54 protein-coding genes (2 of these 54 cut by a window edge) are annotated in these 55,791 nt (G+C 65.4%); 39 read left to right on the top strand and 15 right to left on the bottom strand.

The features are described 5' to 3' along the window. The 6 genes in view from BRADO_RS20375 to BRADO_RS20350 are tightly spaced (at most 21 nt apart) and all read left to right on the top strand, a layout consistent with a single transcriptional unit that may run on beyond the window. Positions 1 to 186, top strand: the end of a protein-coding gene (locus BRADO_RS20375; RefSeq protein WP_011927238.1) for a putative baseplate assembly protein. Its footprint begins 2,298 nt before the window's first position; only the last 186 of its 2,484 coding nucleotides appear in the window; its start codon lies off the left edge, out of view; it ends in the stop codon at positions 184 to 186. Then, the gene (locus BRADO_RS20370) at positions 183 to 2,840 is read left to right on the top strand and encodes a putative baseplate assembly protein (RefSeq protein WP_041756762.1); all 2,658 of its coding nucleotides are present in this window, start codon (positions 183 to 185) and stop codon (positions 2,838 to 2,840) included. The genes BRADO_RS20375 and BRADO_RS20370 overlap by 4 nt, the downstream gene beginning before the upstream one ends. After that, on the top strand, positions 2,837 to 4,864 hold the full coding sequence (locus tag BRADO_RS20365; protein ID WP_011927236.1) for a hypothetical protein: 2,028 nt from the start codon (positions 2,837 to 2,839) through the stop codon (positions 4,862 to 4,864). Before BRADO_RS20370 ends, BRADO_RS20365 begins: the two co-directional genes overlap by 4 nt. A gap of 21 nt (positions 4,865 to 4,885) precedes the next feature. Then, positions 4,886 to 7,465, top strand: coding sequence for a DUF6519 domain-containing protein (locus BRADO_RS33340; RefSeq protein WP_011927235.1), 2,580 nt, complete (start codon positions 4,886 to 4,888; stop codon positions 7,463 to 7,465). Further along, complete coding sequence (locus tag BRADO_RS20355) at positions 7,462 to 8,214, top strand: hypothetical protein (protein WP_011927234.1); 753 nt, start codon at positions 7,462 to 7,464, stop codon at positions 8,212 to 8,214. Before BRADO_RS33340 ends, BRADO_RS20355 begins: the two co-directional genes overlap by 4 nt. Further along, positions 8,211 to 9,134 (top strand): RimK family alpha-L-glutamate ligase, encoded by a 924-nt coding sequence (locus BRADO_RS20350; protein ID WP_011927233.1) that lies wholly within the window; start codon positions 8,211 to 8,213, stop codon positions 9,132 to 9,134. The genes BRADO_RS20355 and BRADO_RS20350 overlap by 4 nt, the downstream gene beginning before the upstream one ends. Positions 9,135 to 9,146: 12 nt before the next feature. Here the strand turns inward: BRADO_RS20350 and BRADO_RS20345 are convergent, their stop codons facing one another. Continuing rightward, complete coding sequence (locus BRADO_RS20345) at positions 9,147 to 10,763, bottom strand: hypothetical protein (RefSeq protein ID WP_041756761.1); 1,617 nt, start codon at positions 10,761 to 10,763, stop codon at positions 9,147 to 9,149. Between the two features lie 454 nt (positions 10,764 to 11,217). Next, positions 11,218 to 12,144 carry a hypothetical protein gene (locus BRADO_RS20340; RefSeq protein WP_011927231.1) on the bottom strand — a complete coding sequence of 309 codons (927 nt, stop codon included), beginning with the start codon at positions 12,142 to 12,144 and terminating at the stop codon, positions 11,218 to 11,220. Between the two features lie 1,250 nt (positions 12,145 to 13,394). Here BRADO_RS20340 and BRADO_RS20335 point away from each other — a divergent pair. The 9 genes from BRADO_RS20335 (at position 13,395) to BRADO_RS20295 (ending at position 21,253) form a co-directional block, all read left to right on the top strand. Then, positions 13,395 to 13,628: a hypothetical protein gene (locus BRADO_RS20335; protein WP_011927229.1), complete on the top strand. Its 234-nt coding sequence runs from the start codon at positions 13,395 to 13,397 to the stop codon at positions 13,626 to 13,628. Positions 13,629 to 13,900: 272 nt separating this feature from the next. Next, positions 13,901 to 14,992, top strand: a complete 1,092-nt coding sequence (locus BRADO_RS20330; protein WP_011927228.1) for an ABC transporter substrate-binding protein — start codon at positions 13,901 to 13,903, stop codon at positions 14,990 to 14,992. Further along, complete coding sequence (locus BRADO_RS20325) at positions 14,970 to 15,983, top strand: ABC transporter permease (protein ID WP_011927227.1); 1,014 nt, start codon at positions 14,970 to 14,972, stop codon at positions 15,981 to 15,983. The genes BRADO_RS20330 and BRADO_RS20325 overlap by 23 nt, the downstream gene beginning before the upstream one ends. Continuing rightward, entirely contained in the window at positions 15,977 to 16,768 is a 792-nt protein-coding gene (locus tag BRADO_RS20320) for an ABC transporter ATP-binding protein (protein ID WP_011927226.1), read from the top strand. The genes BRADO_RS20325 and BRADO_RS20320 overlap by 7 nt, the downstream gene beginning before the upstream one ends. After that, entirely contained in the window at positions 16,762 to 17,946 is a 1,185-nt protein-coding gene (locus tag BRADO_RS20315) for an acyl-CoA dehydrogenase family protein (RefSeq protein WP_011927225.1), read from the top strand. Before BRADO_RS20320 ends, BRADO_RS20315 begins: the two co-directional genes overlap by 7 nt. Before the next feature lie 21 nt (positions 17,947 to 17,967). Continuing rightward, positions 17,968 to 19,071 carry an LLM class flavin-dependent oxidoreductase gene (locus tag BRADO_RS20310; RefSeq protein ID WP_011927224.1) on the top strand — a complete coding sequence of 368 codons (1,104 nt, stop codon included), beginning with the start codon at positions 17,968 to 17,970 and terminating at the stop codon, positions 19,069 to 19,071. Beyond that, entirely contained in the window at positions 19,068 to 20,009 is a 942-nt protein-coding gene (locus BRADO_RS20305; protein WP_011927223.1) for an ABC transporter substrate-binding protein, read from the top strand. The genes BRADO_RS20310 and BRADO_RS20305 overlap by 4 nt, the downstream gene beginning before the upstream one ends. 200 nt (positions 20,010 to 20,209) lie before the next feature. Beyond that, positions 20,210 to 20,590 (top strand): DUF1989 domain-containing protein, encoded by a 381-nt coding sequence (locus tag BRADO_RS20300; RefSeq protein ID WP_244422854.1) that lies wholly within the window; start codon positions 20,210 to 20,212, stop codon positions 20,588 to 20,590. A gap of 9 nt (positions 20,591 to 20,599) precedes the next feature. Then, complete coding sequence (locus tag BRADO_RS20295; RefSeq protein ID WP_011927221.1) at positions 20,600 to 21,253, top strand: urea amidolyase associated protein UAAP2; 654 nt, start codon at positions 20,600 to 20,602, stop codon at positions 21,251 to 21,253. A gap of 57 nt (positions 21,254 to 21,310) precedes the next feature. On the opposite strand, the gene BRADO_RS20290 is transcribed toward BRADO_RS20295, so the two are convergent. Then, the gene (locus BRADO_RS20290; protein ID WP_011927220.1) at positions 21,311 to 21,751 is read right to left on the bottom strand and encodes an SseB family protein; all 441 of its coding nucleotides are present in this window, start codon (positions 21,749 to 21,751) and stop codon (positions 21,311 to 21,313) included. Positions 21,752 to 21,793: 42 nt separating this feature from the next. Then, the gene (locus BRADO_RS20285; RefSeq protein ID WP_041756760.1) at positions 21,794 to 23,689 is read right to left on the bottom strand and encodes a sigma-54-dependent Fis family transcriptional regulator; all 1,896 of its coding nucleotides are present in this window, start codon (positions 23,687 to 23,689) and stop codon (positions 21,794 to 21,796) included. Between the two features lie 329 nt (positions 23,690 to 24,018). On the opposite strand from BRADO_RS20285, the gene BRADO_RS20280 reads away from it, so the two are divergent. From BRADO_RS20280 to BRADO_RS20235, 10 genes are all read left to right on the top strand, one after another. Then, positions 24,019 to 25,062 carry an NAD(P)-dependent alcohol dehydrogenase gene (locus BRADO_RS20280; RefSeq protein WP_011927218.1) on the top strand — a complete coding sequence of 348 codons (1,044 nt, stop codon included), beginning with the start codon at positions 24,019 to 24,021 and terminating at the stop codon, positions 25,060 to 25,062. 51 nt (positions 25,063 to 25,113) lie between these two features. Next, positions 25,114 to 25,491 carry a hypothetical protein gene (locus BRADO_RS20275; protein WP_011927217.1) on the top strand — a complete coding sequence of 126 codons (378 nt, stop codon included), beginning with the start codon at positions 25,114 to 25,116 and terminating at the stop codon, positions 25,489 to 25,491. Then, positions 25,491 to 25,787: a hypothetical protein gene (locus BRADO_RS20270; RefSeq protein WP_244422853.1), complete on the top strand. Its 297-nt coding sequence runs from the start codon at positions 25,491 to 25,493 to the stop codon at positions 25,785 to 25,787. Before BRADO_RS20275 ends, BRADO_RS20270 begins: the two co-directional genes overlap by 1 nt. Positions 25,788 to 25,956: 169 nt before the next feature. Next, the gene (locus BRADO_RS20265; RefSeq protein WP_011927215.1) at positions 25,957 to 27,627 is read left to right on the top strand and encodes an aromatic/alkene/methane monooxygenase hydroxylase/oxygenase subunit alpha; all 1,671 of its coding nucleotides are present in this window, start codon (positions 25,957 to 25,959) and stop codon (positions 27,625 to 27,627) included. Positions 27,628 to 27,693: 66 nt separating this feature from the next. Further along, the gene (locus BRADO_RS20260; RefSeq protein ID WP_011927214.1) at positions 27,694 to 28,764 is read left to right on the top strand and encodes an NADH:ubiquinone reductase (Na(+)-transporting) subunit F; all 1,071 of its coding nucleotides are present in this window, start codon (positions 27,694 to 27,696) and stop codon (positions 28,762 to 28,764) included. A gap of 48 nt (positions 28,765 to 28,812) precedes the next feature. Beyond that, a complete protein-coding gene (locus BRADO_RS20255; protein WP_011927213.1) occupies positions 28,813 to 29,904 on the top strand; it encodes an aromatic/alkene monooxygenase hydroxylase subunit beta in 1,092 nt (363 codons plus the stop codon). A gap of 42 nt (positions 29,905 to 29,946) precedes the next feature. After that, positions 29,947 to 30,303, top strand: a complete 357-nt coding sequence (locus BRADO_RS20250) for an MmoB/DmpM family protein (protein ID WP_011927212.1) — start codon at positions 29,947 to 29,949, stop codon at positions 30,301 to 30,303. 105 nt (positions 30,304 to 30,408) lie between these two features. After that, complete coding sequence (locus tag BRADO_RS20245; RefSeq protein WP_011927211.1) at positions 30,409 to 31,446, top strand: amidohydrolase family protein; 1,038 nt, start codon at positions 30,409 to 30,411, stop codon at positions 31,444 to 31,446. Positions 31,447 to 31,451: 5 nt separating this feature from the next. Then, complete coding sequence (locus tag BRADO_RS20240; RefSeq protein WP_011927210.1) at positions 31,452 to 32,240, top strand: metal-sulfur cluster assembly factor; 789 nt, start codon at positions 31,452 to 31,454, stop codon at positions 32,238 to 32,240. A gap of 70 nt (positions 32,241 to 32,310) precedes the next feature. Then, the gene (locus tag BRADO_RS20235) at positions 32,311 to 33,939 is read left to right on the top strand and encodes a molecular chaperone GroEL (protein WP_011927209.1); all 1,629 of its coding nucleotides are present in this window, start codon (positions 32,311 to 32,313) and stop codon (positions 33,937 to 33,939) included. Positions 33,940 to 34,059: 120 nt separating this feature from the next. Here the strand turns inward: BRADO_RS20235 and BRADO_RS20230 are convergent, their stop codons facing one another. The 4 genes from BRADO_RS20230 to BRADO_RS20215 form a co-directional block, all read right to left on the bottom strand. Next, the gene (locus tag BRADO_RS20230; RefSeq protein WP_011927208.1) at positions 34,060 to 35,988 is read right to left on the bottom strand and encodes a sigma-54-dependent Fis family transcriptional regulator; all 1,929 of its coding nucleotides are present in this window, start codon (positions 35,986 to 35,988) and stop codon (positions 34,060 to 34,062) included. A 710-nt stretch (positions 35,989 to 36,698) separates the two neighbouring features. Further along, a complete protein-coding gene (locus BRADO_RS20225) occupies positions 36,699 to 37,106 on the bottom strand; it encodes a DUF4174 domain-containing protein (RefSeq protein ID WP_011927207.1) in 408 nt (135 codons plus the stop codon). A 95-nt stretch (positions 37,107 to 37,201) separates the two neighbouring features. Further along, complete coding sequence (locus BRADO_RS20220; protein WP_011927206.1) at positions 37,202 to 37,699, bottom strand: nucleoside deaminase; 498 nt, start codon at positions 37,697 to 37,699, stop codon at positions 37,202 to 37,204. Positions 37,700 to 37,709: 10 nt separating this feature from the next. After that, positions 37,710 to 38,132: a PA2169 family four-helix-bundle protein gene (locus BRADO_RS20215; RefSeq protein ID WP_011927205.1), complete on the bottom strand. Its 423-nt coding sequence runs from the start codon at positions 38,130 to 38,132 to the stop codon at positions 37,710 to 37,712. A gap of 244 nt (positions 38,133 to 38,376) precedes the next feature. On the opposite strand from BRADO_RS20215, the gene BRADO_RS20210 reads away from it, so the two are divergent. Together BRADO_RS20210 and BRADO_RS20205 are read left to right on the top strand one after the other, a co-directional pair. Further along, positions 38,377 to 38,724 (top strand): hypothetical protein, encoded by a 348-nt coding sequence (locus tag BRADO_RS20210; RefSeq protein WP_011927204.1) that lies wholly within the window; start codon positions 38,377 to 38,379, stop codon positions 38,722 to 38,724. Positions 38,725 to 38,739: 15 nt separating this feature from the next. Next, a complete protein-coding gene (locus tag BRADO_RS20205) occupies positions 38,740 to 39,195 on the top strand; it encodes an RbsD/FucU family protein (protein ID WP_011927203.1) in 456 nt (151 codons plus the stop codon). A gap of 284 nt (positions 39,196 to 39,479) precedes the next feature. Here BRADO_RS20205 and BRADO_RS20200 read toward each other — a convergent pair whose 3' ends face one another. Beyond that, entirely contained in the window at positions 39,480 to 40,685 is a 1,206-nt protein-coding gene (locus BRADO_RS20200) for a M20/M25/M40 family metallo-hydrolase (RefSeq protein WP_011927202.1), read from the bottom strand. A gap of 141 nt (positions 40,686 to 40,826) precedes the next feature. On the opposite strand from BRADO_RS20200, the gene BRADO_RS20195 reads away from it, so the two are divergent. Then, positions 40,827 to 41,585: an SDR family oxidoreductase gene (locus BRADO_RS20195; protein ID WP_011927201.1), complete on the top strand. Its 759-nt coding sequence runs from the start codon at positions 40,827 to 40,829 to the stop codon at positions 41,583 to 41,585. Further along, a complete protein-coding gene (locus BRADO_RS20190) occupies positions 41,582 to 42,502 on the top strand; it encodes a sigma-70 family RNA polymerase sigma factor (RefSeq protein ID WP_011927200.1) in 921 nt (306 codons plus the stop codon). Before BRADO_RS20195 ends, BRADO_RS20190 begins: the two co-directional genes overlap by 4 nt. A 240-nt stretch (positions 42,503 to 42,742) precedes the next feature. Here BRADO_RS20190 and BRADO_RS20185 read toward each other — a convergent pair whose 3' ends face one another. Then, positions 42,743 to 43,045 carry a hypothetical protein gene (locus BRADO_RS20185; RefSeq protein WP_011927199.1) on the bottom strand — a complete coding sequence of 101 codons (303 nt, stop codon included), beginning with the start codon at positions 43,043 to 43,045 and terminating at the stop codon, positions 42,743 to 42,745. A gap of 449 nt (positions 43,046 to 43,494) precedes the next feature. After that, entirely contained in the window at positions 43,495 to 44,178 is a 684-nt protein-coding gene (locus tag BRADO_RS20180) for a hypothetical protein (protein ID WP_011927198.1), read from the bottom strand. 225 nt (positions 44,179 to 44,403) lie between these two features. Here BRADO_RS20180 and BRADO_RS20175 point away from each other — a divergent pair, with 225 nt between their 5' ends. From BRADO_RS20175 to BRADO_RS34210, 6 genes are all read left to right on the top strand, one after another. Beyond that, the gene (locus tag BRADO_RS20175) at positions 44,404 to 45,936 is read left to right on the top strand and encodes an acyl-CoA carboxylase subunit beta (RefSeq protein ID WP_009027335.1); all 1,533 of its coding nucleotides are present in this window, start codon (positions 44,404 to 44,406) and stop codon (positions 45,934 to 45,936) included. A gap of 382 nt (positions 45,937 to 46,318) precedes the next feature. Continuing rightward, complete coding sequence (locus tag BRADO_RS20170; protein WP_041756758.1) at positions 46,319 to 46,774, top strand: hypothetical protein; 456 nt, start codon at positions 46,319 to 46,321, stop codon at positions 46,772 to 46,774. Positions 46,775 to 46,946: 172 nt separating this feature from the next. Further along, complete coding sequence (locus BRADO_RS20165; RefSeq protein ID WP_011927196.1) at positions 46,947 to 47,660, top strand: alpha/beta hydrolase; 714 nt, start codon at positions 46,947 to 46,949, stop codon at positions 47,658 to 47,660. Positions 47,661 to 47,695: 35 nt separating this feature from the next. Then, positions 47,696 to 48,010 carry a hypothetical protein gene (locus BRADO_RS20160; RefSeq protein ID WP_011927195.1) on the top strand — a complete coding sequence of 105 codons (315 nt, stop codon included), beginning with the start codon at positions 47,696 to 47,698 and terminating at the stop codon, positions 48,008 to 48,010. 127 nt (positions 48,011 to 48,137) lie between these two features. Further along, the gene (locus tag BRADO_RS34215; protein ID WP_011927194.1) at positions 48,138 to 48,479 is read left to right on the top strand and encodes a twin-arginine translocation signal domain-containing protein; all 342 of its coding nucleotides are present in this window, start codon (positions 48,138 to 48,140) and stop codon (positions 48,477 to 48,479) included. 76 nt (positions 48,480 to 48,555) lie between these two features. Beyond that, complete coding sequence (locus BRADO_RS34210) at positions 48,556 to 48,801, top strand: GCG_CRPN prefix-to-repeats domain-containing protein (RefSeq protein WP_011927193.1); 246 nt, start codon at positions 48,556 to 48,558, stop codon at positions 48,799 to 48,801. A 59-nt stretch (positions 48,802 to 48,860) separates the two neighbouring features. Here BRADO_RS34210 and BRADO_RS20150 read toward each other — a convergent pair whose 3' ends face one another. Together BRADO_RS20150 and BRADO_RS20145 are read right to left on the bottom strand one after the other, a co-directional pair. After that, positions 48,861 to 49,865, bottom strand: a complete 1,005-nt coding sequence (locus BRADO_RS20150; RefSeq protein WP_011927192.1) for an alpha/beta fold hydrolase — start codon at positions 49,863 to 49,865, stop codon at positions 48,861 to 48,863. Positions 49,866 to 49,975: 110 nt separating this feature from the next. Further along, on the bottom strand, positions 49,976 to 50,677 hold the full coding sequence (locus BRADO_RS20145; protein WP_011927191.1) for a helix-turn-helix transcriptional regulator: 702 nt from the start codon (positions 50,675 to 50,677) through the stop codon (positions 49,976 to 49,978). A gap of 75 nt (positions 50,678 to 50,752) precedes the next feature. On the opposite strand from BRADO_RS20145, the gene BRADO_RS20140 reads away from it, so the two are divergent. Together BRADO_RS20140 and BRADO_RS20135 are read left to right on the top strand one after the other, a co-directional pair. Next, entirely contained in the window at positions 50,753 to 51,067 is a 315-nt protein-coding gene (locus BRADO_RS20140; RefSeq protein ID WP_011927190.1) for an NIPSNAP family protein, read from the top strand. Between the two features lie 45 nt (positions 51,068 to 51,112). Continuing rightward, the gene (locus BRADO_RS20135; protein WP_011927189.1) at positions 51,113 to 51,928 is read left to right on the top strand and encodes an oxaloacetate decarboxylase; all 816 of its coding nucleotides are present in this window, start codon (positions 51,113 to 51,115) and stop codon (positions 51,926 to 51,928) included. A gap of 70 nt (positions 51,929 to 51,998) precedes the next feature. On the opposite strand, the gene BRADO_RS20130 is transcribed toward BRADO_RS20135, so the two are convergent. Then, the gene (locus BRADO_RS20130; protein ID WP_011927188.1) at positions 51,999 to 52,310 is read right to left on the bottom strand and encodes a hypothetical protein; all 312 of its coding nucleotides are present in this window, start codon (positions 52,308 to 52,310) and stop codon (positions 51,999 to 52,001) included. A 258-nt stretch (positions 52,311 to 52,568) separates the two neighbouring features. Next, positions 52,569 to 53,012, bottom strand: a complete 444-nt coding sequence (locus tag BRADO_RS20125; RefSeq protein WP_011927187.1) for a hypothetical protein — start codon at positions 53,010 to 53,012, stop codon at positions 52,569 to 52,571. 136 nt (positions 53,013 to 53,148) lie between these two features. Here BRADO_RS20125 and BRADO_RS20120 point away from each other — a divergent pair, with 136 nt between their 5' ends. Next, positions 53,149 to 53,793, top strand: coding sequence for a trimeric intracellular cation channel family protein (locus BRADO_RS20120; RefSeq protein WP_011927186.1), 645 nt, complete (start codon positions 53,149 to 53,151; stop codon positions 53,791 to 53,793). A 306-nt stretch (positions 53,794 to 54,099) separates the two neighbouring features. Beyond that, positions 54,100 to 55,791: the beginning of an indolepyruvate ferredoxin oxidoreductase family protein gene (locus tag BRADO_RS20115; RefSeq protein ID WP_011927184.1), read on the top strand. The gene runs 1,800 nt beyond the window's last position; the window shows 1,692 of its 3,492 coding nt (coding positions 1-1,692); its start codon is at positions 54,100 to 54,102; its stop codon lies beyond the right edge, outside the window.

Here is a 55,791-nt window from a genome sequence, read left to right as displayed (position 1 = left end):
GCGCTCGGGGTCGACGGCGTCGCCGCGATCCAGATCACGACCTTTCAACGTCAAGGCCAGCCGAGCAGCGCGGCGCTGATGCGAGGACGGCTCGATCTCGGACGCTTCGAGATCGCGCGGCTGGACAACAATCCCGACTATCCCGAGCGCGGCGTGTTTCGTCTGACGATGGAGGGCGGCAAATGAGCAGCACATCGCGAGACGCTCACCCTCCGGAGTGTCCCTGCTGCGGCGAAAGCGCTGCAGCCCGAACGCCGGTCGAGATCTTCAATCGGCCCGGCTTGAAGGCGCTGAGCTACCGCGCCGGAACCTACCGGCAGTTCAAGGACACGATGCTGGGGCGCCTCGGCAGCAGCGCGGCAGGCCTGCGCAGCCGGCAGGATACCGACTTCTCCATTGCGCTGCTCGATGCCTTTGCCTGCACGGCGGACACGCTGACCTTCTATCAGGAGCGCATCGCCAATGAGTGCTATCTCTCGACGGCCACCGAGCGGCGCTCGTTGGTCGAGCTTGGGCGGTTGATCGATTACGAGCCGCGTCCCGGCGTGGCGGCAAATGCCCATCTCGCTTTCACGGTGGAAGACGCTCCCGGCGCGCCCGAGCATGCCGCATCGCCGGTTGCGATCGCGGCCGGCGTGAAGGTGCAGAGCATCCCGGGTCCTGGCGAACTGCCGAAGACGTTCGAGACCGTGGAGCCGATCGTCGCGCATCCCGAATGGAACGCGATGCGGCCGCAGCTCACCGAGCCGCAGCTCATCTCCACGGACATGCGCGCGGTGCTGCTGAAGGGGACCAGCAGCAGCCTCAAGCCGGGGGACCGCATTCTGATCGTCGAGAGCGAAGATCCGTCGCAGCGCATCGCACTCGAGGTCGTCACCGTGAAGGCGCAACCCGAGAGCGGCACGACCTCGGTGACCCTGGCTTACAACCCGCCGGAGCCCCGACGCTGGCGCTGGCCGCGACGGCCGATCCACGTCTTCGGGCCGGAGCTGATCAGCCTCACAACCCTGCAAGTCAACACCAACGTCATGAGCTATCGGTGGCGTCAGGCGGATCTCGACGCGTTCGCACGCGTGCAGGGTTGGTCCCACCGCGCCCTGATGCGGAACATCAGATGGCAGGTCGCGCATCGGATATTCCAGCCGGAGGCAGGTGTGTTCTCGTTTCGCGAGCGGGCCGGCATCTATGGTCATAATGCGCCGAAGCCCGGCGCCAACAATACGCCGGGACTGCCGGACGGCAAGACGCTGGCTGACGAGGCCGGTGCGAACATGGAGCGCGCGATCGATCTCGACCGCACCTACCCCGAGATCATCCCGGGAAGCTGGCTGCTGCTGAAGAGCCCGACCAGTGAGCACATCATTGAGCAGGTCGAGGACAGCCTCGAATTGTCACGCGCCGATTATGGCTTGAGCGGAAAAGTCACGCGCCTGCTGCTGAACTCGGATGACAGCTTTAGCGGGCTTGCGGTCCGCGAGACGACGGTGTTCGCCGGCAGCCAGCGACTCGATCTCGCGGAACTGCCGGTCGTCGACGACGTCGAGGGCAACCGCGTCACGCTCGAGACCGTCTATCTTGGACTTCAGGTCGGGCAGAATGTCGTCGTCACGGGTGAGCGCTCCGATCTGGCGGGGGTCGTCGACCACGAGGTGATGACCCTGGCCGAGGTCGAGTTCAGCGACGGACGCACCACCCTGGTGTTCTCGCAGGATCTGTCCGGAAGCTATCTGCGCGACACCGTGACCATCAATGCCAACGTCGCACGCGCCACGCATGGCGAGACGGTGCAGGAGACGCTGGGCGGCGGCAATGCTTCGCTCGCCAACCAGGCTTTCATGCTGCGGCAGCCGCCGGTCACCCATGTCAGCAGCAATTCGCCGACCGGGAGCAGTTCGACCCTGCAGGTCCGGGTCAATGACCTCGCCTGGCAGGAGGTGCCGAACCTGTTCAACCGTGCGCCCGAGGACCGCGTCTATGTCACGCAGATCGGCGACGACGGCTCGACGACGGTGCAGTTCGGGGACGGCATCAACGGCGCCCGTCCGCCCACCGGCCTCGACAATGTTCGCGCCACCTACCGCAAAGGCATCGGCAAGGGCGGCAACCTCGACGCCGGCAAGCTGAGCCTGTTGCTCACGCGGCCGGCCGGCGTGCGGAACGTGGTCAATCCGCTGCCCGCGAGCGGCGGCGCCGATCCCGAGACCGCCGACAGCATCCGGCGCAACGCGCCGCTGACGATCATGACGATGGACCGCATCGTCTCGCTGCAGGACTACGAGGATTTCGCACGCGCTTTCGCCGGCATCGAGAAGGCGATGGCGGTGCCTTGGGCCTCGACCGGGCAGGCGCCTGGCGTCTTCATCACGGTCGCAGGGCCGGACGGCGCCAGCGTCGATCCCGGCAGCCCGATCATGGTCAATCTGTTGGCCGCAATCCGGTCTGGCTCGGCGCCGCATGTGCCGCTCGAGGTGAGGTCCTATCGCAGGGCTTACTTCGAGGTCACCGCGACGATCATGGTCCAGGCCGACCATGAGACCGATCCGGTCGTCGCCGCCGTCGAGGCCGCGTTGCGCGTCAGCTTCTCCTTCGATGCGCGCGCGTTCGGCCAGCCGGTGATGTTGAGCGAAGTGATGGCGGTGATGCAGGCCGTGCCGGGCGTCATCGCGGTCGATGTCGATCAGCTCAGCCGCATCGACGATCATCATCGCCGCAGGGAGCTGCTGCCGCCGGCCGCGATTGCCGCCGCCACGGCGGAGATCCGGCGGGACGGCAGCCTGCTGGCGGCCGAGCTGCTGACGCTCGATCCGCGTCCGGTGCATCTCAGGGGAGAGCGGCGATGAGCTTCGACGCGCAGACGATCTATGACCTGCTCCCTGCGATCTATCGCACGCGTGATGCGGAGCAGGGTGGCGCGCTCCGACAGCTGATCGGTGTGATTGCCGAGCAGGTGGCGGTGCTCGAGGAGGACATCGAGCAGCTCTATGACAACCAGTTCATCGAGACCTGCGCCGACTGGGTCGTGCCCTATATCGGCGAGCTGATCGGCTATCGGCAGCTCTACGGCAGCACGCCGACAGTCCGGAGTCCGCGTGCGGAGGTTGCCGACACGATCCGGTTGCGGCGCAGCAAGGGCACCGCCGCCATGCTGGCGCAGCTGGCGCGCGATGTCACCGGCTGGGACGCCTGCACGGTCGAAATGTTCACCCGGCTGGCGACCACGCAGTTCCTCAACCATCCGCGCCTGGACAATATCGCGACGACGAGCGTCCGTGGTCCGCTGCAGCTGGAGCGTATCGACGGGCCGTTCGATGCCACGCCGCGTACGGTCGATGTGCGGCGGATCGCGTCCGATCGCGGACGCGTCAACATCGGAAATGTGGGAATTTTTCTGTGGCGGCTGCGCAGCTATCCGCTGACCGACACGCCTGCGTTCAAGCTCGATGACCGTCGCTATTTGTTCAATCCGCTTGGCGCGCCGGTCCGGCTGTTCCAGGCGCCGATGACCGACGATTTCGCCCAGGCCACGCCCTCGGCCGTCAATGCGCAGATGCCGCTCACCCGTCTTCAGGTCGACGCCGATCGGCTCGCCCGCAATGCCCGTCCGCCGTTCGCGCAGTTCTACGGCAACAATGCGAGCTTCGTCATCTCCGGCGTTGCGGCCGACGCGATCTCGATCTGCAACCTGTCGGACAAGTCCGACGGCAGCTGGGCGCACATGCCGGCGGCCGGCAAGGTCTCGATCGATCCGGTGCTCGGGCGGATCGCTTTCGGCACTGCTCCGGCGGCACCGCCCAACGTTTCGTTCCACTACGGATTCTCCGACGATCTCGGCGGCGGCGAATATGATCGGAGCGCGACCATCGATCCGGCCCTGCGGCCGCTCGTTGCAGCGCCCGCACAGGCCGCGGGGCTGCAGAGCGCGCTGGATGGCGTCAGCAATGGCGGCGCGGTCGAGATCGGCGGTAGCGGCCGCTATGCGGCGACGCCGCGCATCACGGTCACGGCTGCAAACAAGCGGGTCGAACTGCGCGCGGCCAACAAGGCACGGCCGTTGCTGGCGTTGGGCGGCGAGATGGTCATCACCGGCCAGGACGGATCGGAGGTGACGTTGAACGGCCTGGTGATCAGCGGCGCGGCGCTGCGGGTCAAGGCGACCAATGACGGCAGGAAGCTGAAGCTGCTGCGGCTGCGGCACTGCACGCTGGTGCCGGGCAATGATGTGCTGCCGAGCGGCGCGCCCCGGCTGCCGGACGGCGTCAGCCTCGTCGTCGAGACTGCGGACACCCGGATCGAGATCGAGCGCTGCATCGTCGGCGGGCTGCGGGTCGCAGCCGGTGCGCAGCTCGTCATCACCCACAGCATCGTCGATGCGACGCGTGACAGCGGGGTCGCAATCGCGGCCCCTGACAACGTATCCGGCGGCGCGGCGCTGCAGATCTCGAGCAGCACCGTGATCGGCAAGGTGCACACGGCGGAGTTGACGCTGGCGTCGAACACGATCTTCCAGGCTTCTCTTGCGCAGGGCGACGTCTGGCGCGCTCCGATCTGGGCTGACAGGCGACAGCAGGGCTGCGTGCGCTTCTGCTGGCTGCCCCTGGCCGCACGGGTGCCGCGCCGCCATCGCTGCCTGCCGACGGCAGATGCCGACCCGAGGCCGGCGTTCACGTCGTCCCGCTACGGCGACCCCGGTTACTGCCAACTCAGCCGGCGCACGCCGAGCGGCATTCGGCAGGGCGCGGACGACGGTTCGGAGATGGGCGTCTTCCATGACCTTTTCCAGTCGCAGCGCGAGACAAATCTGCGGCTCCGCCTCAGCGAATACGCGCGTTTTGATCAAGAAGTCGGATTCATATTCGTCACCTGAGTTGACGGGGGAGTGCCAGCGATGAAGGGCGATTTCAGCCGCGATACGTTTGATTCGACGAAGCATTACTCCAGCGTCCTGATGCAGCAGGGACGCGTGCAGCTCGATGCGGATTGGAACGAACAGCAGAGCATTCACCATCACCGCATCGCCACGGAGGCGCGCGACGTCATCGGCTTCTCCGGCGCTCCGTTGCACGCCGCCGGATTCAAGATCACGGTTGCGGCCGACAACCGCTCGCTGGTCATCGGTCAAGGCCGCTATTATGTCGACGGCCGGCTTTGCGAGAACGAAAGCGATGTCGGCTATGCGGCCCAGCCAGACCTGATCAATCCGCCGGACATCGTCGCTGCGATGACCGCAGCTCAGGCGACGGCTGCGATCATCTATCTCGACGTCTGGTCGCGCAGCATCACTGCTCTCGACGATCCCATGATCCGCGAGACCGCGCTGGGCGGCCCTGATACCGCGGCCCGGATCAAGACGGTGTGGCAGGTCAAGGCGCTGGTGGCGAAGCCGGACGGCGGCGGCGGCTTTTCCTGCGGCGACCCGCTCAAGGCCTGGGATGATCTGACGACGCCAAGCAGCGGCGCGCTGAGCGCGCGCGCGCAGCCCGCCGCGTCGACCGACGGCCCGTGCCTTCTGCCGCCCGGCGCCGGCTTCCGGCGGCTCGAGAACCAGCTCTATCGAGTTGAGATTCATTCCGGCGGCGCGCTCGGGGCCTCGACCTTCAAATGGTCGCGCGACAACGGCGCCATCGTCACCGCGATCGACAGGATCAACGGCCAGGAGATCACGGTGCGTGATCTCGGCCGCGACGACGTGCTCGGCTTCGCGAGCGGCCAATGGGTCGAGGTCTCCGATGAGTCTCGGGAGCTGTCCGGCGCGGCCGGGCAATTGGCGCAGATCGACACGATCGACGTCGCCAACCGCATTGTGACGCTCAAGCAGGCGGTCGCAGGCATCGATGCGACGCGCAAGCCGAGATTGCGCCGCTGGGACGGCGGCAGCACGACCGGGCTGCAGGTCGTGGTGCCCGCGACCAATGACGGTTGGATTCCGCTCGAGGACGGTGTCGAGGTGAAGTTCGCCGCCGGCAATTACGCGAGCGGCGACTATTGGCTGATCCCGGCCCGAACCCTGACTGGGGATGTGGAGTGGCCGTTCACAACACCACGTCTGCCCAGGGGTAAGCACAGTTATGCACGGCTTGCGGTGGTCACTCTGGTCAACAGCGCATTGACGGTCCAGGACTGTCGCAACATCTTCACGCCCCTGGCAGAGCAGCCGCCCGCCATTCATGTCAGGGGCGTCAATTGGCTCAACGACGACATTGTCGCGCCGGAGACCATCTTCAACGGGCTCAATGTCATGTTCGATACGGCCGTCACGCCGCTATCGACCGACAGCTCCCTTGCGGTCGCGTCCCTGACCATGGACATGCCCATGGTGTTCGGCACCAATCCGCTGGGCGCGATGAATGTGGGACCCGGCGATGCGCCGGCCACCGCCGGCCTGGTCACCTTGTGCCTGAACGGCGAGTTGTCGCTGGCCGCGCGCGACATGCTGCAATGGAAACCTGCGAAGAACGGCGCCGAGCTCAGGGCGCTGATCGCCACCCTGGTGCAGCAGCGGATTTCGCGGGTGGGGCTGCGCTTCCGGCTCCGCGGCGGCGCGATCTGGCAGGAGGGCGGAACGGAACTCCGCTATCTCGACGGTCAGGCGTTCGGCCAGAAGGGTACGCGGTCGGATTCCACGCCGCGCATCGACCTGCGCTTCCCGTCCGGCAGCGGGCGCCGGGTGAGCGATTTCGAGAGCTGGTTCTTTCTGCAACTCTCCTTGCCGCCATCGACACTGGTGAACTTCACGCTCGACGCGCAGACGGTGATTGCCGGCGGCACCGTCACGGGCACCGTCACCCTCGACTTCTTGCCGACGGGACCGGGCGCCAACATCGCATTGTCGTCCTCGGCGCCCAACGTGGTGACGTTCGTGAACCTGCCCAACAACAGCGTGAACGTGCCGCCGGGACGGCTCCAATCCAGCTTCCAGATCAAGACCAATGTCGTCACGGCGACCACCGAGGTGCTGATCAGCGCAACCCTGGGAGCGGCGACACGACAGGTCAGGCTCTCCGTGCAGGTCGTCGGCGTGGTGATCTCGCCGCCGTCGCTGTCGACCTTCACGGGACGCTCGCAGCAGTTCTCCGCGACCGTGACTGGCGGCGTCAGCGATGCCTCGGTCAGCTGGAGCATCACGGAGCCGAATGGCGGCAGCATCAACTCGACCGGCCTCTATGTCGCGCCGGCGGCCGCGGGCACCTACCACGTGGTTGCGACCAGCGCCGCGGATCGCAGCAAGAGCGCGGCCGCCACGGTGCAGGTCACGATCAAGCCGAAGGAAAAGGAAAAGGACAAGGATAAGGACAAGGAAAAGGAGGGCAAGGAGAAGGAACGATTCGAGGATACCCCCAAGATCCGCCGCGAAGTCCTGCTCGAGCAGCCGCGCCCGCTCGTCGTCGATCCCGTGCGCGACCAGCTGATCGATGCCGAGGGACGATCGTTCATCCTCGTCAATCAGCGACCGGTCATCAAGCCGTGACGTCCGCGACCGACCCCGTCATCGTGCTCATCGCGAGCCGCGGCGATCCGGCTGCGGCCAGCTTCGCGGAGCGCGCCGGCGGCATCGTGCGTGTGATGACCCCCGCCGACCTGTCGCAACCGGGGTGGACGTTCGACGCCTCGGGCGCAGGTCCTTCCATGGCGGTCATTGCCGGAAAGACGGTGCCTTCGACCGCCATCATCGGCGTCGTGACGCGGCTGGCCGTGGTAACCGAACAGGATCTGCCGCATATCATTGTGGACGATCGCAGCTACGTTGCCGCAGAAATGACGGCATTCCTGCTGGCCTGGCTCACGTCGCTGCCATGCCCGGTCGTCAACCGCCCATCCCCGCAATGCCTTTCGGGGCCGCATTGGCGTTTGGCGCAATGGCGCTTGGCTGCGAACCGCCTCGGTATTCCGACCGTGCCGACGATGCTTCGTGCGAGCCGCACGACACCGCAATCGGAGAATGACGCGCAGGAGCGCGACGGCACCACGAGCATCGTCGTGGTCGGGCGGCACCATGTCGGAACGGTCGACCCGGTGCTGGTGGCGTATGCGCACGCGCTTGCCCATGCCGCCGGCGTCGAACTGCTGTCGGCGTGGTTCGACGGCGACGGTCCATCGGCGCGGTTCGTGGGCGCCAGCCTGTGGCCGGATCTCGGCGACGCCAGAGTCTCGGACGCCGTGCTGCGGTTGATGTGCACCCGTGCTGCCGAGGCCGGTAATTTGAGGGAGGCCGTATGATCCTGTTGTGGGGCCACGCGCAAGACGGGCCATTGGCGCTGGTCAGAGACGCCTTGGAGGAGCGGGGCGCGCCCGTATTCTTCCTCGATCAGCAGCGCGCGGGAGAGACCGAGTTCGCGATCGAGGTCGACGCGACGGTCAACGGCAACATCCGCATCGCCGGCGAGGTCTGCGCGCTGCATGATGTGGCCGCGGTCTATGTCCGTTGCGAGTCCGGGGGCAGGCCTGCGGCTGACCAGGACGACGAGCTGTGGCGTCACGCCGTGACCGTCGACGAGCTCATGATGACCTGGCTCGCCATCACCGATGCGCGGGTGATCAACCCGTTCGCGGCGACGGCGTCGAACGGCTCGAAACCCTATCAGTCGATGCTGATCGCCGGGTCCGGCTTCGCCGTCCCCGAAACGCTGGTCACGACCGACGTCGCTGCGGTGCGCGCGTTCTGGGACAAGCATGGCGAGATCATCTACAAGTCGACCAGCGCCGTTCGCAGCATCGTGTCGCGTCTGACGAAAGATCACGCGGAGCGGCTTGAGGACATCCGGTGGTGCCCGACCCAGTTCCAGCAATATGTTCCCGGACGCGACGTTCGCGTCCATGTCGTCGGTGACGAGATCTTCGCCACCGAGATCCACTCAGAGGCCGATGACTATCGTTATGGCGAGCGGCAGGGAATAGCGACCGAGCTGCGCGCATTTGCTCTTCCAAATGATTGCGCCGAGCGATGTCACAAGCTGGCGCACGCCCTGCAACTGCCTGTCGCCGGCATCGATCTGCGCCGTACCCCGCGGGGTGAGTGGTATTGCTTCGAAGTCAACCCGTCGCCCGCCTTCTCATATTACGAAGCGGCGACGCACCAGCCGATCGCAGAGGCGATCGCCGGATTGTTGATGGCGAGCGAACGGTCGCGGCCGGGTTGAACCCGACCGGCCTTATTTCGGCGTCTGGCTGGCGCTCGCGGCATCGTTGCTCTGGCGCGCCTTGAACACCAGATAGCCGCCATGGCTGAGCAGCAGCAGTCCGAGGAAGGTCTCGCCGACGTAAGGAAGATCGGTGAACGGCATCTTGTTGCTGACGAAGGCGGTGGCGATCATCTCGGCGCTGACCGAGCGCAACAGCTTGCCGAGCTGGAGCAGATAGACCGCGATCAGCAGGCCCGAGATGATCAGGTGCTGCAGCCGGCTGATATCGACGTCCTTTTCGGTTCCCTCGGTTTCGCCGGTGACGAGATCGAGCCAGCTCGCCTGCTTCGGCGACTCGTTGCTGTTCAGCGTGGCCGGCGTCACCAGGCTTTTGACGAGCGAGGGGTCCGCGGCCTTCTGCCCGACACGGGGCGGGTCCTTGGCATCGCGGATGAGTGCGCTGAGATAGGGACTTGCGACCAGATTGATTCCGAGCGCGGCCCACAACGCACCGGCCATAGCGGGGATGAACTCGAGCGATGCATCGAGGGTTGACGGCACCAGGATGGCGTTGAGTCCGGACGTCACGAACAGGGCACCCAATAGCACGGTGGTCCAGGTCGTCTGCTGCATCCGGGATAGGCTGAAGCGGTTGGTGCGAGGATCTATCAGCGCCCCAAACCACACGCCGCGCTCCGAGCCGAGGCCGCATGCGACGATCAGGAAGCAGGTCGCCACCAGCGTCCAGATGAACGGGCGCAGCAGCGAGGACTGGGCGTCCGTCCAGAAGTGCCTGTAGACGGTGTCATAGATGCTGTTGGACTTCGTGCTGTCGTTGAGCTTCTGCTCGGCACGGGCGGCATTCCAGGCCCTGTCGCAGGCCGGCAGCCAGGTCAGCTTCTTCTCGGCGTTGAGCTGGGTGCACTTCCTCAGATCATCTCCGTCCGGGGCCGCCGCGACCGTCCTCTGGAACGCGGCCCAACTGCGTGTGGCGATGTCGCCTTGGATCCACTGCCAGGCGCCGACATAGAGACAGCTGACGACCCATATGCCGAACATGATCGTTGCCATCCCCAGCCGCCGCTGCGAGGGCATCGCAGCGGTAATGACATCGCCGGTGGGCAGTGCAGAAGCCGCCGGCACGGGTGCCACGGGCTTCGGCCACAGGCCCGGAGCAGGGCGTATATCGACGTCGATGCCGGCGTTCTCGTCGACGGCGTCGAACATGAACAGGTGCTTCGGCCTGTTGTCGCCGTCGATGACCGGACCAAAGATGCGGGCGACGTGTGACGTCGGCTGATAGGGCCAGTTGATGGGCAGCCCGGACGCAAGCTTGCCGTCCGCGTCTGGATCGGGTGACCACAGCACGGCATAGCGGCCTTCGGGTGGCAGCGGTTTGCCATCGGCGGCGCGAGCCTCCTGTGCGGCTGCGAAGCAGGCGCTCCAGATCTCGGGATTGCTCCGCACGACTGTGTTGGACGCGGCCTCCGGAAAGCCCTCTCCGCCGAGCGCGTAGATCAGCCGGGCAAGTGCAGCGCGGACATTGGCGAGCGTCGCGGGCCTGCCGTCGGCAGCCTGCCAATCCCGCGAGGAGGTCAGCAGAATGCGGGCGCAGCCCTGCACGTCGAGATCAGCCGCATCGGTCATTGTCCCCTCCCACTCGCGCGCACAGACTGTTGCCGTTGGAGCCCAGTCGAACAGGAGGGCGTCCTGCCGCTGCAGGTTTCCGCCCCCAGGCAACGTAGTGATCTGCGGCGAAGCGATGTATGAGCCAGCCCACAGAATGACACCCCGACGTTACCGGAGGTTGTGTCGCCAAGGCAAAGGGCTGGCAGCCGTAAAATCGTAAGCCGCAGGACATCGTGCCGTGTCATGCAAGCTGACGGAGGGTGCCTTGTCGGACGACGCGAACCGGTCCAGCTCAGGACCGTGTCCGATTCCATGACGCACGGCATCAATTGAGAAGGCAGAGCTCTAAGCTCTCGATCAGGCCGCCCGACTGTGCGGCTCCGGCCAGATCTTCAAGGGCGTGATCGGCTGCGCGAACGCTCTTGCGTCAAGCCAGCTTGCGATCTCCGGCCGATCGCATCCTCGCGCGGTGTCAGATCTTTCGAACGATCTCGGCGTAGGCGATGCCGGTGAGGTTGCCTTGACCGAACAGCAGGCTTTGCAGGTCGGAGCCGTCGAGCTTCGCGACATACAGGGAGCCGGCGAAATCCGTGACGAACATGCGGTCATTCGGCAGATCGAGCGCGAGGCCGATGCCTTCATTCAGGTGGCGCACCACGATTTCCGGTTCATCGGGCCTGCTGTCGATCGAGGCGCGGCTCACGGTGTTGCCGCGCGGGGCCTCTCCACGGTCCGTCCAATAGAGCAGACGACGCTCGTGATCGATTTCCAGGTCGATCGGCTCGGACAGTCCGTCGAAGAACACTTCGATGTCTGACCGTGCCGACGCGCTCTCGCCGACAGGGATGTCCAGACCTGCCCGGTAGATGGCGCCGAGACCGGCGTTCTCCGGGCCCTTTTGCGTCCAATACAGCTGATTGATCTTGTCGTCGATCGCGATGCCGACGCACCATCGCGTCGCATCGGGGTGGTCCAGCTCGGCCGAACCTCGGTCCACCAGCGTTTCGATCGCTGAACCATCCGTGTTGGCGCGCATGACCTTCATGCCCTCGCGATCACACCAGTAGAGTTTGCGGTCGCGCTGATGCAGGATGATCTGCTTCGGCGTGTGCGTATGACCCTGCGGCACGATGACGGTGCGGTTTCCGCCGTCCAGGTCGGCGCGTTCGATCGACCCGTCATCGAGGTTCGGAACGCCCATGTTGGTCCAGTAGATGTGGCCCGCATCCAGGTCGAGGGTGATTCCGTCCGGAAGGCGACAGTCTGTGACGATCGTCTCGCGGCCTGATCCGTCGACGTTCATCGCATGAATCTTGCCTGCGTTGAGCTCGAGGACAAACAAGCGGGGAGCGATCATTGTCGCACGGTCACGCAGCGATGTCGCGGCGGCATCAGTCATTTGGCTCTCCTTTGAGAGGGAGAACTCTGCCGCGAATTGCGGCCGTCATCTTGAAGGGTATTGCAGACGCTGGTCAGATCTTGCCTTGTTGGGCCGAAAACGACGCCTCGTATAAGTGGAGTGCACTTGAGTCCCCGGCAGCAACGACCTCGCGCTGACATCTCTTGCGACGATCCCGCCGCAGGTCTCACGGTCGCCGAACTCTCCACGGGATCGTTCAAAGCAGCCGGACGGATGAAGTCGTAGCGGCTCAAGGCTGATCATCTGCACGTCCGGCAATCCTTGCATGCCCCGCATGCGCCAGATGCCCGTCGTGCCAGATTGTCGCAAACTCATCACTTGCGTCGTCGGGCAAATCAGCTCCACAAATCAGCGCATCCCGGCTCGCTGAAGAGGGACGTTTCGCGATCGTCATGAAGCGTCGAGCCGGAGAGGCGACGGGCGCGTTGCTCCGCAGCCGGGTGTCACAGCCCGTGCCGACGAACGGAGCGAGGCGACGGCGAAGTGGCGTGGTCCTGGTCTCCCGACGCTGAGACCAAGCCGGTGGTGATGATCCGCTGGCGACGGGGGCAAGACAGCCGGTCCCCGGGGAGAGCGCCTATAAGTCGCAAAACCGTCGCGCAGGGAAGGCCGGATATTGGGCTGAACCTGTGGTTCTACCGCGTGCTTATCTGCTGCACGCGGACCGCGGGTATCAGCCGATACCCGGTCTTCCCTGCGCCTCTTCTCCGAAAGAGGAGGTTCACCTGGATCAAGCTCGGGCGGAGATCGCCGCGAGATCGCGAAGCCATGTTTGCTGTCAGACTCGCCTGCTGTTTGACGGGCCTGCTGTTTGAACGTGGAGGAAGCATGCCGCAAGAGAGTTCGGTGCGGACACGCGCAGAGATCCCGGAGCGTCGTCACGGGGCCGGGCCTCCGAGCGCTTGCGGATTCGGCCCAGTCCGAACTGATGCCTCGATCAGCGACAATTTGTTCTGAAACAAACGATGCGCCGTCTCACGACCTTTGAAGTTCCATTTCATTGACCGAACTGAGCCTTGCCCCGATATTCGCCGCCATCATCGCTCAACCACGGATCGCCGGATGAGAACCAGAATCGCAGCCCGTCGCCTGGTGCGCAAGCGCCTCGCCGGACGCTGCTTCTCGGCGGCGACCGGTGCCTGTTGCTGATCGCTGCAGCCGACGTCACATCACCCTCGATTTGCAGATCCAACAGGAGCGCCGCTGCGCAAGGCGGCGAGCGATTGCTCATGCCAACAGCTTTTGTCATCGAAGTCTTCAACCGCACCGCCGGCATCGTGACGGCCGACGAGCGCGGCTTCAGCTTCTTCTCGCCGCGCGCGCATTCGACAGCCTGGAAGGGTAATCCTTCACATCGGCGCGCGATGCCGAACGTGCCGCCCGTGCGCTCGTCATCAGCGGCAGCGGACGCCCGCGGCGGAGGTCATTTCGCGCGTGCGGCGACGGCAGCAGCTCGCGCGTGAGTCCGGCGGCAGGGGCGCATGATCAGGCTTGAGCGGCGCAACGGCGAACTGATTGCTGTCGAGAACAGCGGCTTTCGTGGTGATAATCGCTCGCCGTCGCGCCACATTCGAAAATCCATTTCATTGACGGTGTGCACGGGCGAACGCATCATCGGTTTATCATGGGGCGCTGACGACAGCGCGGGATCAACGACACATCGAATGCATTCCGCTCAGGAGTGCGGGCGCCCTACGCCCGCGCCGCGGCGGAGCTTTGGCGGCAGGAGAGGGCGATGGACACGACGGACAACACGAGCGCAGTCACCCGGCGGCGGCTGCTGCAGGCGGGTGCTGGTGCGGCTCTGCTGGCGCCATTCGGAGGCCTCGCTGCCCAGGCGCTGTCGCTTCGGGCTGCACCTGAGATTGATGTTCAGCAGTTTCCGATCTGCCGGACGGCGGCCGAAGCGCCGGTTCTCACCGGCGAGCCGCGCAAGCTGAAGCTGTCGTGGAATGCCGGCGCGGTCTGCCTGACGCCGGTGCCGGTGGCGATCGACCAGGGTTTCTTCAAGAAATACAATCTCGATGTCGAATTGATCAACTATTCCGGCTCGACCGATCAGCTGCTCGAGGCGATCGCGACCGGCAAGAGCGACGCCGGGCTCGGCATGGCGCTGCGCTGGCTGAAGCCGCTGGAGCAGGGCTTCGACGTCAAGATCGCGGCGGGCACCCACGGCGGCTGTATGCGCGTGCTGGCGCGCGCGGACTCCGGCATCACCAAGCTCGCCGACCTCAAGGGCAAGGCGGTCGCGGTCGGTGATCTCGGCGGTCCCGACAAGAACTTCTTCTCGATCCAGCTGGCGCGCCTCGGCATCGATCCGGTCAAGGACGTCGATTGGCGCGTCTATCCGGGCGCGGTCGTCAACGTCGCCGCCGACAAGGGCGAGACGCAGGCTTTCTTGGCGTCCGATCCGCTCGCTTATCTCTGGCTCAAGGATCCGGCCTACAAGGAGGTCGCCTCCAATCTCGACGGCGAGTATCAGAACCGGGTCTGCTGCATCCTCGGCCTGCGCGGCAGCCTGGTACGCGACGAGCCGCAGGTCGGCCGCGCGGTCACGCAGGCGCTGCTCGATGCCGCGATGTTCACCGCGCAGAACCCGACCGAGGCGGCCAAATCGTTCCAGCCCTATGCGCCGAAGCAGGCGACGTTGGCCGATCTCGAAGGCATGGTGCGCTATCACACTCACCATCATCATCCACATGGCGCTGCGCTCAAGCAGGAACTGAGAGCCTATGCCGACGACCTCAAGGTCGTCTCCGTCTTCAAGCCGAGCACCGACACCAACAAATTCGCTGAGCGCATCTATGTCGACATTTTCGCTGTCTGAGACCGCCGGAGGCGATATCGCGCGCGCCACGGGCCTCGGCGCCAAGCTTCGCGACATCGCGCCGGGCATTGCCGCGGCGCTCGCCTGGGCTCTGTTCGGCGCGTCCTGCTTCGTGCGCGAGGACGTCGGCGACTGGTCGCGCACCACGGATCTCGCCGTCGCGGCGTTCGTGATCGCAGCGCTCGTGCTGGTCTCCAGCATCGCGGCGCTGCGGTTGGGGCGAGCTGGTGCCGCCCTGCGCAGGCGAAGCCCATGGTTGCTCGCGCTCGGCGTGTTCCTGACACTCTGGGAGCTGGCGACGGCAAAATTCGCCTGGCTGCCGCTGCCTTTCTTTCCGCCGCCGCAGGCCATCATCGAGGTTTACACCGACGATCTGCCGAAGCTGCTGGACAGCGTGGTCGCCTCGATCAAGCTGCAACTCGGCGGCTACGCCATCGGCGCGGCGATCGGCTTCGTGACGGGCGTCTCCATCGGCTGGTCGACGCGGATCGGCTATTGGGTGCACCCCGTGTTGCGTTTCATCGGGCCAGTGCCGGCCACGGCTTGGCTGCCGATCGCGTTCTTTACCTTCCCGACCAGCTGGAGCGCGTCGACGTTCCTGATCGCGCTCGCCACGGGCTTTCCGGTGACGGTGCTGACTTGGTCCGGCGTCGCCAGCGTGCCCACCGCCTACTACGATGTCGCGCGCACACTCGGCGCCAGGCCATGGTTCCTAGTGCTCAAGGTTGCGATCCCCGCGGCTTTGCCGCATGTGTTCGTCGGCCTGTTCATGGGCCTCGGCGCCTCCTTCGCGGTGCTGGTCATCGCCGAGATGATCGGCGTCAAGGCCGGGCTTGGCTGGTACCTGCAATGGGCGCAGGGCTGGGCCGCCTACGCCAACATGTACGCCGCGCTGCTGGTGATGTCGCTGCTCTGCTCCGGCGCGATCACGTTGCTGTTCAAGACGCGCGACCGCGTGCTGGTCTGGCAGAAGGGTGTCGTGAAATGGTAGCCGCAGCCGAAGTCGTGCGGCCGCAATTTCCCGGCGCGGCGATCGACATTGCCCATGTCGACCATGCCTTCGACATCGACGGCGCCGAGCTGAAGGTGCTCGACGACGTCAGCCTGATCGTCGAGCCCGGCGAGTTCGTCGCGCTGCTCGGGCCGTCCGGCTGCGGCAAGTCGACCTTGCTGCGCCTGATCGCCGGCCTCGACAAGCCGCGCAGCGGCAGCTTGCGCGAGGACGAGGTCGGCATCAAGGGACCGCATCCGTCGCGCGTCGTCGTGTTCCAGGATCCGACGCTGTTTCCGTGGCGCACGGTGTGGGACAATGTCGCTCTGGGTCTGGAGGCGCAGGGCATCCTCAAGAAGCAACGGCATCGCGTCGATGCCGCGCTCGATCTCGTCGGCCTCACCGACTTCAAGAATGCCTATCCGCATCAGCTCTCCGGCGGCATGGCGCAGCGCGTCGCGCTGGCCCGGGCGCTGGTCAACGATCCCAAGGTGCTGGTGCTCGACGAGCCGCTTGGCAAGCTCGACTCGCTGACCCGCATCGCCATGCAGGCGGAACTGGTGGCCCTGTGGCAGCGCAAGGGCTTTACCACCCTTCTCGTCACCCACGACGTCGAGGAGGCGCTGGTGCTCGCCAATCGCGTCATCGTGCTCAGCGATCGCCCCGCGCGCATCAAGGCCGACATCGTCGTGGACCGGCCATATCCGCGGCATCGCGGCGATCCGCATCTCGCCGATCTGCGCCGGCAGATTCTTGGTCTCCTCGGGTTGGAAGCGACATGGTAGCCGTCATCGAGAGCCTCGCGCCGCGTCAGAACGACAAGGAGAATGAGGACGAACTGATCGCACGCGCGCTGCGGCTGGTGCCGGTTTTCGCCGAGCGCGCGCCGGCTCATGATCGCGACCGCAGTTTTCCGTTCCAAAACTTCAAGGATCTGTTCGAGGCGGGTCTGCTGTCGCTGACCGTTCCTACTGCGCTCGGCGGGCATGGAGCGGGCGCAGGCCTCACGTCGCGCGTGCTCGGGATCATTGCTGAGGCCGATCCGTCGACGGCGCTGGTGCTGGCGATGCATTACATCCAGCATTTTGTGATGGCGCGGAATCAGGAATATCCGCCGCGGCTCGCCCGCAAGCTTCAGCGGGAGTCGGTCGAGCGCGGCGCGCTGATCAACACCTTCCGCGTCGAGCCGGCGCTCGGCTCGCCGTCGCGCGGCGGCCTGCCGGAGACGATCGCGCGGCGCACCGAGACCGGCTGGCGGCTGAGCGGCCACAAGATCTATTCGACCGGCGCGCCGATCCTGTCCTGGTACTCGGTGTGGGCCAAGACCGACGAGCCGGAGGCGCGGCTCGGCCTGTTCCTGATACAGGCGGGATCGCCCGGCATCCGGATCGTCGAGACCTGGGATCATCTCGGCCTGCGCGCCAGCGGCAGCCATGATGTCGTGTTCGAGGATGTCGTGATCCCGCTCGACCACGAGATCGAGCTGCACAAGCCTGCGGACTGGCGGGTGCAGAATCCGACCCAGGCGCTGGTTCATGCCGCCTTCGTCGGCGCGATCTATGACGGCGTCGCGCGCGCGGCGCGCAACTGGATCGTCGACTTCCTCAAGACGCGCACGCCCTCCAGCCTCGGCGCGCCGCTGTCGACTCTGCCGCGTGCGCAGGAGGTCCTCGGTGCGATCGAGGCGCGGCTGCAGGTCAATGCAAGGCTGATCGACAGCGTCGCGCGCGACTTCGACGAGGGCAGGGCCGTCAGCCCGGTCGAGGGCAACATCATCAAGCTCACCGTCACCAACAATGCGGTGGCGGCGGTCGAGGACGCGCTGTCGCTTTCGAGCAATCACGGCCTCAGCCGCACCAATCCGCTGGAGCGGCATTATCGCGACGTGCTGTGCGGCCGCGTTCACACCCCGCAGGACGACGCCACGCGCATCGCCGCCGGCCGTCTGGCGCTGGGACTCTAGAAATACAAGGAGATAGGACCCATGTCCGAAATCGAATTCATCGGCTTCATTTCCAACAACAACTCGTCCGAGATCATCGTCCGCCAGGGACCGGTGCTCGATCCCGTTCACATCGAGACGGTGGCGAAGGCGCACGAGAATGCCGGCTTCGACCGCGCGCTCCTGGCATTCCACTCGACCTCGCCGGACAGCCTGCAGGTCGCCCAGCACGTGCTTGGCGTCACCACCGGGCTGAACGTGCTGATCGCGCAGCGCCCGGGCTTCACCTCGCCGACCCTGCTGGCGCGTCAGTTCGCGGTGCTCGACCAGTTCTCCAAGGGCCGCGTCGCGCTACATGTCATCACCGGTGGCAACGCCAATGAGCTGCGCCAGGACGGCAACACGCTGGACGACAAGAGCGAGCGCTACGCCCGGACCAGCGAGTTCCTCGACATCGTCCGCGCCGAGTGGACCAGCGAGAAGCCGTTCAGCTACGCAGGCAAGTACTACCAGGTCGAGAACGCGTTCGCGCAGGTCAAGCCGTATCGCAAGGAGGGCATCCGGATCTATTTCGGCGGCGCCTCGGATGCCGCTATCGACGTCGCAGGCAAGCACGCCGACACCTATGCGCTGTGGGGCGAGTCCTATGCGCAGGTGCGTGAGCAGGTCGCCCGCGTCAGCGCGGCGGCCGCGAAGTGCGGCCGCCCGGCGCCGCGCTTCTCGCTGTCGGTGCGCCCGATCCTCGCCGATACCGAGGAGAAGGCCTGGGCGAGGGCGCAGGAGATCCTGGAGCGCGCCACCGCGCTGCAGGACCAGACCGGCTACCGCAAGCCTGCCGATGGCCACGCGACCGACGGCGCCAAGCGCCTGCTCGCGATCGCCGAGCAGGGCAAGCGGGTCGACAAGCGTCTGTGGACCGAGATCGCCAAGCTCACCGGCGCCAACAGCAACACCACGGCGCTGGTCGGGACGCCGGAGCAGGTCGCGGAGGTGTTCGGCGACTACTACGATCTCGGCATCAGCCATTTCCTGATCCGCGGCTTCGACCCGCTGATCGATGCCATCGATTATGGCCGCGCGCTGATCCCGGCGACACGCGCGCTGATCGCGCGTCGGCAGGCCGCGAAGGGAGTGGCGGCGGAATGACGCGCGTTCTCCTTGCCGCGAGCCTGCTACTCGCGTTGACAGTCTCCGCCGTCGCGCAAGTCACCTTGCGTGTCGGTGACCAGAAGGGCAATGCGCGCGCCGTGATGGAAGCGGCGGGCGTGCTCAAGGATGTGCCTTATACGATCGCGTGGAAGGAATTCGTCGCCGCCGCGCCGCTCCTGGAAGCGGTCAGCGCCGGCGCGATCGACACCGGCCTCGTCGGCGATGCGCCCTTCACCTTTGCCGCTGCCTCCGGCGTGCCGGTCAAGGCGATCGCTGCAATCCGCCAGACCCAGGAGGGGCTGGCGGTGCTGGTGCCGGAGAATTCGCCGATCAAGAGCTTCGACGATCTCAAGGGCCGGAAGATCGCGACCGGCCGCGGCTCGATCGGACACCAGCTGGTCCTTGCGGCGCTGGAATCGCGGGGCTGGACCGCCAGCGACATCCAGCTCGTCTTCCTGCCGCCGTCGGATGCCAAGGTCGCCTATACGCAAGGCTCCGTGGATGCGTGGTCGACCTGGGAGCCTTATGTCAGCCAGGAGGAGGTTCTGTTCCAGTCCCGGCGCATTATCACCGGCGAGGGGTTGACGCCCGGCCTGAGTTTTCAGGTCGCTACGCCAGCTGCGATCAAGGACAACCGCGCGGCGCTGGAGGATTTCGTCCAGCGGCTTGCCGCGGCCCGCGCCTGGTCGCTCGGCAATATCGAGAGCTACGCCGAGACCTGGGGCCGGCTGATGAACATCCCGTCCGCCGTACCGCTCAACTGGCTCAAGCGCGCCCAGGTCCGCATCGTCCCGGTCGACGACACCGTCGTCGCCGACGAGCAGAAGACGATCGATCTCTACACGCGCACAGGCCTGATCAAGGAGCGGTTGGATGCGGCGGCCGTCCTCGACCGGTCATTCACCGCGGCGATCACGAAGGGGGCGGGGCCTTGAGCTGCCGCATCGTCTCGTCGAGCGCGGCATGAGCGACAGCTTCGTCGTCCGGCGGTCGGCGGCCTCACTGCCCGCGCATGCGCCTCGCCAAGCCGGTCAGACGTGTTCGTGCGATGTCCATCAACAGGGCAAGTGCGTTGAGACGCTGCGGCTCGGCGCTCTCCGTTGGAGTCGATGTGCCGTTGAGATGACGGTCGCAATTGTGCGCTGCCCATGGCGAGGTGACGCGCAACACGCTGGCGAACTTCATCTCCGCCGCCGCCAAGATCGGACTGGACGTGCGCGACATCCCGCCCTGCGTGACGTTCTTTGCGCCGGTCACCACGGATGCCGCCGGCCGCTTCGTCTGGCACGCCGCGCGCAAGCGTGCCGGCGATTTCGTCGATCTGCGTGCCGAGATGAACCTGATCGTCGCGGTCTCGAACTGCGCCCATCCGCTGGATCCGGCACGGCCGGCAGCAACCACGCCGATCACGCTGACCCAACACCGGCCGCCGCCGCCCACCGCAGACGACGTCTGCCGCACGGCGTCGCCGGAAGCCGCGAGGGCCTATGCCTTCACCGATCAGCTGTTCGCCTGAGGAGCGCTCATGACACCGACCGACCCGGGCCCTATCGTCTATGGCTCCGACATTCCCGCCGAGCAGCCCTGGTCGCGCGTGCTGAGGAAAGGCCAGACGCTGCGCATCATCGACAGTGAAGGCGAGCAGGCGGTGGATGCGCTGATGTACGCCGCCGATGACACCGCCGAGCGCTACAGCGCGCAGGACACGCTGCGTGTCCAGGGCTCGGCCTATCTCGAGCTCGGCACGAAGCTGATCTCCAACCGCGGCCGCGTGATGGCGCGGATCACGGCGGACACCTGCGGCCGCCACGACACCTCGGCCGGGTGTTGTTCCTGCGAGAGCAATGCCGTGCGTTTCGGCGAGGCGACGCGCTATCTGCATGCCTGCCGGGAGAACTTCATCCTGGAGCTGTCGCGGCATGGTCTGACCAAGCGCGATATCGTCTCCAACCTGAATTTCTTCATGAACGTCCCGATCGAACCGTCGGGCAATTTCACCGTGCTGGACGGCCCCTCCGCGCCGGGCAACTATGTCGACGTGACCGCCGAGATGGACGTGCTGTTCGTGATCTCGAATTGTCCGCAGGTCAACAACCCCTGCAACGGTTTCGATCCGACCCCGATCCGCGTCGAGATCAGGGAGACGTCCGCGGCACCGGAGCCCTCAACAGTGACCTGAGCGATGTGCCGTGAGCCCGCGCGGCTCGCTGCTTTTCTTTCGGTGGCGGGGATGGGTTCACCGGCTCGGGTGCCGGGACGCGTCCGCCATCTGGAGCTTGTCGAAAATCGTTCCGTCCATCAGCAACGCGATCTCGCTTGCAGGCATCGGCTTCTGGCACTCGGATAACGGGTTGAACCAGAAGTTTGCGTTGGGCAGCATTCGGAACAGATCGCGGGCCGCAGCGCCGAGACAGGCTTCCGGCGCCTTGACATAGTCCGAGATGCGCTTCCGCGAGGTGAACGCCGGCAGCCATGTCAGGCCCTGGAATTCGACGCTTGCGACGTTGATCCGCTCCTCGCGCGCGAGCGAGCGGCGCTGGCCGGGCTCGATCGGGGCCTCCGGTGTCAGGACATAGATCTCGGCCTCGAGCAGCGCGCGGTAGAACCGCGGAATGATCGCGGGATCGCGGCCGGCCGCCTGCATCAGCGCTTCGAGACTGTTCTCCGGTTCGAACATCGTGGCCTCCTTTCACATTGATCCAAATTGATGCGGCGCGTGTTACTCCGGCTTGCCGCGCAGCGCGCGATAGACGGTGTTGCGCGAGATGCCGAGCCGCCGCGCGGTCTTGCTGATGTTGTTGCCGGTGTCGGCATAGGTGCTGAGCACGAGCGCGCGCTGGATCTCGTGCAGGTCGGCTGGAGCGCCGTCCTCCACGGCAGCTCTGTCCACGGTGATCTTCGCCGCCATTCCCTCAGGGCGATCGGCCCCGATGACGGCATCGACGGTGGCGGCGTCGATCACTAGGCCGGTCTCGCTGAGCGAGAGCCGGGCCAGCGCGTTGCGGAGCTCGCGGATGTTGCCGTCCCAGCTCCGTTGCGCCAGCCGTTGAATCGCAGCTTCGGACAGCGCGATCGACGGATCGATCTTGTGCATCAGATGGCGCGCGATGTCGGCGAAGTCGTTGCGTTCGCGCAGCGGCAGCAGCGTGACCTCGAGCGTGTTGAGGCGAAACAGCAGATCGGATCTGAACCGGCCCTTCGCGATGGCGTCGTCGAGATTGGCGTTGGTGGCCGAGACCAGGAGCACATCGACTTCACGCGTGCTGCCGCCGACCGGCCGAACGGTCCAGTCGTCGAGGAAGCGCAGCAGCACCGCCTGCAGGGTCACCGGCATGTCGCCGATCTCGTCGAGGAACAGCGTGCCGCCATCGGCTTCCTTGAACAGGCCGGCCGAGCCGCCCTTGCGGGCGCCGGTGAACGCGCCCTCTGTATAGCCGAACAGCTCGGCCTCGACCAGGCTGTCGGGGAGGGCCGCGCAATTGACCGCGACGAACGCGCCACTGCGCCGGCTCGCGGCATGCGCGTGTCGCGCCATCTGCTCCTTGCCGGTGCCGGTCTCGCCACGGATGAGGATCGGCATCTTGCGTGTGGCAGCGACAGCGACCCGCTGCACGATGGCCGCGATCCGCTGATCGGCCGAGACGAACGGCGCCGCGGGGCTCTTCAGCGGTGTCGGTCGCGGCGACACCACCCGATGCGTCATCGGAAACTGGCGGCTGTTCTCGATCGTGGCAACGAACTGGCTGCCGACGTCGTCCTCGAGCCGCTGCCGCTCCATGCGCCGGCCCTCGTCGACGAAGTCGCTGAACCGGCCCCGGAAGACATCGCCGAACGGGCGGCCGGCGAAGGCGGGCAGTCCATGCAGCAGCACGCGCGCGGCGCGGTTGGCGGCGAGAATGCGGCCGTCATTGTCGACGGCGAGCAGGCCGGCACTCAACGTATGCAGATATTCGCCGCGGTTGTGAAAGGCGATCAGGATGTCGCCGCGATGCTGCTCGCGGAACAGCCCGTTCTCGATCTGAGTGGCGGCCATCGCGACCAGCGCCTGGGTGTGCGCCTGCCGCGACATGCAGTCGGACGATGCGTCGAGGATGCCGGCGACCTCGCCGTCGGGCCCAAAGATCGGCGCCGCCACGCAGGTCAGATTGTTGTAGCGGGCGAAGAAGTGCTCGCGTCCATGCACGACGATCGGCCGCTTGAGAAAGGCCGCCGTTCCGAGCCCGTTGGTGCCGCAGATGCTTTCGGTCCAGAGCGAGCCGGCGCGGATACAGGCGGCATCCGAGGCGTCGCTGAAGCTCGAGTCGGAGATGATGTCGAGCAGCAGCCCTTCGGCGGTTGCAAACGCGATCATGAAGTTCGAGCCGGCGATCTGCTGATGCAGCGTGTGCATCTCCGCCAGAGCGAGGCCGCGCACCAGCGAGCAGCGCTGCTGCTCCTGCCGCAGCACGGCGGCATCGACGAATTCAGGCGAGGGTGGGCGCAGCGCATCGAGACCCATCGTGATGCAGCGCATCCAGCTGTCGTAGATGTCGGCCGACATCTGACCGCCTGGCGGCTGATCCTGATCGTCCAGCTTCAACCATGCGCCATCGAGGCGTCGGCTGCCTGGCAGCATCGTCATCCTCCCGGTCCGCGGTTCCGCCGGAGCGCCGGCACGCCCGGCTGTTTGTTCGTGGCGCTGCGTCGATCAGCATAGAGCAATCGTGCGAAAAGCAGAAATCGGAAGCCGGCCTCGCGAAGTGACCTTCGCACTACGAAAACTGTTCCGTCCCGGAACAGTTGTGCAATCAGCAGTGATCCGCGGCGGACCGAAGATCGGCGCGAAGGCGGATGAGAAGATCCTGATTATCAATCTGTTAGCTCCCTGGCATAGCTCTTGCTCAACCTTGGACAACGACGGCTGCGACACGTTGACGTCGAAACAAAAAAATCCGGGGAGACGACATGAAGGCCGCGGTGCTCCATGCGTTCGATGAGAAGCTGACCTCGAGAGAGTTCGTCAGATACGAGGAGGTTCCCGACCCGAAGATCTCGCGTCCGATGGACGTGATCGTGCGCATCGGTGGCGCCGGCGTCTGCCGTACCGATCTTCACATCGTCGAGGGAATCTGGCGCAGCAAGGTCGACGTCAAGCTCCCCTACATCATGGGTCATGAAAACGCGGGCTGGGTCGAGGCGGTCGGTCCCGGTGTCGAGGGCGTCAAGGTCGGTGACAGCGTCATCTGTCACCCGCTGGTGACCAGCGGCCATTGTCTGGCATGCAGGCGCGGCAACGACATGCATGCGCTCGACAGTAGCTTTCCCGGCATCAATGCCAATGGCGGCTACGCGCAATATCTGCTGACCGGACAGCGCTCGTTGATCAAGCTGCCGAAGTCGCTGGCGCCAAAGGACGTCGCTCCCTACACGGACGCGGGATTGACCGCCTACCGCGCCGCCAAGAAAGCGTCGCGCCACCTGCTGCCTGGCGAATATGTCGTGGTGATCGGGGCAGGCGGTCTCGGCCATATCGGCATCCAGGTTCTCGCGGCGCTATGCGCGGCGGAGATCGTCGTCGTCGACCGCTCCGAGAAATCGCTGGAGCTCGCCAAGACCTGTGGCGCGCATCACCTGGTCAAGGCTGAGGGCGGCGAGGTCGAGGCGGTGCTGGCGCTGACCGGCGGGCGTGGGGCTGAGGCGGTGATCGACTTCGTCGGCGAGGGCGATGCGGTGGCCAAGGGACTGGCGATGACCGCCAATGGCGGCACCTACTACATCGTCGGTTACGGCGGCAAGATCGAGCTGCCGACCATCGACATGATCACGACCGAGAAGAGCATCGTCGGCAACCTGGTCGGCACCTATGCCGAGCTGGTCGAATTGATGGCGCTCGCGGACCGCGGTCTCGTGACGCTGCACACCAGGGAATACCGGCTCAGCGAGGCCAATGATGCGCTCCACGATCTGCATCATGGGCGCATCCACGGACGTGCCGTGCTGATTCCTTGAAGGCAGGCGCGGCCAATGCTCGATGTCGATCTCAATCGTCGAACGAGAGTGATGCGGGTGACCAAGTCCGGCGAAGGCGGGCCAAAGATCACGGCCGAGCAAGCGGCCCGGCTGCAGCAGGCGCGCGACCGCATGATCGCGCGGCACAGGCTGATCGAGGGCATCATCCGCAACAACGAGATGCAGCTGCGGAACGAAAGCGCGCGTGGCGGCGCCGAGATCGAGCTGGAATGCGCGCGGCGCGACGTCGCGCGCTCGGAGGGCGGCAGCGCTGCGACAGCCGAGCTCGAGCGGCTGATGGACCGCCTCAGCCAGCTTCGCGACGAGCACACGCGCCTTGTGGCCGAGCGCGAATGGCTGAACCAGGCGTTGCTGGAATTCGACAGCACGCCGACCGATGACGACCACAAACGCACGGGACATGCATGATGAGCAAGGTCGATATGAGCAGGCTCAATCTCAAACAGTCGGCCGGCCCGGTCTCGGCCGTGCCGCCGGCGCGCGATCAGATGCCGCCGTCGGCGGAGCCGACTGACAACGACCGCTCGAAGGACGCATTCTTTGCGCAGGTCGGCGCGATCGCCGAGGCGATGATCGCGCGGCACGGCAGTGAGTTTGCCATCGGCACGCTGGTGCTGGCGGCGAAGTTTGTCGCGGAAGGCCGGTCTCTGGTCAGCCGCGGCGCCGAAGCCGACGGGGCGGCAGGCGCCGCCAAGCCGGTCTGAAATGCCAATTCATTACGGAAGTCAAAGTCAATTTTCGGACCTCAAAGTTGATGGGCAGACGTGAATTTGCAGGAGACGTCGCGGGAGCCGTCCTTGATCGGAGGCTCCTCCGACCGAACGATCAAGGCCTGACGACAACAAGCTGATGCAACGTTCAAAGGAGAAGGAAATGTCTGCAAGTCTGACGCTCAACAAGATTACGGCACAGAAGGGCATTACGATCGCCGAGGCAGCTAGTCGCGTCGCTGATCTCGGCTGGACGCCGAGCTATGTCCAGGAAGCGATGACGTTCCCGACGGACTACAAGATTTCCAAGACTCCCCGCGATCCGATGAAGCAGGTCCTGCGCTCCTATTTCCCGATGCAGGAGGAGAAGGACAACCGCGTCTACGGCGCGCTCGACGCCGCCTTGCGCGGCGACATGTTCCGCAATGTCGAGCCGCGCTGGGTCGAATGGATGAAGCTGTTCCTGGCCATCATTCCGTTCCCGGAGATCTCGGCGGCGCGATCGATGGCGATGGTCGGCCGGCTGGCGCCGGGCGAAGAGCTGCGCACCGGCTTCACAATGCAGATGGTCGACGAGTTCCGGCACTCGACGATCCAGATGAACCTCAAGAAGTGGTACATGGAGAATTACATCGATCCGGCCGGGTTCGACATCACCGAGGCCGCGTTCGGCAAGTGCTACGCCACCACGATCGGGCGGCAGTTCGCCGAGGGCTTTCTCACCGGCGACGCGATCACCGCGGCCAACGTGTACCTGACGGTGGTGGCCGAGACCGCGTTCACCAACACGCTGTTCGTGGCGATGCCGTCGGAGGCCGCGCGCAACGGCGACTATGCGCTGCCGACGGTGTTCCTGTCGGTGCAGTCGGATGAATCGCGTCACATCGGCAACGGCCATTCGATGCTGATGGCGATGATCAACGATCCGTCGAACCACCAGCTGCTCGAGCGCGACCTTAAATATGCGTTCTGGCAGAACCATGCCATCGTCGACGCCGCGATCGGTACCTTCATCGAATACGGCACCACCAACCGCGACAAGAACAAGGAGTCCTATGCGGAGCTGTGGCACCGCTGGATCTATGAAGACTACTACCGGACCTACATGCTGCCGCTGGAGAAGTACGGCATCAAGATCCACCATGACGATGTCGCCGCCGCCTGGGACCGAATCGTCAAGAAGAACTACGTCCACAAGACCGCCCAGTTCTTCGCGGTCGGCTGGTCCGCGAACTTCTGGCGAATCGAGGCCCAGACCGAGAAGGACTTCGAGTGGTTCGAGCACAAGTACCCCGGCTGGTACGCCGAGTTCGGTGACTTCTGGAAGTGGTATGCGAAGCTGAGCGTGCCGGGCGAGACCAACATCCTGTTCAACAGCGACGTGGGTTACGTGTACCCGCATCGGTGCTGGAGCTGCATGGTGCCTTGCCTGATCCGCGAGGACTTCGTCTGCGACGAGGTCGACGGCAAGATCTACACCTACTGCTCGGAAGGCTGCCGCTGGACCCACAAGGTGGCGTTCGCCGCCGAGTATGAGGGCCGACCCACGCCTGCGATGGGCCGCTTCAGCGGTCGCCGCGAGTGGGAGGACTGCTACCACGGCTGGGACATCGCCGACGCCATCAAGGATCTCGGCTTCGTCCGTCCGGATGGCAAGACCCTGACCGCCCAGCCGCATCTGCGGTTCGACGCCAAGGACATGTGGACGCTCGATCACGTGCGCGGCCATCAGCTCGGCAGCCCGCTGCGGGGCTTCCGCGCGCTCTCGCCGATCGAGCGCGAGATCGCAGTCGCCGATTATCGCAAGGGCTTCACCATCAATCCTTGCCATTGACGCTGCGAGAGCAGGGGGCCGGTTCGCCGGCTCCCTGCGACCATCTGATCAAGGGTGCCGGGGAGGATGTCGATGTCGGTTGGGACCAAGGCTGCCGTGACGGACGTGCAGGTGCACAAGGTTCGATTCGAGCCTGTCGGCATCGAGATGGAGGTCGCGGAAGGCGAGACCGTGCTCGATGCGGCGTTCCGGCAGGGCATCTCGCTGATGCATGGCTGCAAGGAAGGGCAGTGCGGCAGCTGCAAGTCGAAGCTCGTCGACGGCGACATCGAGCTGCTGAAATATTCGACCTTCGCGCTGCCCGACTACGAAAGCGAGAACGGTCATGTCCTGCTGTGCCGGACGCACGCCTATAGCGACGTCAGCTTCGAGCTGCTCAATTACGACGAGGACATGCTGAGGCGATCGATCGCGGTCAAGACCTTCCGCGGACACGTCACGGGCATCACCGCCTTGACCTCGGACATCCGGTTGCTGGAGATCGAGATCGACAAGCCGATGAAGTTCTGGGCCGGCCAGTATGTCGACCTGACGATCGACGACGGCCGTATTACCCGTGCCTTCTCGATGGCCAATGCGCCAGGCGAGGGGACGCGGCTGAGCTTCATCATCAAGAAATATCCGAATGGCGCCTTCTCTTCGCAGCTGGACGGCGGGCTCGATGTCGGCAGCGTCGTGTTGGCGAAAGGCCCCTACGGCACCTGCTTCCGGCGCGAAGAACGCCCGGGCCCGATGCTGCTGATCGGGGGAGGGTCGGGGATGTCGCCGCTATGGTCGATCCTGGCCGATCACATCGCGAGCGGGGAACAGCGCCCGATCCGCTTCTTTTATGGCGCGAGGTCGCGCGCGGACCTGTTCCATCTCGATGAGCTCGCGGCCATCGGCCGGGAGCTCGCGGATTTCCGGTTCGTGCCGGCGCTGTCGCATGCGACGGACGAGGATCATTGGGACGGTGAGACCGGCTTCGTGCACGAGGTCGTCGCGCGTCACCTCAAGCAGGAGCGGCTGGCGGGGGTTATCGACGCCTATGCCTGCGGTCCGACGCAGATGATCGATGCGGTGCTTCCGGTCCTGCAGATCAACGGCGTCGAGCCGGACCACATCTATTTCGACAAGTTTACGCCGGCGGTGCGATGACGGCGCTCGGACATCGTCGCAGCACAACCACAAAAGAGGGAGGTCGTCATGAGTGCACAAGCAAGCGGAGCCACTGCGGAGCCGGTCGTCAAATCCGGCGCGGCGGGATCGGCCGTGTTTCCCGGTTCCGACAGCCGCAGATATAACTATTTCGAGCCGAAGGGCCGCAAGGCCACGCACTACGAGGACATGACCGTCGACGTTCAGCCGGATCCCGAGCGCTATCTGCTGCAGGACTGGATCATCTCCTTCCCGGACGGCACGCCGACCTACAGCAAGGACTGGACGGCGGCGAAGAGCTCCAACTGGCACAAGTTCCGCGCCGTCGACCAGGAGTGGGAACGGACGCACTACCAGCGGCAGTCGACGATCTGCGGCATGGTGCAGAACACCATCGAGAACGGCCGCAAGTCCGGCGCGCCGGCGCGCTTCGATCCCGCCTGGGTGAAGATCCTGCAGAATCATCTCGGCGCCTACAAGCATGCCGAATTCGGGCTCGGCACGTCGACCATGCAGGCGCAGCGCTATGGCTACACCCAGATGGTGAACAATGCGATCCTGACCAACTCGTCCTACAAGCTGCGCTTTGCCCAGGACATCACGCTGTATCTGAGCGAGATCGCGCTCGATCTTCCCGGCTTCGACGTCAATGCCGGCAAGCAGCATTGGCTGGACGATCCGATCTGGCAGGGCGTGCGCAAGTCGATCGAGTCGGTGATGGGATCGAACGATTATCTGGAACAGTATTTCGCCACCAACGTGGTGTTCGAGCCTCTTGTCGGCGAGCTGTTCCGGTCCGGCTTCCTGATGCAGGCCGCATCGGCCCAGAACGACTTCATCACCCCGGCCGTGGTCTCCGCGGCGGAGGCCGACTACGAGCGCAACCTCGCCAACACGGTCGAGCTGTTCCACATCCTCGGCACCGATGCGCAGCACTCGGCGCACAATATCGCGCTGTTCAACAAATGGCTGGCCAAGCACGCCGAGCTCGCGCTCGACGCCGCCAACCGGCTGCAGCCGATCTGGTCGCAGCCGCGTGTCAAGGTCGTCTCGTTCAACGACGCGCTCGGTCAGGCCAAGAACCGGATCAGGGGCATCGCCGCCGAGCTTGGCCTGACGGTTCCGGCCAGTCTGACCTAGCCGCTGTCCACGCCCTTCACTCAATTCGTCAGGAGAACGACCATGATGCAGGAAGCCGACAACATCTTCAAACCGATGAAGGACATCAAGTTCGAGGACACGGTGTCCAACCAATGCGGAGTGACCATGAACGACAGCGTCGAGGCACGCGCCATCGCCGACGTCATGAGCCGCCACGACCATATCACCGTGACCTACATGCCGGCGATGATCCGGATCGATGGCATCGGCAAGATGGAATTCAAGATGGACGAGATCTCCGAGGAGCTCGGCCGCGAAATGACGCCGCATCTGTTCGAGATCGCGACATCGACGCATTACGGCCGGATGGTCATGGTCGACGACAACACGGTCGTGCTGTTCGGCGACATGAACGAGATGATGAAATACATCGCCTGACCGGCGCCTGCGGATGCCCGGCCGGCTTCGCGCCGGCCGGGCCAACCTGGCTCTGCCATCAACGGCAGGCCTCATCACAATCAATCTGGGAGCGGGAGACGCGCGATGTACAGAACGGCTGCGGGCGACGAGATATTCGTGATCGACGGGCACACCCACTTCTGGGACGGCAGCCCGGCCAACCAGAAGAACATTCACGGCAAGCAGTTCATCGACTGCTTCTATGCCTACCACGCCAACCTCAGCCCGCCCTCGGAGAAGTGGGAAAAGGAGAAGTTCGAAAAATACGACGCGAAGACCATGTTCGACGATCTGTTCGTGTCGGGCTACGACGACATGGCCATCCTGCAGCCCACATACCTGACGGATTTCTACAAGAACGGCTTCAACACCACGGAGCGCAACGCCGCGATGAAGAAGAGCCATCCGGACCGCTTCATCCTCAATGGCGCCTTCGATCCGCGGGACGGCAGCAAGGGCCTCGAGGATCTGCACGCGCTGGCCGAGAAATACAAGCTGCAGGGTGTGAAGCTGTACACCGCCGAATGGCGCGGCGAGTCCAAGGGCTACAAGCTCTCCGACAAGGACTCCTACAAATATCTCGAGGCGGCGCAGAAGCTCGGCATCAAGAACGTCCACGTCCACAAGGGGCCGACGATCATTCCCCTGAACCGGGATGCGTTCGATGTCGCCGACATCGACGACGTCGCCACCTCGTTCCAGGATCTCAACTTCATCGTCGAACATTGCGGGCTACCGCGGCTGGACGATTTCTGCTGGATCGCCACCCAGGAGACCAATGTCTATGCGGGGATCGCGGTGGCTCTCCCGTTCATCCATTCGCGGCCGGGCTATTTCGCCCATGTGATGTCGGAGCTGCTGTTCTGGCTCGGGCCGGACAAGATCCTGTATGGCAGCGACTACGGCATCTGGACTCCGAAATGGCTGATCGACAAGTTCATGGCGTTTGAGATTCCGGAGGACCTCACCAAGGAGACCGGATCGGTCCTGACGCTGGAGAACAAGACCAAGATCCTCGGTCTCAACGCCGCGCGGCTCTACGGCATTGACGTCGAAGCCCAGAAGAAGAAGATCCGCGCCGGCGGCGGCTACGCGCATCTGTCCGAACCCGTTCCGGCGTGACGGCCATGAGCGGGCGGATCGTAGCGGGCCTGCCGGACCATCACCGGCAGGCGGAGCAGTGGCACATCGACACGCGTCAGGCCGAAGTGTGGGCTTCGCTTCAAAGCGTCATGGATCCGGAGCTCGACGAGTCGGTGGTCGATCTCAACTTCGTCACCAGGGCGGAAGTGGATGCGAGCAACCGCGTCCATATCGAATTCCGGCTGCCGACCTATTGGTGCGCGGCGAACTTCTCGTTCCTGATGGCGGACGACATGCGTCGCGTGGTGAGCGCGCTGGACTGGGTGACTGGCGTCAGCGTCATGCTTGGCGAGCACATGTATGCCGACCAGATAAATGCCGGGCTGGCGCAGGGGCTGTCGTTCCAGGAAACGTTCGGCGTCGAGGCGGATGGCAACCTGGAGGATCTGCGCCGGACGTTCCTCATCAAGGCGTTACAGCGCCGGCAGGTGGCGTTGCTCAATCACCTCACGGGAATCGGGCATTCGCCTCAGACGCTCACGGCGCTCACCCTTGTCGAGCTTAGTGACCTGCCGGTCGATGACGAAGGTGACCGTCTGAGGCGGCGGTATCTCGAGCGGCGCGACGTGGTGGCGGCCGCTGGCGACGAGATGCCGGCTTTCGTCGATGCGGCGGGACTGCCGCTGAGCGCGGAGCACTTTGCCGCCTACGTCTCCGGACTGCGCCGTGTCGGCGTCAATGCCGAGTTCAACAGCGCGCTGTGCCGCGGTCTCTTGTCGGTGCGGTTCGATCTGGAGACGCCGTACGTTCCGAAAGCACGCGCCTCGGCCTGAACGGCCGGGGGACAACAAAAGTCGCGCCGGCCTGAACGGCGAACGACCAGGCGAGAGGGAGGTTGAGACCATGCCGAAGATCATGCTGCATGACGAAGCGGCGCGAGCCGCTTTGGGACGGGGCGTTGCCAAGCTCGCCAAGGCGGTGCGCGGCACCCTGGGTCCGAAGGGAATGAACGCGATCATGGACCGCCCGATCGGGACGCCGATCGTGTCGCGCGACGGCGTCAGCATCGCCGCCGAAATCGAGCTGGAATGTCCGTTCGAGAACATGGGCGCGCAGGTGCTGCGCGAGGTCTCGAAGCAAACCAATGACACCGCCGGCGACGGTACCACGACGGCCACGGTGCTGGCCGACGTGCTGGTGCAGGACGGGCTGAAATGCCTCGCGGCAGGGGCCAATCCGGTGGAACTGGTCGAGGGACTCGAGCTTGCGGTCGCCGAGACGATCAAGCACCTGAAGCGCTCCGCGATCGCGGTGCAGGGCTCGGCGGGACTGCGCGCGGTCGCGAGCATCGCGGCCAACGATGCCGCGCTCGGCGACATGGTCGCGGAAGCCTTCGAGCGCGCGGGGACGCATGGCATCGTCGCGGTCGAATATGGCAGCACGGTCCAGACGACGCTCGAAGTGATCGAAGGCATGGCGTTCGAGCGCGGCTATCTCTCGCATCACATGGTAACGGATGTGGAGCGCATGCAGGTCGTGCTCGACAATCCGTTCATCCTGATGACGGACCACAAGATCCAGAGCGGCGAGCAGCTCGCCGGCGTGATCTCGCTGGTCGAGAAGAGCGGCAGGCCGCTCTTGATCATCGCCGAGGAGGTCGCGCCGGTCGTGATCATGCAGCTCCTGGCGCGCCGCGAGAAGAACAACTTCAAGGTCGCCGCGATCCATCCGCCAGAGTTCGGCCATTGGCGCAAGGCCATGCTCGAGGATATCGCGATCACCACGGGCGGCCGCGTGATCTCCGTCGATCTCGGCGGCCGGCTGGAAAAGGCCGAGCTGCAGGATCTCGGCGCCGCGCGCCAGGTGCGGATCTCCGCTTCCAAGACCTTGATCACGGCAGGCGCCGGCGATCCCGATCGGATTGCCGCGCGCCGCGAGCAGGTGATGCGGCAATATGAAGCCGCGCCGGAAAACATCGAGCGCGACAAGTTCCAGGAGCGCATTGCAAAGCTCTCGGGCGGCACGGCGATGATCCTCGCCGGCGGCGCAACGCCGGTCGAGCAGAAGCGCCGCACCCAGCTGATCGAGGACGCGATCAATGCGACGCGGGCGGCGATCGAGGAGGGCATCGTCCCCGGCGGCGGTTTCGCGCTGCTGAAGGCGGCGCCGAAGCTCGATGAGCTGATCAGTGGATTGGACGGCAGCGTGCGGCAGGGGGCCGAGCTGCTGCAGCGCTCGCTGAGCCGGCCGTTGTTCCACATCGCATCGAATGCGGGCCTCGACGCCGAGGCGGAGGTCAGGAAGGTGGCGAAGGGCGCCAATGGCCACGGCCTCGACGCGCGCAACGGCGCCTCGGTCGATCTCATCAAGGCCGGCATCATCGATCCCGTCAAGGTCTGCTATAGCGCGGTGCGCAACGCCGCCTCCGTCGCCGGGCTGATCCTGACGACGCAGACTTTGATCGCGAAGAAGCCGGACGATTACGACCCGACCGCGGGTCCCGCCTTGGGCGGCGGCGCCGAGCTGTTGTGAGCGCGCAGGGCTTTCGCTGATGACGGACCGGGCGTTCGCGCCCGGCTGCGGCGGACTGATCGTGCGTCTCTCCGTTCGAGCCTCGTCACGGCGACGGGCGACGCCGAGCACAGCCGCGGACTACGGCCGCGGCTGGCCGAGCGCGCGATAGATCGTGTTGCGGGACACGCCGAGCCGGCGTGCGGTCTCGCTGACATTGCCGTTGGTCTCCGCGTAGACCATGAGGATGCGGGCGCGCTGCACATCGTGCAGCGACCCCTCCGTGTCCAGCGATGGCCGAGCAATCAGTTGGCCGATCGTTTGACCGAGCATCGCGTCCACGCAAGCCTCATCGATGATCCCGTTGGACACGCCGAGCGTGAGCCGCGCCAGCATGTTGCCGAGCTCGCGAATGTTGCCGTGCCAGTGGTTCGGCGCCAGCCGGGCCAGCGCTTCGGCGGTGATGGCGCAGCCGGGATCGATCTTGTGCAGCAGCTGGCGCGCAATGGCGTCGAAATCGCTGCGCTCGCGCAGCCGCGGCAGCCGCACCTCGAGCGTGTTCAGCCGATACAGCAGGTCGGACCGGAAGCGTCCCTCGGCGATCGCCTTGTCAAGCGCGGCGTTGGTCGCCGACACCAGGAAGACGTCGACCTTGAAGGCGGCGCCGCCGACCGGGCGCACCGTCCAGTCGTCGAGCAGGCGCAGCAACACGCCCTGCAGCGCCACCGGCATGTCGCCGATCTCGTCGAGAAACAGCGTGCCGCCATCGGCCTCCTTCACCAGGCCCATGGCGCCGCCGGACCGCGCGCCGGTGAACGCGCCATCGGCATAGCCGAACAGCTCGGCCTCGATCAGGCTGTCGGGGAGCGCGGCACAATTGACCGCGATGAACGCCCCGGCGCGTCCGCTGGCGGCATGGGCGTGGCGTGCCAGCTGCTCTTTGCCGGTGCCGGTCTCGCCGCGGATGAGGATCGGCATCTTGCGCGCCGCCGCGCCCTCGACGCGCCGCACGATCGCGAGCACGTTCGGGTCCTCGGCGACAAATCGCGGCGTCTTGTTGCCGGCTGACCTCGCCGGCGGAGGCGCCTGCGCCGAGCGCGGCGGCGCAGCATCGCGCCCGCGCATGCCCGCCGCGCTGCGCTCCCCGGCGGCACGCCGCCGGGCGTGCATCACGACGATCGCGCCGACGCCCGTGTTGCCGTTCTTTACAAGCTCGAAGCTCGCATGGGGCAGGATCTCCCTGAGCTTCGCCGGCCAGTCCTCAAAGGCCACCGTCTTCAGGAACCGCGTCGGCGCATCGCCGTCGGTGTTGAGACCGTTGTCCTTCATCGCGCGCAGGCCGCGCTCGGTCGCATGCAGGATGGCGCCGCGGCGATCGAGCAGGATGCATTCCTCGGTGGCCCAGGAGGCGCGCTTGGCGATGAAATCGCACAGCAGCTGCTCCTTGTCCTGGCGCGCCAGCTGCGCCAGCACGCTTTCGACGTGATGGCCGACCGCAACCGCCAGCGCCAGGCTCTGCGGATTGAACGTGCTGGCCGGGCCGGAGATGTCGACGACGCCGAGCAGCTCGCCGTCGTTCGGATCGTGGACCGGCACGGCCGCACAGGTCCAGCGCTGCACCTCGGTGCAGAAATGCTCGGCGCCGTGAATCTGCACCGGGCACGAGTCAGCCAGCGCCGCGCCGATCGCGTTGGTGCCGATGTCGGCCTCGCTCCAGCGCCCGCCATGCTCCAGATGCACGGTACGCCCGGCATCGATCACCCGGGCATCGCCCTGGGTATCGATGATCAGGCCGGTGGGATCGGTGAGGATCATGATGGATCCTGCATCTCTCAGGAACGTCTTCGAGTTCTGCAGCGCGCTCCGTGCGGCGTGGCGAAGCGCGGCATGCTTGGCCCGCTGGCGGGCCAATTCGTCCTCCGCGACCAGCGGCGCCTTGGCGCGATCGACGGTGATGCGGTGCTGCTGAGAACGCCGCCACGAAGCGGCCACCGTTGATCTCACGTCACCCGACAAGGTGCCGCGCTCGACGAATCTTTGCCATGCGGCCCGTACGTCCCGTTGGTCCATTCCGGTTCCTCCAACGTGTCGATGCAAGCTGCCAGCGTCGCCTCGCGATCAAACACCTGCTGCGGACATCGTGTCCGACTGGCCACGCATCAGCCGCAATCGTCGAATCGCTCGAGCGGTTCGAACCTGATACCTCCAAATGTCGGAAAACAGCAGCGCGTGCGACGACGAAGGCGACGAGCTCGGCCCGTCAACCACCTTGCTCGCGTTTCACATCCCCGACGTTCCAGCGCTTCGTGGACGCTGGTAACGCCTGACCTTATACGCGTTGGTCAACGGCGCAAAGCCGAACTCGTCGCGTTGCCGATCAATCGCGCGACAATTTGAACGAGCATGCTGTTTGTTCTGTCCTGTCCAGTGAGATTGACACAGCAATGTCCGACGAGGCAGCAATACGCGAGATCGCCGCAACAACAAATCTGTCGAACGCAGTCGTGTGCGATGCGGAATAGGACTCAATGATCCCCGCAGGCCCGAGGTGTTAGCCGGCTACTACACGAACCTCCTGGTCAGGCGCGCAAGAGCGCGTGCAGGACGAAAGCAATTCGATATGGCGATGACCGCCAGCTCATTCCTCTCGCCTTGGCTCCGATGCGTTCCTTGAGAGACATTCCAGTTCGAAGCGCCCGCCACGATATCGCGACAATTGGAAGGTCAGTGTTCAACATACGCGGGAACAGGCGCTCTTCATCTGAAGACGACGCCGGACCTCAGCGGCCCTTTCCGCGCCGCATCTCATCCTGCCGCATCGGCATGGCATCGACGCGTTTGAACAGCTCTTCCGCCGCGATCGGCGTATCCGCGGCGATTGCGGTGTGGCCATCCTTGCCGATCAGGAAAACCCTGAAACGGCGGCCATCCGTGCCCACCGTGGCGTGAAGCTGGCGAGCCTGGGGGGTGCCGTCAACGGCCTCGAGCAGGATGATATCGCGCTCCACCATGCCGGCTTTGGCGGCCTCATAGATCCGGCGCTGTTGCCGCGCGTCGCCGCCGTCGGGCCCGGTCACGACCAGGATGCGATTCTTCCATCTGTATGTATCGAGCAGTGAGGCCTCACTCGCATGCGGCATGGTGATGATCCCCAGGAGAAACGCGCTCGTGAGCAGTCGCAGTCGCATGTCGGGCCTCCAGATGGCTCTCGCTTCAACGGCGACCGCGACCGGCTGGATCTCTCGCGCACCCCTGCTTCGTGACGTGGAGAAGGCCATGGCCTTCAGCGGTTGCCCTGGTCCTCGATCGGGACATCGTCCCAGGGTCGATAGTAGAGCTTGCTGCAGGCGTCGCGCAGAACGCCGCCTTCGATCGTGATGTCGTCGCGATAGGCGTTCTCGACGAATTTGAGCGTGTCGACGTGGCGCGCCTCGAAGTACATCTGGTGCACGTCGTCGCGGCCGGCGCCGTAGACGATGCGGCCGACCTTGCTCCAGATCGAGGCCATCGTGCACATGCCGCACGGCTGCAGGGTGGTGTAGAGCGTGGCGCCGCGAAGTTCGCCGTCGTCGAAGCCGCGGCCGGCGGCGCGGATGGCCTCGATCTCCGCATGAGCCGTGGCGTCGTGCTTGGCGGCGACATGGTTGCGCTCGGCCGCGACGATATCGGAGCCGAGCACGATCACGCAGCCGATCGGTGACAGCGCCGGATCGGCGCCATCCTGCGTGGCGATCTTGATCGCCTCCTGCATGAAATGCTCGTCGGTTTTCAGATTTGGCACGATCGAGCGCTCAGGCCGCGAGCTGCTTCATCTGGGCGATCTTCGCCAGCAGGGTCTCGCGCTGCTGACGCAGCGTCGCCGCAGTGGCGGCATCGCCGGCGCAGTCCTTCAGCGCCTCGTCGTATTGGCTGAGGATCTGCTCCTCGCCGCTCACGAAGGACGGCAGCGCATTGGTGCCGAGGCCGGTCACCGCGGAGCGCACGCGGATGACGGTCTGGTGCACCGTGGACATGAAGGACCCGGACTCGTCCGGCGTCTCGCCCATGCGCCGGAGCGCGTCATGCAGCTCGGCGTGATCGCGCTCCTTGAGCGCGATCATCTCGGCGAACAACGTCTTGAGCGCCGGCGTCTCGGCGTCGCCGGCTGCTTCCTGATAGCCGTTGCGCGCATCGATCAGGGACGTGTGCAGTGTCTTCAGGCTGTCTGCAGCCATGGGGAGCCTCGCGGTCTGCGGTGTGGAATTTTCGACGACGACAATCCAGTTTCGCCGGCTTTGTTCCGGCCTGCTGCCTCGGGTTGCGGGAGGGCTCCGCCCGTATCCGGGCCGGGTGAACGCTCACCTACGCCGCGGGTGGTTGCCCGGGCGAGGACGGCATCGTAGGCTTGCGCCACGCGACAGGCGGCATGATCGGGACATGCGATTGAGGCCGGGGGATCGCGTAAGGACAGCGCGTGTGATGGAAGAGGACGACCCGGGCGGCCAGATCGCCCTGATCGAGGCGCGGCTCGAGCAGCTCGCCGATACAGCCGAGCGCTGTCGAAAGATCATCCTGGCTTCGAAGATCGTGATTGCGGGCGGCGCCGTGTTGCTGCTCGGCGCGGTGCTGGGTCTGCTCGGCTCCGATGCGGTCGCGCTGCTCGGCGCGATTGCCGCGGTGCTCGGCGGCATCGTCTCGCTCGGATCGAACGTCAGCACGTTGCGGCAGACCACGGCGGCGATGGCCGCGGCTGAAGCGCTGCGCTCGGACCTGATCAGCCGGATCGATCTTCGCCTGGTCGGCGAGACCAGGCGGCTAGGACCGTAGCTCGGGGAGGACCACATGCTGAAGAATCTCGATCCGCTGCTCAATGCCGATGTGCTCTATGCACTCCGTGCGATGGGGCATGGCGACCGCCTCGTGATCTGCGACACGAATTTTCCGGCGGATGCGATCGCGCGGCAGACGGTGTTCGGCGAGCTTCTGCGCATCGACAATGTCAGCGCGGCGAGGGCCGTTCAGGCCGTGCTGTCGGTGCTGCCGCTCGACACCTTCATCGACGACGCCGCCGTGCGGATGGAGGTCGTCGGCCATCCGGACGAGGTCACACCGGTGCAGCAGGAGGTGCAGGCTGCGATCGACCGCGCCGAAGGCAAGCCATGGCCGCTGGTCGGCGTCGAGCGTTACGCGTTCTACGAGATGGCCAAATCAGCCTATTGCGTCATCGCCACCGGCGAGCGCCGCTTCTACGGCTGCTTCATCTTCAGCAAGGGCGTCATTGCGCCGGAGGGGGCGTGATGCCCATGGCAGCAGAGCCACTGGATGAAGTCGTTGGATGAAGTCGTTCAGGGCCTCATGGTTCGAGACCCGCCGCGCGGCGCTCCTCACGATGATGGTCAACATGTTGCTACGATCTCGGCCCTCGTCCTGAGGAGCCCGCCGCAGGCGGGCGTCTCGAAGGACGGTGGAAGGTAGGCCCCTTTTGAACGCTCACCGCTTCTTGTCCTCGGGGGATCGGTGGGCACCTACGGCTGTCAGGATGACGCGCGCCGGATACGGCGGCGTCAGGCTTCGCGTCCTTCTCACCCCATCGTCGCCAGCCGCACGGCCAGCGCGCAGGCGCGGTCGTATTCGTCGAGGTTGATCCACTCGTCGATCGTGTGCGGCTCGTTCTGGCCGGTGCCGAAGGTGACGGTGGGGATGCCGTGGCGGACCATCCAGTTGGCGTCGAGGCCGCCATTGCCGGCGCGCAAGGTCGGCGTGGCGCCGATATCGGTGACGGCGGCAGTGGCGCGCTTCACCACAGGCAGGGTGTCCTTCATGCGGAACGGGTAATAGTCGGTCTCGGCCTTGAACTTCACGCGCCCCGACTTTCCCTCGCTGTTGGTGACCTGCTTGGCGGCCTTCTCGAACGCCGCCTTGTAGGCCTTGGTAATCTCGCGAATGAACTTGGCGTCGTGGCTGCGGCATTCGCCGCGAACATGGACGTAGTCGGTGACGACGTTGGTGGCGTCGCCCGCGGGGCGGCCTTCGCCGCCGGTCACGGGGCCGACATTGCTAGTGCCGAGCTTGGCGTCCTTGCCCTTGCCCTTCACAACCTTGCCGAACCAGCCGCCGGCTTTGACGTCGGCGAGCGCGAGCGCCAGGATCATGGTGGCGCTGATGCCGCGCTCCGGCGCCACGCCCGCATGCGAGGCGCGGCCGAAGATCTCGACCTCCCAGCGGTCGGCGCCGACGGCGCCGATCGTGACGGACGCGGCCGAGCTGCCGTCGAAGTTGAACGCCATCTCCGGCGCGCCGAGATCGTCGGTGTTGACGTGGCGCGCGCCATAGAGCCCGCTCTCCTCGCGCACGCAGAACAAGAGCGTGATCGGCGGATGATCGAGCTTTTGCCGGACGAGCTCGGCCGCGAGCGTCACGAGGATGCCGCAGCCGCAGCGGTTGTCGCCGCCGAGCGCGGTCCTGGCCTGGTTGACGATCTTGCGGCCGGTGATCTTCGGCTGTGCGCCGGCGCAGAGCGGCACCGTGTCCATGTGGGTCATGAACATGACGCGCGGCTGATTGTGCTGGCTGCCGCGTCCGGGCAGCTCGACAATCAGATTACCGGTTTCGGTCGGCAGCGGGATCCGCGTATTGGCATCATCCAGCCGCATCGCCCTGGCCGGGACGCCAGCCTGCTTCAGCGCCGCCATGATTTCCCGCCCGATCGCCTTCTCCTGTCCGGTCACGCCCTGCACGGCAAGAAAGCGCATTAGGCGATCGGTGGCGGCGGCGGTGTCGACGGACATTGAGCGATTCTCATGGTGAGCGAGGAGCCCGAAGCATCAAGCCCGGCGGTCCGTTGCGCAAGGGGCTCGTGCCGTCGGGCCGCCCGACTCTTCTGCCGGGCCTCGATCGTCTTCCTCTCATCTGGACAATGGAGCATCATCATGAGCCTGAAAGACAAGACGATCGTCGTGACGGGTGGCAGCCGCGGCCTCGGCCTGGGAATTGTGGAGGCTCTCGCGGACCACGGTGCCAAGGTGACCGTCGTCGCGCGTGGAACCGAGGCCCTGGGCGCGGTCGCCGCCCGTCTCGGCGTGGCCACGATCGCGGCCGATGTCACCGACGAGGCTGCCGCGCGTCGGATCGTCGGCGACATCCGCCCTGACATCCTGATCCTGAACGCCGGCACGACGCCGCAGATGGATCGGCTGGATCGGCTAAGCTGGAAGGACTTCTCGGTGGCCTGGGAGACAGACGTCAAGGCGGGCCTGTACTGGATCCAGGCCGCGCTCAAGCTGCCCTTGAAGCCGGGAAGCCGCGTCCTGGTCGGATCGAGCGGCGCGGCGGTGGGCGGTTCACAGATGTCGGGGGGCTATGCCGGCGCCAAGCGCATGCTCTGGTTCATGACCAAATATGCCAACGGCGTGTCGAAGGACGACCGGCTCGGCATTCGCTTCCAGGCGATCGTGCCGCGCATGATGATCCTGGGAACCGGAGTGGGCGATACGGCCGCGGGCGCCTATGCGGGTGCGATGAGCATCACGCCGGGTGCGTTCGTCGCCCGTTTCGGCGCGCCGATGCCGCCGCGCGCCTATGGGGATCGCGTGGTTTCCGTGCTGGAGGATGCGCGGTTCGCCGACGGAGTCGTGTTCGGTCTCAATGGCGACGACGGCGTAACGATCATGGAAGGAGCGGCAGCTTGAGTGACGGACCAGATGATCAGCAGGGAACGCGCAAGGCCGAGCTCGTGGCCGAGCTCGCCGTCCTGGCGGAGCAGCTACGGCCAGAGCTGCATCGCTATTGCGCCCGGCTGATGGGCTCGGTCATCGATGGCGAGGACGTCGTGCAGGATACGCTGACGCGTGCGCTCACGACTCTGGACGAGATGAAGGACATCGGCTCGTTGCGGGCATGGCTTTTCAAGGTCGCGCACAACCGGGCGCTCGACCTGCTGCGCGGCCGCGCGATCCGCGCCGCCGAACCGATGGAGGCGGCGGATGACATTGCCGACGTCTCCGCACCTGATGCCGCGGAGACGATGATGCGCAAAGAGGCGATCCGGACCGCCGTGTCGCGCTTCACCGAGCTTCCGATTCCCCAGCGCAGCATTCTGATCCTCAAGGACGTGCTGGATGAGCCGCTCGCCGACATTGCGGCGCTGCTCGGGCTGACGGTCGACTCGGTCAAGGCGCATCTCGCCCGCGCCCGTGCGCGGCTCTCCGAGATCAACGCCGTGGCCGAGGCGCGCCCCGCGGCGAGGCCCGTGTCCGAGGCCGTGGCGCGCTATGTGAGTCTGTTCAACCAGCGTGATTGGGACGGCTTGCGCGCGCTGCTGGCGGACGATGTCAAACTGCACCAGTCCACACATCCCGTCCGCGTCGGGTCGGCCGACGTCGGACTGTTCTTCAGCATCTATGCCGGCGTGGAGGGCGTATGGCTGGCGCCCGCCTGGCTCGAGGGCCGGGAGGTGATCGCCGTGTTCGACCGCAAGGACGATCGGCAGCCCAGCTACGTCATGTGGCTGAGCTGGCGCGACGGCAAGATCAGCTTCATCCGCGACTACCGCTATGTCCGTTACGTCATCGCCGACGCAGAGCTGGTCATCCCGCTTTCGTCCTGAGCGGCTGCGCCCGATCGTCTGATTGGTAGGGTGGGCAAAGGCGCGAAGCGCCGTGCCCACCGCTTCTTCGTCCTCATGGGATCGGTGGGCGCGCTGCGCTTTGCCCACCCTATCGGGATCAATCCAGGCAATCCTCATCGGGAGCGAGGCAATCCGGGAGATCGGACGCCTTGAATGGCCTCGCTCACGAGATGGCGGTGGAGAGGCAGTTATTCCCCGAGCCATCGTTCCGGCGCCCTTTCAATGGTTCAGCGCCTGCACGCCGTCATGCACCTGATAGACCACCTTGCCTTCGCGCCAGGCGAACGGCGCGTCCGGGTCGCGGCAGGCGATCGCGGATTCCGGAATCAGCTTGTCGCACAGCATGACGATGATCGATTCCAGCGGAGCCGACGTGTCGTTCTCCTCTGTCATACGGTCGATCGAGATCTCGCCGCCTTCGACGCCGTCGTCGATATGGACGATGAAGATCTCCTCATGGCCATGAATGCCATGCGCCGTGACCCGAAACACTTCCCCCTTGTATTCGAATTCCCGAACCATCGTGTCCGCCCTTTCAATTTGTTGATTGCCGCAAGCGGGCGCGGAAACTAGGAGCGCGACGCCCGACGGGCAAGAAAAATGGGTGTCGGGAATCCGACAAAATGCATCGCGGGCGTCCTGAGAGTGGGAAGCGCTGCCACGTCGTGTGTCGCCGCGGCTAGAACGGTGACAAGCTCGATCATGACGAGAGCGAGAGAGACTCGCCAAAACGATGCTTCTGCAAAAAGGGGCTTAGGCGCAAAAACAGGCCGATGCGCAATTTCGCATGCCGCGCATGCATCAACTGCCCGTCGTGCCGGTGTGTCGCGAACTACTCACTTGCGCCGTTTGGCAAATCAGATCCACGGTCTCGCGTATCCCGGCTCGCTGAAGAGGGGCGCATCGCGATCGTCACGAGCGTCGAGCCGGAGGCGCCCACGGCCGCGAGAGCGCTCAGCCATGTCTCGTGTTCACCTCATCCTCTCCGCGCGGAGCCAGCGCCGCTGCAGGAAGCCGCTCGCTGCGAGCACCGCGACATGGCCGAGCGGCAGCTCGACGAGATGATCTCCGGCGATACGGCCTCTGGCGCGCGCGAGCAGCGCCTGGCCGCGGGCGCGCGGCACGAGGCGGTCGAACCGGCCGACGACGAATCGGCTGTCGAGCGCGACGCGATCGACCCAGTGAATGGGGTTGTAGCGGGAGAGGGCAGCGGCGAAGTCGTCACGCTCAAAGCCGCGCCGTTCGGCCTCCCGGCGGATGGCGCGCGCGGCCGGGCTCGACCAGATCATCAGCTCGCCGCGGTCGGCGGAGGCGAAACTCCAGACGGGGCGGCCGAGCCGGCCGGCCATCAGGGTCGCCGGCACGCTGCCGAGGCTGAAGCCGATCAGCCGGGACGGTGGACCATTCCGCGCCGCGAGCGTGGTCACGTCGCGTTCGATGGCTGCGATGCAGTCCGCGCATGTGTCCGGATCGGGGCCGACCATCGCGTCCGGCAGCCGATAGCACGCCTGCCAGTCGTGTCCGTGAACGAGGCCGAGCCAGCGTGCCGCGGCGAAGCCCATGCCCCAGGGCAGGAAGTAGACCGCGCCGCGCGGATCGCGGCCGTCGAGGCGTCGGGCGCGCATGTCGTTGGAGAAGACGGGAGGTGACGGCATGTGTCGGAGCTCGAAAGGCGGGCGGGTCGAGAGGTCGAACCGGCAGCCGGAACGGCCGTTCCAAACTCGCCCGCGACGGACCCGCCGGGCGGCCATGGCCCTGATTTCGCGATTAATTCCGAGCTGTGGGGGGCGGGCAGGCAGGGCCGAAAGCGGCTTTTCGGTTCCGAAACAGCCGTGTTAGAAGGCCGCCAACACTCACGACATGGGAACGGGCGGACGCGCATGAAGGACATCCTGGACACCCTCGAGGAGCGGCGCAAAGGCGCCAAGCTCGGCGGCGGCGAGAAGCGCATCGAGGCGCAGCATGCGCGTGGCAAGCTGACGGCGCGCGAGCGCATCGAGCTCCTGCTCGACAAGGGCTCGTTCGAGGAGTTCGACATGTTCGTCGAGCACCGCTCGACCGAGTTCGGGATGGAGAAGACCAAGGTTCCCGGCGACGGCGTCGTCACCGGCTGGGGCACCGTCAACGGCCGCAAGACATTCGTCTTCGCCAAGGATTTCACCGTGTTCGGCGGCTCGCTGTCCGAGACCCACGCGCTCAAGATCACGAAGCTGCAGGACATGGCGATGAAGGCGCGCGCGCCGATCATCGGCCTGTATGATGCCGGCGGCGCCCGCATCCAGGAGGGCGTCGCGGCGCTCGCGGGCTATTCCTACGTGTTCCGCCGCAACGTGCTGGCCTCCGGCGTGATCCCGCAGATCTCGGTCATCATGGGGCCGTGCGCCGGCGGCGACGTGTATTCGCCTGCCATGACCGACTTCATCTTCATGGTGAAGAACACCAGCTATATGTTCGTCACCGGCCCCGACGTCGTGAAGACCGTGACCAACGAGGTCGTGACGGCGGAAGAGCTCGGCGGCGCCTCGGTGCATGCGACGCGCTCCTCGATCGCCGACGGCGCTTTCGACAACGATGTCGAGACGCTGTTGCAGATGCGCCGCCTGATCGACTTCCTGCCGTCGAACAATTCGGACGGCGTGCCGGAATGGCCGAGCTTCGACGACATCGAACGGGTCGACATGTCGCTCGACACGCTGATCCCCGATAATCCCAACAAGCCCTACGACATGAAGGAGCTGATCCTGAAGGTCGTGGACGAGGGCGACTTCTTCGAGATCGCGGAAGGGTTCGCCAAGAACATCGTCACCGGCTTCGGTCGCATCGCCGGGCGCACCGTCGGCTTCGTCGCCAACCAGCCGATGGTGCTGGCCGGCGTGCTCGACTCGGATGCCTCGCGCAAGGCGGCACGCTTCGTCCGCTTCTGCGACGCCTTCAACATTCCGATCGTCACCTTCGTCGACGTGCCGGGATTCCTGCCGGGCACCGCCCAGGAATATGGCGGACTGATCAAGCATGGCGCCAAGCTCCTGTTCGCCTATTCGCAGTGCACCGTGCCGCTGGTCACCGTGATCACCCGCAAGGCCTATGGCGGCGCCTTCGACGTCATGGCCTCCAAGGAGATCGGCGCCGACATGAACTACGCCTGGCCCACGGCGCAGATCGCGGTCATGGGCGCCAAGGGCGCGGTCGAGATCATCTTCCGCGCGGACATGGCCGACCCGGAGAAGATCGCCGCGCGCACCAAGGAATATGAGGATCGTTTCCTGTCGCCGTTCATCGCCGCCGAGCGCGGCTATATCGACGACGTGATCATGCCGCACTCCACCCGCCGCCGCATCGCGCGCGCGCTCGCGATGCTGCGTGACAAGAAGATGGAGATGCCGGCGAAGAAGCACGACAATTTGCCGCTGTAGGTGTTCATTCAACCCGTCTTTCTCGCCAAGCGGCGAGAATTCGTTGCGAGCGGTGGGCGCAGCCCTGGATTGCTTCGCTGCGCCGCTGCGCTCGCAATGACGAAGCGGTGATCCATTGCCCGTACCCCTGCGTCGACATGGGATGACGCCCACCAGCCCCGCCGTCATTGCGAGGAGCGCAGCGACGGAGCAATCCAGGGGCCTGGCGTCCATTCCGGAATGTTGCACCCGTTACGGCAGATTGCGGCAATCGGGCGCCGTCCGTAGCCCTGGCGTTAAGCTTACGGCTTAACTAACCTTTAACGATGGGTTTGCCGGAACTGGGCCGTTGGCCTAGCTTTGATAGCCAGGCTGGCAACCGAGTAGAGTAGGGTCGTGTATCATGGCTGATAGAATATCGGCAGTTCGGACGTCCGGAATTGGGCTGGCCTGCGCCGCGGCCGCTATGTTGATGCTTTCGGCTCACGCCGCCTCGGCCCGATCGGGCGCCGTGGTCGCCGCGCCAGCTGCCGCTCCGGTGGGGCCGGGCCATGTCGTTCCGCCAGCGTATCCGCCGGTCCGGCATCATTTCCGCGGCCCGCGCGCCTATCTGCCGGCGGCCGGCGCCTTTGCCTATGGCGGGTATGGCGAGTCCGCGCCGCAGCAGATCCCCGAGCACTCGTCCGCAGACGTGCGTTACACCTATACCTACGACGTGCCCTGGGATTGGGCGCACCGCTATCCGCCGAACGTCGTGCCGTCCGATCGCCCCTACGTGTCGAGCTGCCCGATGCAGACGGTGACGGTACCAGGACGCCGGGGCGGCGATCACAGCGTCACGATCACGCGCTGTTATTGACGTCTTGAGCCAGCGCAAGGCGGACAACCCGAATGTCCGCCAAGCATGACAAATACCGACCGGCTTCGCTCGCGAAGTCGCGAGGTGACGAGGCCCGGACTCCTAGGCACTCCGGGCCTCGTATTAATTTGATAGGATGCCCGCGAGCCGAGTCGGCTGGCGGGAGGTTTCGATGATCAGAACGGACGCGTGTCGCGTGATCGTGCGGATCGGGTTGACCATGATGCTGTCGGCGGGTCTGGCCGGCGCGGCGTCCGCCGATGAGACCGTCAGCGTCGGCGGTTCGCGCGTGGCGCTGATCAAGCCGGCCGCCGTGCGCGCAAGCGTGATCCTGCTGCCCGGCGGGGACGGCGCCATCAATGTCGGCGAGCACGGCGACATTCATGGCCTGCTCGGCAACCAGCTGGTGCGCACGCGCAATGCCTATGCGGCGCGCGGCCTGGCGGTGATGGTGGCGGACTACAACACCGACCTGAAGGCCGCCGTCGACTACATGGCCGCCATCAAGCGGCCGGTGACCGTGATCGGCACCAGCCGCGGCACGATCAGGGCGGCGGAGGGCATCGCACGCGGCGCCCGTCCGGATGCGCTGGTCCTGACCTCGGGCTTGCTCAGCCCGGAGTCCGGCAGCTCGTCGAACGTGATGTCGATCATCGGCTCGCCGTCGGCACTGCCGCGCACGCTGGTCATCCATCACACCAGCGACGCCTGCAAGGTGACCCTGCCCGCCGGCGTCGAACCCTTCATCAAATGGTCCGGCGGTCGCGCCCGCGTGAAATGGCTGTCCGGCGGCGCGGAGGAGGGCGATCCTTGCCAGGCCCGCGGCCATCACGGTTTCAACGGGCTCGACGGCCAGGTGGTGTCGCTCGCCGCAGGATTTCGCTGAGTGAGCGCGGACGTCAGTATCAATTGGAGAAGCTGATGCCTGCAGCCATCTTCGTCGTTCGCGCCACGGTTCCCGATCCCGCGCAGCGCGACGCCTTCGATCGGTGGTACCGGGACGTTCATCTGCCTGACGCGATCAAGAGCTTCGGGGCGCGCAAGGCGTGGCGGGTGTGGAGCCTCACCGATCCCGCGGTGCATCAGGCGATGTATCAGTTCGACGATACCGCTGCAATGGAACGCGCCGTCGACGGCGAGGAGATGAAGCGGCTGATCGCCGACTTCAATCGCGATTGGCCGGAGGTGACTCGCACGCGCGAGAGCTTCGCGCTGGCGCAGATCGTGGGTGAATAGGCTGAGTTCCATCACAGGCGAAGCTGCTAACAGCTTTGCCGCGTGCGTGTTGCGCGTGGCAGTTCAGCTCACGTTCAGCTGATCGCCCCGATACTCCATGGCTCTGGTTGGCAGATCATGGAGGCGCATGATGGAACGACGAAACTTCCTCAAGATTGCGTTGGGCGTTGGATGTGCTGCCGCAGCCGGCGCGGTGTTGCGTACCACGCAGTCGATGGCTGCGCCGCTCTCCCCAGCGCTGCTGAACGACTTGGTTCCAGCGCATTCCGATCATCAAGCGGACCGTGCGGTCGTCTCTCAGGACGAGGCCGATCGGCTTGCACCTGAGCAGGTGCACTGGGGCCATCGCGGTCACGGCCGCCATTGGGGCTGGCGCCGTCGGCACTGGGGCTGGCGCCGCCGCCATTGGGGCTGGCGGCATCACCATCGTCACTGGCACCGGCACTGGCATCGCCGTCACTACTGGTAATGACTGAACGTTTTCATTCACTGGCAGACTACCAAGCAAGCGCCGCGACGCGGCGTCATGAGGGAGGATTGATACGATGAAGGGTCTTGCTGCTGCTGTCGTTGGACTCGGACTTGGTCTGTTCGGATTGTCGGCTGCGCAGGCCGCGCCGGCCTCGCCTGCCGTGCTGCAAGGTACAGGTGGTGCGGAAATCATCCAGGTGGCGCAGGGCTGCGGCCCCGGCTTCCACCGCGGTCCGCGCGGCGCCTGCCGGCCGCTCTACAATTGTCCCCCGGGCTGGCACACCGGCCCGTACGGCAAGCGCTGCTTCCGAAACTGGTGAGTTCACGAAGCCGGACAGGGATGCGGCCCCGCCGCGTCCCTGCCGTTTGTTCCCAACAGCTACTTGCTTAAAAACTCAAGTAGCAGCGCGTCGTAGGCCTCGGGCGCATCCAGAAACACGAGGTGGCCGGCGTTGGGAATCACCTCCGTGCGCGCATCGCGCATCTGGCTGCTGAGTGCTTTCGCGAGTTCGGCGTTCTGCCCCATCTTGGCGCGCAACACTTCAGGCGCGTTCGGCCGTCCCGGAGCGTTGTGGTCGTCGGCTCCCATGATGAACAAAGTCGGCTGTGTCAGCAGCGGAATCTCGTGCACAACGGGCTCGCGATAGATCATCTGATACGAGCCGACAAAGCTCTTCAGCCAGCGCGGATAGTCGGCACTGCCCTTGAGGTTGAAGCGCGCGTCGATGAATGGCGTCACCTGCTCGGGCGGCAGCTTCAGCGCGTAGTTGGTCTCCAATTGCTTGCGATAGCCCTCGGCGGTGAGACTATCCTCGGTCTCGATGATCTTTTCGGTCGGGATGGGCGGCACGTACATCCGGTAATCCTCGAGCCCGATCGGCGCGGTCAGCACGAGATGCGCGACACGATCGGGATAGGCGCGGCCAATTCGCACCGCGAGCATTCCGCCCATCGAATGCGCGACGATCTCGACCCTGGCGATGCCGAGGTGATCGAGCAGCGCGATGGTGTTGCGCGCCAGGGTGTCGAAATGCAGCTCACCCGCGGGCTTGGATGATTTGCCAAAACCGACCTGGTCGGGCACGACGACGCGGAAGCCGGCCTCCGTCAGCGTCCTGATGACCGGCGCCCAGTAGCTCGCGGGAAAATTCCGGCCGTGCAGCAACAGCGCGGTGCGGCCGTTGGGCTGCGCCGGCGCGACATCCATGTAGGCCATCCGAAGCTGCTCGCCGTCATTGACCAGCGGCAGCAGGCCGACCGGATAAGGATAGGCAAAGCCCTCGAGATTGATGCCATAGGGCTCGCGCGCCGCCTCCGCGGCCGAGGCGATGGAGGGGACGACAGCGATCAGGGCGGCGCAGAGCGCAACAGCGAAACGGGACATTGAGGCTCCGGGAAGCAGAGGGCGACGGCATCGTCGACCCTCGCGCAGTGACCCGCGTTCGCTGCCGAGGCAAGCCTGTATCGCGCTGCCGCGATAAACAGCGTGTGATCTCAGCCGCCGCCATCCGGTCCGAACAGCGCCGCGAAGTGCTTCTCGCCGGCGCGGCTGAAATTCACGACACGGCTGCCGGGCGTCGTGTCGCGCGCGGCCCATTTCAACTCGGTGAAGCGCTTCATCAAGGCCGCGCCCAAGGTGCCGGCGAGATGGTGCCGCCGCGCGCTCCAGTCGAGACAGGCCTTGCACACCGGACGGCGCGGATGCGCCAGCATCTCCGGCGAGATCCGCAGATGTCGCGCCAGGAACTGCTCGCCATCCTCGGTCAGCACGATCTCCTGCTTGCGCCGGCGCACCAGCCTTTGTCGCGTCATGCTGTCGAGCATCTGGACGCCGAGGTCGCCTGCGAGATGATCGTAGCAGATGCGGGCGCGCCGCAGCTCCGGCTCCTTCGGCCCGGTGCGCACCCGCATGTGGCCGGCGCGCGCCGCGAGCCCGGCGAGCTTCTCCAGCACGTCGGCGACGTCGGGATCGGCCAGACGGTAGTAGCGGTGGCGGCCCTGCTTCTCAGGTTCGATCAGGCCGCCGCCTTCGAGCTTGGCGAGATGCGAGCTCGCGGTCTGCGGTGTCACGCCCGCCTCCTGGGCGAGCTCGGTCGCGGTCAGCGCGCGGCCCGAGAGCAGGGCGGTCAGCATGTTGGCACGGGCGGGGTCGCCGACCAGCGCGGCCACCATCGCGATGTCTGGACCCGATTTCATAGTTCGATGTTAGCCGAAGCATTGTCGCCGGGCAAGCGGATAGTGTCGATGATGTCAAACATGCCAGAGGTTGTCATGACCATCACCGTCTTCATTCGCTATCGCATCGACCCGTTCAAGCGCGACGTCTTCGAGCATTACGCGCAACGCTGGCTGTCGATCATTCCCCGCTGCGGCGGCGAGCTCCTCGGCTATTTCATGCCGCACGAAGGCACCAACGACATCGCCTATGGCTTGATCTCGTTCGACAGCCTCGCCGCCTACGAGCGCTATCGCGCCACCCTGCGCAGCGATGCCGAGGGACGGGCGAACTTCGCGCTGGCGGAAGAGCACAAGCTCATTCTGGGCGAAGAGCGAACATTTCTGCGCAATGTCGTGGCCACGGCATGAGAGCGGTACTATGCTGGCGCAACCAAGACGAGTTGGGAGGACGACATGACGGTCACGACGGCGGACAAGCGCGCCGCATTCCGCAAGCTTCATGAGTCCGGCTGCTTCGTGCTGCCGAATCCGTTCGATGCCGGCACGGCGAAGATGCTGCAGCATCTCGGCTTCAAGGCGATCGCTTCCACCAGCGCCGGCTTTGCCTGGTCGATCGGTAAGGCCGACACCCACACCATGCTGGACGAGATGCTCGCGCATCTGGCGGCGGTGTCGACGGCGGTCGACATTCCCGTCAACGCCGATTTTGAGGGCGGCTTCGCCGAAGCGCCGGAGGGCGTGGCGGCCAATGTCGCGCGCGCGGTCGAGACCGGCGTCGCGGGCCTGTCGATCGAGGATTCCACCGGTGACAAGGACCATCCGCTGTTCGCGCGCGATCTCGCAGTGGAGCGCATCCGCGCTGCGCGACAGGCGATCGATGCCAATGGCGGCGACGTGCTGCTGACCGGTCGATGCGAGGCGTTTCTCTGGGGCAAGCCCGACCTCGGGCTCGTGACCGACCGTCTCGCGGCCTATGCCGAGGCCGGCGCGGATTGTCTGTATGCGCCAGGGATCAAGTCGGTCGAGGAGATCACGGCCGTCGTCAAAGCTGTTGCGCCGAAGCCGGTCAACCTGCTGATCGGGTCGTCAGGCCTGTCGCTGATGCAGGCCGAAGATCTCGGTGTGCGACGCATCAGCGTCGGCGGCTCGCTGGCAAGGATAGCCTGGGCCGGCTTCATGCGGGCCGCCAAGGAGATGGCCGAGCAGGGCACCTTCACCGAACTCGCCAACGGCTATCCCGGCGGTGAGTTGAACAAGATCTTCGGGTGAGATCGTTGTCTCGCACGAGGAAAAGCCGCGGCGTGGGCCGCGGCTTTTCTGTTTCCTGCAATCGTTGCGCTCAGTCGCGATCGACGCCAATGCCGACGCTCACGCCCGGCGCGCGGATGCCGATGCCGTCGCGGTCCTCATAGTGGCGGCGCTCGATGTAGCGCTCGCGCGGCGCATAGGCGTAGGAATCGCGATCTCGGTCCTCGATGATGACGCGACGTTCGCGGTGCTCGCGCCAGCAATGGCCGTCCTCGTTACAGATCATGCGGACCGCCTGGATATCGCGCTGCGGGACGGCCGAGTTGTCAGGCGAGAGCGGCGCAGCGGAGGCTGCGGTCATGATGAGCGTGCCGGCAGCGGCCGCGAGAGCCAAGGCTTTCATCGGTAGTCTCCTCCAGTTGGTGTTGTGTCAAAGTGCCGCAGAGCCAATGTCCGAGCGTTGCAATCGTTCCATGGCGATGCTGCATCGGAGGAGCGCGTGGTTGGCCTGCAACAAGCAAGCTCATTAGAGCTAGGTGGGAGTCTAACAAACAAACGAGTTCAACAAACAAAAAGGCGGCGGGTGATCGCTCACCCGCCGCAGTGGCTGATGGCACATGGCCATCCGCGAGATTGTTTGCTGCCGAGTCTAAGAGCGTTGTTACTTGGCGGTGTTGTTGGTCTGGCCTGCCGGGGCCGACGGCGGCGGGGTGGTGCGATCGCTAGCCGCGCCAGTGGTGACGCCGGGCGAGCTGTTGGGCGCCGGCTGCTTCGAGGCCGTCTGCGAGGCCGGCGTGGTGCTCGCCTCGTTGTTGTTGTGCACGGACATGTTGTTCAGGCCGTAGAACACGGCGCCGAGCAGGATCGCAATGCCGACGGCATACGCGACTATGCGGCCGCCTGAGGCGCGGCCTTCGGTGAGTTCGGGGTCCGGCTGCAGCCGGCTGTCCATCTGCGCCGCACGTTCATACTCGGCGCCGGTCATTCCAGGCTCCGTCAGTCCGGCGCCGGTCATGCCAGCCCCACTCACGCCGGGACGCGTGCTCATGTCCGGCCGGTTCATGCCGTCAGGATAACGTTCGTTCGGAAGCCGTTCGTTGGCCATCTCATCCTCCTAGCGATTGTCTGCTGACAACATGCGCAGCCGCGGGTCCGTTCCGCGAAACCTTACGAATTCCCCATCTCATCACTGACGATGCGCGCTAAGGTTCCTGGCACACATTGCGATTCTGGAGCGTGTCATGTGGAACTTGCCGCCGACGGACAGCGTCCTGCATCTGCTGTCCTTCGTGGCGCTGGCGGCGCAGGCTATGACGGCCGCGCTCGCTGCGGGACGGCGCAGCATGGATTGGATGGGTGTCTGCCTGCTCGGCGCCGTCACTGCACTCGGTGGCGGCACGCTGCGCGATGTGCTGCTCGGGCATTATCCGCTCGCCTGGGTCGAGCGGCCGTCCTACCTGTTGCTGACCGTGCTGGCGCCGTTCGTGACCATCGCCATGGCGCGTCTCGTTCATCGTCTGACCACGGCCTTCCTCGTGCTGGATGCGATTGGTCTCGTGGTCTTCACAATTTCCGGCTGCGAGATCGCCTGGCAGATGGGCGTGCCGTTCGGCATCGTCATCGTTGCCGGGATGATCACCGGCTGCGCCGGTGGCGTGCTGCGCGACATCCTGTGCAACGACGTGCCGTTGCTGTTTCGCGCCGAGCTCTACGCCAGCGTGTCGCTGCTGACCGGGCTGATCTACGCCTCAGGCCTGTCGCTCGGGCTCGGCAGCGGCGTGCTCACGGCGCTGAGCTTCGCGTTCGGGCTGTCGTTCCGGCTGCTGGCGATCCGCCACAAATGGAACATGCCGCAGTTCGTGTTCACCGGCGAAGGCAAGAGCTGACGCCATTCTATCGCAATGCACAATGTGGCCGCCATTCACAAGTCTCAACGATTCGGTAACCTTCGGCGGGCGCCATCAAGCCATGCCGGATATCATCCCATTTCGCCGCAGCGGCTGTTTCCGACACAAACGGCAAAAGCCGTGACCATCGGCCGCCATGAAGTTGCGATTTCGTTTGGCTGCCCTGCGTTCGCGAGATTTGTGATGCGCAATCTTCAAAAGCCGACTTAAATTGTTGACAGAACGTGCGCTTCCTCTCCAGGGCGGTGAGCGGCGCACCCCGACAAAGCACGGCAAGAGGGCGGAATGGGCATCAACGAGAGCGAGATCAATCTCGACCAGAAATACACCGCAAGCTCCGGCCACATCTTCCTGACCGGCATCCAGGCGCTGGTCCGGCTGCCAATGGCCCAGATCCGGCGCGACCGCGCCGCCGGCCTCAACACCGCCGGCTTCATCTCCGGCTATCGCGGCTCGCCGCTCGGCGGCTACGACCAGCAGCTGTTCTCTGCGCGCAAGCATCTCGAGCAGTACAACATCAAGTTCCAGCCCGGCGTGAACGAGGACCTCGCGGCGACCGCGGTGTGGGGCTCGCAGCAGCTGCATCTGTCGCCCGGCGGCAAGTATGACGGCGTCGTCGGCATCTGGTACGGCAAGGGCCCCGGCGTCGACCGCTGCGGCGACGTCTTCCGCCACGGCAATGCGGCAGGCTCGGCCAAGAACGGCGGCGTGCTGTGCCTCGCCGGCGACGATCACGGCGCCAAATCCTCCACCGTGCCGCACCAGTCCGACCACGCCTTCATGTCGGCGCTGATGCCCTATCTCTATCCCTCGTCGATCCACGAGATGATCGAGATGGGCCTGCTCGGGATTGCGATGTCGCGCTATTCCGGCTGCTGGGTCGGCATGAAGGTCATCACCGAGACGGTGGAGACCACCGCCGAGATCAATCTCAATGACGAGATGACGCCGTTCGTCATCCCCACGGATTTCGAGCTGCCGCCCGGCGGCCTGAACCTGCGCTGGCCGGACGACCGCTTCGAGCAGGACCGCCGGCTGCAGGACTACAAGGGCTTTGCCGCGATCGCCTTTGCCCGCGCCAACAAGGTCAACCGCATCACGATGGATTCCCCGAATGCCCGCTACGGCATCATGGCGTCGGGCAAGAGCTACGAGGACATCCGCCAGGCGCTGCGCGAACTCGGGATCACCGAGGAGGTCGCCGCCAAGATCGGGCTTCGTCTCTACAAGATCGGCATGCCCTGGCCGCTGGAGCCAGAGGGGGTGCGCCAGTTCGCGGTCGGCCTCGAGGAGATCTTCATCATCGAGGAGCGCCGCGAGATCGTCGAGAACCAGGTCAAGCAGGAGCTGTTCAACTGGCGCGACGACGTCCGCCCGCGCATCGTCGGCAAGATGGACGACCACGACAAGCGTTTCCTGCCGTTCGCGACCGAGCTCTCGGTTGCTTCGCTGGCGACCTCGCTCACGGAGCGACTTCTTCGTCTCGACCTCAACCCCGAGATCAAGGCGATGCTGCGCGCCAAGGCTGACTGGTTCAACGGTCGCGACGCCTCGCAGATGCAGCTGGTGTCGCCGGTGGCGCGCACGCCGTATTTCTGCTCGGGCTGTCCGCACAACACCTCGACGAAAGTGCCCGAGGGCAGCCGCGCGCTGGCCGGCATCGGCTGCCACTTCATGTCGCTGTGGATGAACCGCAACACCGAGACGTTCACGCATATGGGCGGCGAGGGCGTGCCGTGGGTCGGCATCGCGCCGTTCACGGGCGAGGAGCACATCTTCGCCAATCTCGGCGACGGCACCTATTTCCATTCCGGCAGCCTCGCGATCCGCCAGGCGGTCGCCTCCAAGGCCAACATCACCTACAAGATCCTCTACAACGACGCCGTCGCCATGACCGGCGGCCAGCGCCATGACGGCGATCTGTCGCCGCAGCAGATCACCTTCCAGCTGCACGCCGAGGGCATCCGCGAGATCTAC

The organism is Bradyrhizobium sp. ORS 278, assembly GCF_000026145.1.
Taxonomy (GTDB): domain Bacteria; phylum Pseudomonadota; class Alphaproteobacteria; order Rhizobiales; family Xanthobacteraceae; genus Bradyrhizobium.
This window is presented reverse-complemented; position numbering and strand designations above follow the sequence as displayed.

What these genes read in the sequence shown, in the direction of transcription:
- BRADO_RS20330 (WP_011927228.1), top strand. Translation starts at nt 13,901, where the DNA reads ATGGACACGACGGACAACACGAGCGCAGTCACCCGGCGGCGGCTGCTG.
- BRADO_RS20345 (WP_041756761.1), bottom strand. Translation starts at nt 10,763, where the DNA reads ATGACCGATGCGGCTGATCTCGACGTGCAGGGCTGCGCCCGCATTCTG.
- BRADO_RS20290 (WP_011927220.1), bottom strand. Translation starts at nt 21,751, where the DNA reads ATGTTCGAACCGGAGAACAGTCTCGAAGCGCTGATGCAGGCGGCCGGC.
- BRADO_RS20185 (WP_011927199.1), bottom strand. Translation starts at nt 43,045, where the DNA reads ATGGTTCGGGAATTCGAATACAAGGGGGAAGTGTTTCGGGTCACGGCG.
- BRADO_RS20325 (WP_011927227.1), top strand. Translation starts at nt 14,970, where the DNA reads ATGTCGACATTTTCGCTGTCTGAGACCGCCGGAGGCGATATCGCGCGC.
- BRADO_RS20260 (WP_011927214.1), top strand. Translation starts at nt 27,694, where the DNA reads ATGTCGATGTCGGTTGGGACCAAGGCTGCCGTGACGGACGTGCAGGTG.
- BRADO_RS34215 (WP_011927194.1), top strand. Translation starts at nt 48,138, where the DNA reads ATGATGGAACGACGAAACTTCCTCAAGATTGCGTTGGGCGTTGGATGT.
- BRADO_RS20320 (WP_011927226.1), top strand. Translation starts at nt 15,977, where the DNA reads ATGGTAGCCGCAGCCGAAGTCGTGCGGCCGCAATTTCCCGGCGCGGCG.
- BRADO_RS20270 (WP_244422853.1), top strand. Translation starts at nt 25,491, where the DNA reads ATGAGCAAGGTCGATATGAGCAGGCTCAATCTCAAACAGTCGGCCGGC.
- BRADO_RS20280 (WP_011927218.1), top strand. Translation starts at nt 24,019, where the DNA reads ATGAAGGCCGCGGTGCTCCATGCGTTCGATGAGAAGCTGACCTCGAGA.
- BRADO_RS34210 (WP_011927193.1), top strand. Translation starts at nt 48,556, where the DNA reads ATGAAGGGTCTTGCTGCTGCTGTCGTTGGACTCGGACTTGGTCTGTTC.
- BRADO_RS20160 (WP_011927195.1), top strand. Translation starts at nt 47,696, where the DNA reads ATGCCTGCAGCCATCTTCGTCGTTCGCGCCACGGTTCCCGATCCCGCG.
- BRADO_RS20200 (WP_011927202.1), bottom strand. Translation starts at nt 40,685, where the DNA reads ATGTCCGTCGACACCGCCGCCGCCACCGATCGCCTAATGCGCTTTCTT.
- BRADO_RS20340 (WP_011927231.1), bottom strand. Translation starts at nt 12,144, where the DNA reads ATGACTGATGCCGCCGCGACATCGCTGCGTGACCGTGCGACAATGATC.
- BRADO_RS20180 (WP_011927198.1), bottom strand. Translation starts at nt 44,178, where the DNA reads ATGCCGTCACCTCCCGTCTTCTCCAACGACATGCGCGCCCGACGCCTC.
- BRADO_RS20150 (WP_011927192.1), bottom strand. Translation starts at nt 49,865, where the DNA reads ATGTCCCGTTTCGCTGTTGCGCTCTGCGCCGCCCTGATCGCTGTCGTC.
- BRADO_RS20285 (WP_041756760.1), bottom strand. Translation starts at nt 23,689, where the DNA reads ATGCTGCCAGGCAGCCGACGCCTCGATGGCGCATGGTTGAAGCTGGAC.
- BRADO_RS20175 (WP_009027335.1), top strand. Translation starts at nt 44,404, where the DNA reads ATGAAGGACATCCTGGACACCCTCGAGGAGCGGCGCAAAGGCGCCAAG.
- BRADO_RS20335 (WP_011927229.1), top strand. Translation starts at nt 13,395, where the DNA reads ATGCCAACAGCTTTTGTCATCGAAGTCTTCAACCGCACCGCCGGCATC.
- BRADO_RS20250 (WP_011927212.1), top strand. Translation starts at nt 29,947, where the DNA reads ATGATGCAGGAAGCCGACAACATCTTCAAACCGATGAAGGACATCAAG.
- BRADO_RS20205 (WP_011927203.1), top strand. Translation starts at nt 38,740, where the DNA reads ATGCTGAAGAATCTCGATCCGCTGCTCAATGCCGATGTGCTCTATGCA.
- BRADO_RS20165 (WP_011927196.1), top strand. Translation starts at nt 46,947, where the DNA reads ATGATCAGAACGGACGCGTGTCGCGTGATCGTGCGGATCGGGTTGACC.
- BRADO_RS20315 (WP_011927225.1), top strand. Translation starts at nt 16,762, where the DNA reads ATGGTAGCCGTCATCGAGAGCCTCGCGCCGCGTCAGAACGACAAGGAG.
- BRADO_RS20275 (WP_011927217.1), top strand. Translation starts at nt 25,114, where the DNA reads ATGCGGGTGACCAAGTCCGGCGAAGGCGGGCCAAAGATCACGGCCGAG.
- BRADO_RS20225 (WP_011927207.1), bottom strand. Translation starts at nt 37,106, where the DNA reads ATGCGACTGCGACTGCTCACGAGCGCGTTTCTCCTGGGGATCATCACC.
- BRADO_RS20230 (WP_011927208.1), bottom strand. Translation starts at nt 35,988, where the DNA reads ATGGACCAACGGGACGTACGGGCCGCATGGCAAAGATTCGTCGAGCGC.
- BRADO_RS20255 (WP_011927213.1), top strand. Translation starts at nt 28,813, where the DNA reads ATGAGTGCACAAGCAAGCGGAGCCACTGCGGAGCCGGTCGTCAAATCC.
- BRADO_RS20245 (WP_011927211.1), top strand. Translation starts at nt 30,409, where the DNA reads ATGTACAGAACGGCTGCGGGCGACGAGATATTCGTGATCGACGGGCAC.
- BRADO_RS20365 (WP_011927236.1), top strand. Translation starts at nt 2,837, where the DNA reads ATGAGCTTCGACGCGCAGACGATCTATGACCTGCTCCCTGCGATCTAT.
- BRADO_RS20295 (WP_011927221.1), top strand. Translation starts at nt 20,600, where the DNA reads ATGACACCGACCGACCCGGGCCCTATCGTCTATGGCTCCGACATTCCC.
- BRADO_RS20240 (WP_011927210.1), top strand. Translation starts at nt 31,452, where the DNA reads ATGAGCGGGCGGATCGTAGCGGGCCTGCCGGACCATCACCGGCAGGCG.
- BRADO_RS20130 (WP_011927188.1), bottom strand. Translation starts at nt 52,310, where the DNA reads ATGAAAGCCTTGGCTCTCGCGGCCGCTGCCGGCACGCTCATCATGACC.
- BRADO_RS20120 (WP_011927186.1), top strand. Translation starts at nt 53,149, where the DNA reads ATGTGGAACTTGCCGCCGACGGACAGCGTCCTGCATCTGCTGTCCTTC.
- BRADO_RS20370 (WP_041756762.1), top strand. Translation starts at nt 183, where the DNA reads ATGAGCAGCACATCGCGAGACGCTCACCCTCCGGAGTGTCCCTGCTGC.
- BRADO_RS20170 (WP_041756758.1), top strand. Translation starts at nt 46,319, where the DNA reads ATGGCTGATAGAATATCGGCAGTTCGGACGTCCGGAATTGGGCTGGCC.
- BRADO_RS20125 (WP_011927187.1), bottom strand. Translation starts at nt 53,012, where the DNA reads ATGGCCAACGAACGGCTTCCGAACGAACGTTATCCTGACGGCATGAAC.
- BRADO_RS20350 (WP_011927233.1), top strand. Translation starts at nt 8,211, where the DNA reads ATGATCCTGTTGTGGGGCCACGCGCAAGACGGGCCATTGGCGCTGGTC.
- BRADO_RS20195 (WP_011927201.1), top strand. Translation starts at nt 40,827, where the DNA reads ATGAGCCTGAAAGACAAGACGATCGTCGTGACGGGTGGCAGCCGCGGC.
- BRADO_RS20305 (WP_011927223.1), top strand. Translation starts at nt 19,068, where the DNA reads ATGACGCGCGTTCTCCTTGCCGCGAGCCTGCTACTCGCGTTGACAGTC.
- BRADO_RS20140 (WP_011927190.1), top strand. Translation starts at nt 50,753, where the DNA reads ATGACCATCACCGTCTTCATTCGCTATCGCATCGACCCGTTCAAGCGC.
- BRADO_RS33340 (WP_011927235.1), top strand. Translation starts at nt 4,886, where the DNA reads ATGAAGGGCGATTTCAGCCGCGATACGTTTGATTCGACGAAGCATTAC.
- BRADO_RS20235 (WP_011927209.1), top strand. Translation starts at nt 32,311, where the DNA reads ATGCCGAAGATCATGCTGCATGACGAAGCGGCGCGAGCCGCTTTGGGA.
- BRADO_RS20265 (WP_011927215.1), top strand. Translation starts at nt 25,957, where the DNA reads ATGTCTGCAAGTCTGACGCTCAACAAGATTACGGCACAGAAGGGCATT.
- BRADO_RS20145 (WP_011927191.1), bottom strand. Translation starts at nt 50,677, where the DNA reads ATGAAATCGGGTCCAGACATCGCGATGGTGGCCGCGCTGGTCGGCGAC.
- BRADO_RS20310 (WP_011927224.1), top strand. Translation starts at nt 17,968, where the DNA reads ATGTCCGAAATCGAATTCATCGGCTTCATTTCCAACAACAACTCGTCC.
- BRADO_RS20210 (WP_011927204.1), top strand. Translation starts at nt 38,377, where the DNA reads ATGGAAGAGGACGACCCGGGCGGCCAGATCGCCCTGATCGAGGCGCGG.
- BRADO_RS20135 (WP_011927189.1), top strand. Translation starts at nt 51,113, where the DNA reads ATGACGGTCACGACGGCGGACAAGCGCGCCGCATTCCGCAAGCTTCAT.
- BRADO_RS20215 (WP_011927205.1), bottom strand. Translation starts at nt 38,132, where the DNA reads ATGGCTGCAGACAGCCTGAAGACACTGCACACGTCCCTGATCGATGCG.